This is a genomic window from Desulfothermus naphthae (assembly GCF_054657475.1).
The window spans coordinates 513,059-570,729 of sequence record NZ_BAAHYQ010000003.1 but is presented as its reverse complement, the minus strand read 5'-3'; the positions used below and the strand labels follow the sequence as shown (position 1 = coordinate 570,729).

At 35.0% G+C, this 57,671-nt stretch carries 61 protein-coding genes, 1 tRNA gene and 2 pseudogenes (2 of these 64 running past the window's edge); 38 read left to right on the top strand and 26 right to left on the bottom strand.

Features of this window, described 5'->3' with window-relative positions; all coding sequences use genetic code 11:
* Together ACYQ1E_RS14485 and ACYQ1E_RS14480 are read right to left on the bottom strand one after the other, a co-directional pair.
* A protein-coding gene (locus ACYQ1E_RS14485) for a MotA/TolQ/ExbB proton channel family protein (protein WP_459880874.1) crosses the window boundary here: on the bottom strand, positions 1-373 show its 5' portion. The gene continues 281 nt to the left of window position 1, outside the view; only the first 373 of its 654 coding nucleotides appear in the window; the start codon lies at positions 371-373; the stop codon falls past the left edge of the window.
* On the bottom strand, positions 345-1,856 hold the full coding sequence (locus ACYQ1E_RS14480; protein WP_459880871.1) for an EF-hand domain-containing protein: 1,512 nt from the start codon (positions 1,854-1,856) through the stop codon (positions 345-347). The genes ACYQ1E_RS14485 and ACYQ1E_RS14480 overlap by 29 nt, the downstream gene beginning before the upstream one ends.
* 805 nt (positions 1,857-2,661) lie before the next feature.
* Here ACYQ1E_RS14480 and ACYQ1E_RS14475 point away from each other — a divergent pair.
* The 5 genes from ACYQ1E_RS14475 to ACYQ1E_RS14455 all read left to right on the top strand — a co-directional run bounded on the left by ACYQ1E_RS14475 (position 2,662) and on the right by ACYQ1E_RS14455 (position 5,040).
* Positions 2,662-3,180 (top strand): hypothetical protein, encoded by a 519-nt coding sequence (locus ACYQ1E_RS14475; protein ID WP_459880868.1) that lies wholly within the window; start codon positions 2,662-2,664, stop codon positions 3,178-3,180.
* Positions 3,181-3,270: 90 nt separating this feature from the next.
* Positions 3,271-3,483: an AAA family ATPase gene (locus tag ACYQ1E_RS14470; protein ID WP_459880866.1), complete on the top strand. Its 213-nt coding sequence runs from the start codon at positions 3,271-3,273 to the stop codon at positions 3,481-3,483.
* Positions 3,484-3,603: 120 nt separating this feature from the next.
* Positions 3,604-4,260 carry an RNA/DNA-binding domain-containing protein gene (locus ACYQ1E_RS14465; protein WP_459880863.1) on the top strand — a complete coding sequence of 219 codons (657 nt, stop codon included), beginning with the start codon at positions 3,604-3,606 and terminating at the stop codon, positions 4,258-4,260.
* 27 nt (positions 4,261-4,287) lie between these two features.
* Complete coding sequence (locus ACYQ1E_RS14460; protein WP_459880861.1) at positions 4,288-4,503, top strand: hypothetical protein; 216 nt, start codon at positions 4,288-4,290, stop codon at positions 4,501-4,503.
* Between the two features lie 396 nt (positions 4,504-4,899).
* Complete coding sequence (locus ACYQ1E_RS14455) at positions 4,900-5,040, top strand: hypothetical protein (RefSeq protein ID WP_459880858.1); 141 nt, start codon at positions 4,900-4,902, stop codon at positions 5,038-5,040.
* Here ACYQ1E_RS14455 and ACYQ1E_RS14450 read toward each other — a convergent pair.
* Both ACYQ1E_RS14450 and ACYQ1E_RS14445 read right to left on the bottom strand, forming a co-directional pair.
* Positions 5,010-5,369, bottom strand: a complete 360-nt coding sequence (locus ACYQ1E_RS14450) for an IS1 family transposase (protein WP_459874973.1) — start codon at positions 5,367-5,369, stop codon at positions 5,010-5,012. The genes ACYQ1E_RS14455 and ACYQ1E_RS14450 overlap by 31 nt on opposite strands.
* A complete protein-coding gene (locus ACYQ1E_RS14445) occupies positions 5,276-5,728 on the bottom strand; it encodes an IS1/IS1595 family N-terminal zinc-binding domain-containing protein (protein ID WP_459874971.1) in 453 nt (150 codons plus the stop codon). Before ACYQ1E_RS14445 ends, ACYQ1E_RS14450 begins: the two co-directional genes overlap by 94 nt.
* Between ACYQ1E_RS14445 and ACYQ1E_RS14440 the strand changes: the two genes are divergently transcribed.
* The 7 genes from ACYQ1E_RS14440 (at position 5,711) to ACYQ1E_RS14410 (ending at position 12,831) form a co-directional block, all read left to right on the top strand.
* A complete protein-coding gene (locus tag ACYQ1E_RS14440; protein ID WP_459880855.1) occupies positions 5,711-6,805 on the top strand; it encodes a DEAD/DEAH box helicase in 1,095 nt (364 codons plus the stop codon). The two genes, ACYQ1E_RS14445 and ACYQ1E_RS14440, sit on opposite strands and share 18 nt — an antisense overlap.
* Before the next feature lie 17 nt (positions 6,806-6,822).
* On the top strand, positions 6,823-7,443 hold the full coding sequence (locus tag ACYQ1E_RS14435; protein WP_459880852.1) for a helicase-related protein: 621 nt from the start codon (positions 6,823-6,825) through the stop codon (positions 7,441-7,443).
* 67 nt (positions 7,444-7,510) lie between these two features.
* Positions 7,511-9,031 (top strand): protein NO VEIN domain-containing protein, encoded by a 1,521-nt coding sequence (locus ACYQ1E_RS14430; RefSeq protein ID WP_459880849.1) that lies wholly within the window; start codon positions 7,511-7,513, stop codon positions 9,029-9,031.
* Between the two features lie 33 nt (positions 9,032-9,064).
* Entirely contained in the window at positions 9,065-9,262 is a 198-nt protein-coding gene (locus ACYQ1E_RS14425; protein ID WP_459880846.1) for an AAA family ATPase, read from the top strand.
* 262 nt (positions 9,263-9,524) lie between these two features.
* Complete coding sequence (locus ACYQ1E_RS14420) at positions 9,525-10,817, top strand: ATP-binding protein (protein WP_459880843.1); 1,293 nt, start codon at positions 9,525-9,527, stop codon at positions 10,815-10,817.
* A gap of 142 nt (positions 10,818-10,959) precedes the next feature.
* Positions 10,960-11,736, top strand: a complete 777-nt coding sequence (locus tag ACYQ1E_RS14415; RefSeq protein ID WP_459880840.1) for a DUF1156 domain-containing protein — start codon at positions 10,960-10,962, stop codon at positions 11,734-11,736.
* A 33-nt stretch (positions 11,737-11,769) separates the two neighbouring features.
* On the top strand, positions 11,770-12,831 hold the full coding sequence (locus ACYQ1E_RS14410) for an IS630 family transposase (RefSeq protein ID WP_459880837.1): 1,062 nt from the start codon (positions 11,770-11,772) through the stop codon (positions 12,829-12,831).
* Positions 12,832-12,914: 83 nt separating this feature from the next.
* Here ACYQ1E_RS14410 and ACYQ1E_RS14405 read toward each other — a convergent pair whose 3' ends face one another.
* The gene (locus tag ACYQ1E_RS14405) at positions 12,915-13,715 is read right to left on the bottom strand and encodes a phospholipase D-like domain-containing protein (protein ID WP_459880834.1); all 801 of its coding nucleotides are present in this window, start codon (positions 13,713-13,715) and stop codon (positions 12,915-12,917) included.
* Between the two features lie 482 nt (positions 13,716-14,197).
* Positions 14,198-15,118 carry a glycosyltransferase family 9 protein gene (locus tag ACYQ1E_RS14400; RefSeq protein WP_459880831.1) on the bottom strand — a complete coding sequence of 307 codons (921 nt, stop codon included), beginning with the start codon at positions 15,116-15,118 and terminating at the stop codon, positions 14,198-14,200.
* 189 nt (positions 15,119-15,307) lie between these two features.
* Here ACYQ1E_RS14400 and rbp point away from each other — a divergent pair.
* Positions 15,308-15,552: pseudogene (gene rbp / locus ACYQ1E_RS14395) on the top strand (RNA-binding regulator).
* A 269-nt stretch (positions 15,553-15,821) separates the two neighbouring features.
* Here rbp and ACYQ1E_RS14390 read toward each other — a convergent pair.
* Complete coding sequence (locus ACYQ1E_RS14390) at positions 15,822-16,688, bottom strand: L-type lectin-domain containing protein (RefSeq protein ID WP_459880828.1); 867 nt, start codon at positions 16,686-16,688, stop codon at positions 15,822-15,824.
* A 204-nt stretch (positions 16,689-16,892) separates the two neighbouring features.
* Between ACYQ1E_RS14390 and sfsA the strand changes: the two genes are divergently transcribed.
* The 14 genes and pseudogenes from sfsA to ACYQ1E_RS14320 all read left to right on the top strand — a co-directional run bounded on the left by sfsA (position 16,893) and on the right by ACYQ1E_RS14320 (position 34,055).
* Positions 16,893-18,053 (top strand): DNA/RNA nuclease SfsA, encoded by a 1,161-nt coding sequence (gene sfsA, locus ACYQ1E_RS14385; protein WP_459880825.1) that lies wholly within the window; start codon positions 16,893-16,895, stop codon positions 18,051-18,053.
* 120 nt (positions 18,054-18,173) lie between these two features.
* Positions 18,174-20,714 carry a DUF499 family protein gene (locus ACYQ1E_RS14380; protein ID WP_459880823.1) on the top strand — a complete coding sequence of 847 codons (2,541 nt, stop codon included), beginning with the start codon at positions 18,174-18,176 and terminating at the stop codon, positions 20,712-20,714.
* Between the two features lie 52 nt (positions 20,715-20,766).
* Entirely contained in the window at positions 20,767-21,552 is a 786-nt protein-coding gene (gene cmr6, locus ACYQ1E_RS14375; protein ID WP_459880820.1) for a type III-B CRISPR module RAMP protein Cmr6, read from the top strand.
* Between the two features lie 78 nt (positions 21,553-21,630).
* The gene (locus ACYQ1E_RS14370; RefSeq protein WP_459880817.1) at positions 21,631-22,104 is read left to right on the top strand and encodes a virulence RhuM family protein; all 474 of its coding nucleotides are present in this window, start codon (positions 21,631-21,633) and stop codon (positions 22,102-22,104) included.
* A 108-nt stretch (positions 22,105-22,212) separates the two neighbouring features.
* Positions 22,213-23,817 carry an ATP-binding protein gene (locus ACYQ1E_RS14365; RefSeq protein ID WP_459880815.1) on the top strand — a complete coding sequence of 535 codons (1,605 nt, stop codon included), beginning with the start codon at positions 22,213-22,215 and terminating at the stop codon, positions 23,815-23,817.
* A gap of 99 nt (positions 23,818-23,916) precedes the next feature.
* The gene (locus tag ACYQ1E_RS14360; protein ID WP_459880812.1) at positions 23,917-25,512 is read left to right on the top strand and encodes an ATP-binding protein; all 1,596 of its coding nucleotides are present in this window, start codon (positions 23,917-23,919) and stop codon (positions 25,510-25,512) included.
* A gap of 102 nt (positions 25,513-25,614) precedes the next feature.
* Positions 25,615-27,210 (top strand): AAA family ATPase, encoded by a 1,596-nt coding sequence (locus ACYQ1E_RS14355; RefSeq protein ID WP_459880809.1) that lies wholly within the window; start codon positions 25,615-25,617, stop codon positions 27,208-27,210.
* A 27-nt stretch (positions 27,211-27,237) separates the two neighbouring features.
* Positions 27,238-28,119 (top strand): annotated as a pseudogene (locus ACYQ1E_RS14350) (AAA family ATPase).
* Entirely contained in the window at positions 28,116-28,364 is a 249-nt protein-coding gene (locus ACYQ1E_RS14345; RefSeq protein WP_459880806.1) for a DUF433 domain-containing protein, read from the top strand. Before ACYQ1E_RS14350 ends, ACYQ1E_RS14345 begins: the two are co-directional and overlap by 4 nt.
* The gene (locus ACYQ1E_RS14340) at positions 28,364-28,726 is read left to right on the top strand and encodes a DUF5615 family PIN-like protein (RefSeq protein ID WP_459880803.1); all 363 of its coding nucleotides are present in this window, start codon (positions 28,364-28,366) and stop codon (positions 28,724-28,726) included. The genes ACYQ1E_RS14345 and ACYQ1E_RS14340 overlap by 1 nt, the downstream gene beginning before the upstream one ends.
* 158 nt (positions 28,727-28,884) lie before the next feature.
* On the top strand, positions 28,885-29,055 hold the full coding sequence (locus ACYQ1E_RS14335; RefSeq protein ID WP_459880800.1) for a DUF1156 domain-containing protein: 171 nt from the start codon (positions 28,885-28,887) through the stop codon (positions 29,053-29,055).
* On the top strand, positions 29,042-30,646 hold the full coding sequence (locus tag ACYQ1E_RS14330; RefSeq protein ID WP_459880797.1) for an ATP-binding protein: 1,605 nt from the start codon (positions 29,042-29,044) through the stop codon (positions 30,644-30,646). The genes ACYQ1E_RS14335 and ACYQ1E_RS14330 overlap by 14 nt, the downstream gene beginning before the upstream one ends.
* Positions 30,647-30,747: 101 nt before the next feature.
* Positions 30,748-32,355, top strand: a complete 1,608-nt coding sequence (locus ACYQ1E_RS14325) for an AAA-like domain-containing protein (RefSeq protein ID WP_459880794.1) — start codon at positions 30,748-30,750, stop codon at positions 32,353-32,355.
* 101 nt (positions 32,356-32,456) lie between these two features.
* On the top strand, positions 32,457-34,055 hold the full coding sequence (locus tag ACYQ1E_RS14320; RefSeq protein ID WP_459880791.1) for an AAA family ATPase: 1,599 nt from the start codon (positions 32,457-32,459) through the stop codon (positions 34,053-34,055).
* A 152-nt stretch (positions 34,056-34,207) separates the two neighbouring features.
* Here ACYQ1E_RS14320 and trpA read toward each other — a convergent pair whose 3' ends face one another.
* The 12 genes from trpA to ACYQ1E_RS14260 form a co-directional block, all read right to left on the bottom strand.
* A complete protein-coding gene (gene trpA / locus ACYQ1E_RS14315) occupies positions 34,208-34,975 on the bottom strand; it encodes a tryptophan synthase subunit alpha (protein ID WP_459880789.1) in 768 nt (255 codons plus the stop codon).
* Positions 34,976-34,992: 17 nt separating this feature from the next.
* Positions 34,993-36,159 (bottom strand): tryptophan synthase subunit beta, encoded by a 1,167-nt coding sequence (gene trpB / locus ACYQ1E_RS14310; RefSeq protein ID WP_459880786.1) that lies wholly within the window; start codon positions 36,157-36,159, stop codon positions 34,993-34,995.
* The gene (locus tag ACYQ1E_RS14305; RefSeq protein ID WP_459880783.1) at positions 36,156-36,776 is read right to left on the bottom strand and encodes a phosphoribosylanthranilate isomerase; all 621 of its coding nucleotides are present in this window, start codon (positions 36,774-36,776) and stop codon (positions 36,156-36,158) included. Before ACYQ1E_RS14305 ends, trpB begins: the two co-directional genes overlap by 4 nt.
* A 44-nt stretch (positions 36,777-36,820) precedes the next feature.
* Positions 36,821-37,591 (bottom strand): indole-3-glycerol-phosphate synthase, encoded by a 771-nt coding sequence (locus ACYQ1E_RS14300; protein ID WP_459880780.1) that lies wholly within the window; start codon positions 37,589-37,591, stop codon positions 36,821-36,823.
* A gap of 17 nt (positions 37,592-37,608) precedes the next feature.
* Positions 37,609-38,604, bottom strand: a complete 996-nt coding sequence (gene trpD / locus ACYQ1E_RS14295; protein WP_459880777.1) for an anthranilate phosphoribosyltransferase — start codon at positions 38,602-38,604, stop codon at positions 37,609-37,611.
* Positions 38,594-39,193: an anthranilate synthase component II gene (locus ACYQ1E_RS14290; protein ID WP_459880775.1), complete on the bottom strand. Its 600-nt coding sequence runs from the start codon at positions 39,191-39,193 to the stop codon at positions 38,594-38,596. Before ACYQ1E_RS14290 ends, trpD begins: the two co-directional genes overlap by 11 nt.
* Positions 39,174-40,577, bottom strand: a complete 1,404-nt coding sequence (locus ACYQ1E_RS14285) for an anthranilate synthase component I family protein (RefSeq protein ID WP_459880772.1) — start codon at positions 40,575-40,577, stop codon at positions 39,174-39,176. Before ACYQ1E_RS14285 ends, ACYQ1E_RS14290 begins: the two co-directional genes overlap by 20 nt.
* Before the next feature lie 91 nt (positions 40,578-40,668).
* A complete protein-coding gene (locus ACYQ1E_RS14280; protein ID WP_459880769.1) occupies positions 40,669-41,448 on the bottom strand; it encodes a prephenate dehydrogenase/arogenate dehydrogenase family protein in 780 nt (259 codons plus the stop codon).
* A 23-nt stretch (positions 41,449-41,471) separates the two neighbouring features.
* Positions 41,472-42,773 carry a 3-phosphoshikimate 1-carboxyvinyltransferase gene (gene aroA, locus ACYQ1E_RS14275; RefSeq protein ID WP_459880766.1) on the bottom strand — a complete coding sequence of 434 codons (1,302 nt, stop codon included), beginning with the start codon at positions 42,771-42,773 and terminating at the stop codon, positions 41,472-41,474.
* On the bottom strand, positions 42,770-43,900 hold the full coding sequence (pheA, locus tag ACYQ1E_RS14270; protein ID WP_459880763.1) for a prephenate dehydratase: 1,131 nt from the start codon (positions 43,898-43,900) through the stop codon (positions 42,770-42,772). Before pheA ends, aroA begins: the two co-directional genes overlap by 4 nt.
* A gap of 20 nt (positions 43,901-43,920) precedes the next feature.
* Positions 43,921-44,895, bottom strand: coding sequence for a 3-dehydroquinate synthase II (locus ACYQ1E_RS14265; protein ID WP_459880760.1), 975 nt, complete (start codon positions 44,893-44,895; stop codon positions 43,921-43,923).
* Positions 44,896-44,912: 17 nt separating this feature from the next.
* Entirely contained in the window at positions 44,913-45,713 is an 801-nt protein-coding gene (locus ACYQ1E_RS14260; protein WP_459880757.1) for a 2-amino-3,7-dideoxy-D-threo-hept-6-ulosonate synthase, read from the bottom strand.
* A 333-nt stretch (positions 45,714-46,046) separates the two neighbouring features.
* On the opposite strand from ACYQ1E_RS14260, the gene rsmG reads away from it, so the two are divergent.
* Positions 46,047-46,706, top strand: a complete 660-nt coding sequence (gene rsmG / locus ACYQ1E_RS14255) for a 16S rRNA (guanine(527)-N(7))-methyltransferase RsmG (protein WP_459880754.1) — start codon at positions 46,047-46,049, stop codon at positions 46,704-46,706.
* Here rsmG and ACYQ1E_RS14250 read toward each other — a convergent pair.
* Entirely contained in the window at positions 46,670-46,888 is a 219-nt protein-coding gene (locus ACYQ1E_RS14250) for a hypothetical protein (RefSeq protein WP_459880751.1), read from the bottom strand. The two genes, rsmG and ACYQ1E_RS14250, sit on opposite strands and share 37 nt — an antisense overlap.
* A 190-nt stretch (positions 46,889-47,078) precedes the next feature.
* Between ACYQ1E_RS14250 and ACYQ1E_RS14245 the strand changes: the two genes are divergently transcribed.
* Positions 47,079-47,163 (top strand) — tRNA-Leu (locus tag ACYQ1E_RS14245).
* A gap of 417 nt (positions 47,164-47,580) precedes the next feature.
* On the opposite strand, the gene ACYQ1E_RS14240 is transcribed toward ACYQ1E_RS14245, so the two are convergent.
* The 4 genes from ACYQ1E_RS14240 to ACYQ1E_RS14225 form a co-directional block, all read right to left on the bottom strand.
* Positions 47,581-48,504, bottom strand: a complete 924-nt coding sequence (locus ACYQ1E_RS14240; RefSeq protein WP_459880748.1) for a manganese-dependent inorganic pyrophosphatase — start codon at positions 48,502-48,504, stop codon at positions 47,581-47,583.
* Between the two features lie 357 nt (positions 48,505-48,861).
* Positions 48,862-49,224: an Hsp20/alpha crystallin family protein gene (locus ACYQ1E_RS14235; protein WP_459880745.1), complete on the bottom strand. Its 363-nt coding sequence runs from the start codon at positions 49,222-49,224 to the stop codon at positions 48,862-48,864.
* Between the two features lie 22 nt (positions 49,225-49,246).
* Positions 49,247-49,657 carry an Hsp20/alpha crystallin family protein gene (locus ACYQ1E_RS14230; protein WP_459880742.1) on the bottom strand — a complete coding sequence of 137 codons (411 nt, stop codon included), beginning with the start codon at positions 49,655-49,657 and terminating at the stop codon, positions 49,247-49,249.
* 106 nt (positions 49,658-49,763) lie between these two features.
* Positions 49,764-49,955 carry a Trm112 family protein gene (locus ACYQ1E_RS14225; protein WP_459880739.1) on the bottom strand — a complete coding sequence of 64 codons (192 nt, stop codon included), beginning with the start codon at positions 49,953-49,955 and terminating at the stop codon, positions 49,764-49,766.
* A 211-nt stretch (positions 49,956-50,166) separates the two neighbouring features.
* Here ACYQ1E_RS14225 and ACYQ1E_RS14220 point away from each other — a divergent pair, with 211 nt between their 5' ends.
* The 9 genes from ACYQ1E_RS14220 to thyX all read left to right on the top strand — a co-directional run bounded on the left by ACYQ1E_RS14220 (position 50,167) and on the right by thyX (position 56,876).
* Positions 50,167-51,033: a PHP domain-containing protein gene (locus ACYQ1E_RS14220; RefSeq protein WP_459880737.1), complete on the top strand. Its 867-nt coding sequence runs from the start codon at positions 50,167-50,169 to the stop codon at positions 51,031-51,033.
* The gene (locus ACYQ1E_RS14215; RefSeq protein ID WP_459880734.1) at positions 51,023-52,246 is read left to right on the top strand and encodes a peptidase U32 family protein; all 1,224 of its coding nucleotides are present in this window, start codon (positions 51,023-51,025) and stop codon (positions 52,244-52,246) included. Before ACYQ1E_RS14220 ends, ACYQ1E_RS14215 begins: the two co-directional genes overlap by 11 nt.
* A complete protein-coding gene (locus ACYQ1E_RS14210) occupies positions 52,246-52,659 on the top strand; it encodes a YkgJ family cysteine cluster protein (RefSeq protein WP_459880732.1) in 414 nt (137 codons plus the stop codon). Before ACYQ1E_RS14215 ends, ACYQ1E_RS14210 begins: the two co-directional genes overlap by 1 nt.
* 134 nt (positions 52,660-52,793) lie before the next feature.
* A complete protein-coding gene (locus ACYQ1E_RS14205; RefSeq protein WP_459880729.1) occupies positions 52,794-53,384 on the top strand; it encodes an RlmE family RNA methyltransferase in 591 nt (196 codons plus the stop codon).
* A 26-nt stretch (positions 53,385-53,410) separates the two neighbouring features.
* Entirely contained in the window at positions 53,411-54,160 is a 750-nt protein-coding gene (locus ACYQ1E_RS14200) for a YebC/PmpR family DNA-binding transcriptional regulator (protein ID WP_459880727.1), read from the top strand.
* A gap of 3 nt (positions 54,161-54,163) precedes the next feature.
* On the top strand, positions 54,164-54,649 hold the full coding sequence (gene ruvC / locus ACYQ1E_RS14195) for a crossover junction endodeoxyribonuclease RuvC (protein WP_459880724.1): 486 nt from the start codon (positions 54,164-54,166) through the stop codon (positions 54,647-54,649).
* Positions 54,646-55,260, top strand: a complete 615-nt coding sequence (gene ruvA / locus ACYQ1E_RS14190) for a Holliday junction branch migration protein RuvA (RefSeq protein WP_459880721.1) — start codon at positions 54,646-54,648, stop codon at positions 55,258-55,260. Before ruvC ends, ruvA begins: the two co-directional genes overlap by 4 nt.
* Positions 55,253-56,212: a Holliday junction branch migration DNA helicase RuvB gene (gene ruvB / locus ACYQ1E_RS14185; protein ID WP_459880718.1), complete on the top strand. Its 960-nt coding sequence runs from the start codon at positions 55,253-55,255 to the stop codon at positions 56,210-56,212. Before ruvA ends, ruvB begins: the two co-directional genes overlap by 8 nt.
* 40 nt (positions 56,213-56,252) lie before the next feature.
* A complete protein-coding gene (thyX, locus tag ACYQ1E_RS14180; protein ID WP_459880715.1) occupies positions 56,253-56,876 on the top strand; it encodes an FAD-dependent thymidylate synthase in 624 nt (207 codons plus the stop codon).
* A gap of 96 nt (positions 56,877-56,972) precedes the next feature.
* On the opposite strand, the gene ACYQ1E_RS14175 is transcribed toward thyX, so the two are convergent.
* Both ACYQ1E_RS14175 and ACYQ1E_RS14170 read right to left on the bottom strand, forming a co-directional pair.
* Positions 56,973-57,158, bottom strand: coding sequence for a MarR family transcriptional regulator (locus ACYQ1E_RS14175; protein ID WP_459880712.1), 186 nt, complete (start codon positions 57,156-57,158; stop codon positions 56,973-56,975).
* Positions 57,159-57,243: 85 nt separating this feature from the next.
* Positions 57,244-57,671: the 3' portion of a nitrite/sulfite reductase domain-containing protein gene (locus tag ACYQ1E_RS14170; protein ID WP_459880709.1), read on the bottom strand. It continues 238 nt past the right edge of the window; 428 of the gene's 666 nt are visible here — the last part of the coding sequence; its start codon lies beyond the right edge, outside the window; it ends in the stop codon at positions 57,244-57,246.

Here is a 57,671-nt window from a genome sequence, read left to right as displayed (position 1 = left end):
GGGCAGACAAATACCTTTCTAGCTCCCTTATCTCCCTTTCTGCTGCAGAGGCCATAGCCCTTTCTATGCATTCTTTATCTTTACCAGCCCGGTATCTTTTAATACCTTCTTTTAGCACCCTTCCTAAGGGATTTTTGCTATTTTCTGCTATAAATAATGCCTTATCTATCCCTTTTTTATTTAATGCCCTCTTAACCTTAGTAATTAGGTCATCTGGATTTTTAATTCTCAGTTTTCTGGAGCTATAAAGCCTTTCAAGCACTATAGTAAGGGCAATTACAGAGCAAAAGAGGATAGGAATTATTAAAATCCCCCCTTTTGCTAAAAACGATATTATGGGTAGATTAAAATGAAATATCTGGCCTTCCGTCATAATCTAAGTCTTTTTCTGTCTTAATTAACTTTCCTTTTTTGCAATAGTACTTCCAGAGATCTATTTTTCCGTCTCTATTGCTGTCTTCCTCTACCCTTATGAGGCTTCCATTTTCATAAAAAAAGGAAAGTTCCCATTTTCCATCCCCATCCTTGTCTTGTTCAGCCTTAATGGGAACCCTATCTTTTCCATAATGCCAGCAAATATCAATCTTTTTATCTTTATTTGTGTCCTGTTCTAATTTTATAAGCCTTCCCTTGCTGTAGTACTCTATCTTATCAATGGTACCATCATGATTTGAATCCTTCTTTTTTAAGCTGAGTTTACCTCCCTTATAATAGCTCCATACATCTACCCTTCCATCTTTATTTGTGTCTTGTTCCTGCCTTATTAATTTTCCATTTCTATAAAAATACCAATTATCAACCCTGCCATCATAATCCTTATCAATTTGTGATTCTTTCATTTTCCCATTTTTAGAAAAATATATCCATGAATCCCATTTACCATCCTTATTTCTGTCCCGAAGTTGTCTATATAGGCTTCCTTTTTTATATTCATTTCTTACATCAAATTGGCCATCGTGATTTGAGTCTATTTCTCCTAAGGTCAAAATCTCCTTTTGATAGTGTTTTATTAAATCTACCTTTCCATCAAAATTGGTATCTATTTTCTCTTTAGTTATCTTTCCTAATCTGTTCAGATAGAGCCAAGCATCCACTTCTCCGTCCTTATTTCTATCCTGTTCTTGCCTTGCCTCCTTAATGTAATCCCAGGTATCTATCTTTCCATCAAAATCGCTATCCCACTGTGCCTTTATGACTTTTCCTTTTTCATAAAATTTTATGGCATCCACTCTTCCATCAAAATTTGTGTCAAATCGGGCCTCTTTTAGTTTCCCTTTTTCAAAATAAAACCATGTATCTATCTTTCCATCCTCATTTTTATCTTGTTCTTGCCTTATAAGCTCCCCTTTTTTATAAAAACTAAAGGTATCGAACTTTCCATTGAAATTGCTATCTATTATTACCCTTTCATTTCCCTCCTCTTTGTCTAAAAAGGCGATTATTTCCCTTAAACCATCCTCATTTTTATCTTGTTCCTGTCTTTTTAATTTTCCCCCTTCAAAAAAACTCCAGGTATCAATTTTTCCATTATGATTGGTATCACTTTCTACCCTCACCAAATCCCCTTTTTCAAAATACCTCCATTCATCTAATTTCTCATCAAAATTTGAATCAATTTCTATCTTCACTAAATTTCCATCTTCATCATAATAGGCCCACATATCTAAATTACCATCGTTATTGGTATCTTTTTTAAGTATTTTTGAAAAACCGTTTGAAAATCCTAATACAATACAAAACACCACAACACATATGATATGCACTGGACTAACATTTAGCTGCAGCCCTGCAGCACCGCCTCTATCTACCTTTATAATACGCCATTCTTGACCAAGCTTTGTTTCATCTATGCTCATCCTTCGTCCTTTTGTTAGCAAATTCTTAAATTGTAAGGATTATCTCACATTATTTAGATTATCTCATATTGTTTGATTGATCTAAATTGACTCAAAAAAAATTTTTTGTCAAGCATTATTGACAAAATTTTTTCTTGAGGTGCTCTCCAATATTTGGAAAGCAAATTACCTATTTTTTGTTCATACTGCTCATTTATACATACATGGCTACCTTAGCAAAGCTTTATCCCCTTTTGAAAGACCTTAGACTTGAAGACAAAAAGCAAACGAATTTATTGAAATAATTGAGCAGTCACAAAAAGAAAGATTGGCTACTAAAAAGGATATCAAAGACTTGGAGATTCGCTTAGTCAAATGGATCATTGAATTAATAATAGCCCAAACTTCCATAACCATTGCATTGCTGAAGTTATGTTGATCCCCTCTGTTGGTTTTCACTTCCCTACTACCTTTCCTTAAATAGAAGCAGTAAGCACGGTTTCATAATGCTTGGCTGCCTTTGCATATTCCTCTTTTAGTCTGCAAGTCTTTCATATATTTTTTTCATTCTTTACAGGACTTTCCCCGAAATTTTTAAAAGCTTTCTAAAAAGAAAGGTAAACTCCTCAAAACAGTAATAACTTTAAAAAAGGACCCACAAATATAGGGCTGGGGCTGTCAAGGAGTGCTCGCTTGCCTGCATTCCGCTGTCCTGCCTGTTGGCAGACACCCCCTGGGTGCGGAGACATTAGAATGAAAAATCAATCGCGGATTTTGAGTTTTCAGCAATTCTCGGTGAGAGATCATCCCAAGAGAGATTACCTATATGTTACTGACAGAGCTAGAGAGTCAATTTAAACCTTTGTGGTATGTAAATCCAGATGGAAGCCTTGATATAGTAAAACTTATGCGGGCATTTCAGGAGTTTTTCAGGGAACACAGTGAGAGCTGGCTTGAGAGATTTCAATACAAGGAAGCAGGACCCCAACTACTTATGCAGGCATTTTTGCAAAGGATTGTTAATAGTGGCGGAAGGATAGAAAGAGAATATGGTCTTGGCAGAAAAAGAACAGACCTTCTTTTAATATGGCCTATTGGAACAAGTAGTCTTCTTGAAGCAAAGAAAGTGCAAAAAGTGGTTATTGAGCTCAAGGTCCTTTATAAATGTCTGGAAAAGACCATAGAAGAAGGTTTATCTCAGACCTATGAATATATGGACAGATGTGGTGCAGAAGAGGGACATCTTGTGATATTTGATAAGACAAAGGGCAAACCGTGGGATGAGAAGATATTTGAGAGAAGGGAAAAATACAGAGGCAAAGAGATATGGATCTGGGGGATGTGAAATTTGTTTAATAAGGGAGCAAAGCCATGAAAAAAAGACTTGGCCTTGACACATCGTCTTTTATAAAGCTTAGAGAAAAAGACCTTGTATATGTGGATAAAACCAAATGGATATATAAGTAAGCTTATTACAGAGGGAGAATGTTATTTTTTATCAAGGCCCAGAAGATTTGGTAAATCCTTAACCATATCCACTCTAAAAGAGCTTTTTTATGGAAACAAAGAGCTTTTTAAGGCCTTTATATTTATGATAAGTGGGATTTTAAAAAACATCCTGTGCTTATTTTTGATTTTAATGAGATAGACAATCAGACTCCTTCTATATTACCTGGAAAAATAAGGGGATTAAAACTATTCTTTGTGGGATAAACTTTGATACAGAGAAAAGAGAAGTAAAAGAGATTGTTTTTGAGGAGATTTAAATTTGAGGAGTGAAAAGAAAAAGAATTGGGGTAAGGAAGTGATGAGAGAATCGCAGGATATAGAATTTAAGGAAAAGTGGAAAGACGAACATCTAAAAACTTTGTGTTCTTTTGCCAATGGGGATGGAGGAATATTGTATGTTGGTATCCGCGATGATGGAACACCTGTTGAGATTGAAAGTCCAGAAAAACTTCTTGAAACCCTGCCAAACAAAATAAGAAACAATCTTGGCGTGAAGTGCCTGTTTTTTGTTGATACCATTATAATAAAAGGAAATCTGTTTGTGCAAGTTGAAGCTCTTACAAATGCAATTAAAAAGCATATCAATGTAAGCTATGTAATAGAGGATGTGCATAGGAAGGATGTGTGGGATTACCCTTTACCTGCGATCAGAGAAGCCTGTATAAATGCCCTTATACATCGTGATTACATGGATTCCGCAGAGATTCAGATCAAAATATATGATGGTCCTATATGGTTTTGGAACCCTGGTGGATTGCCAGAAGGGCTAACAATTGATGACTTAAAAAAAGAACACCCATCCAAATCAAAAAATAAGCTCCTTGCTATGGTTTTCTATTACGCAGGGCTAATAGTAAAGATGGGGTACAGGAACAAAAAGAATGGTCGACCTCTGCAAAAAACAAGGAGTTCCTGAACCTGAATTTAAAGAAGAGTTTTGGGAGTGTCTGAAAAAACTTTCTATAGAGACTTGCAACAACTTGTGGAGATAGGAATCTTAAAGGCAGAAGGAGAAAAAAAGGGAGAAGGTATATTTTTGCATGATTTGATCTTTTATCAATCATATATCGGACATATCGTACATTTTACAGACATATATTGGACAAAACAGACTTTCATAGAAGCAGAAGGAGAAGATAATGCAGGAAATAACATTTGAATGTGAAGTGATAACACCCATGTTTCTTGCTGGCGCGGACGGAAAAACACCAGAACTTAGAGCCTCTTCCATTTTATAAAATTCAGGGCCGTAAGATTTCAGGATAAGTGTGTAAATTTTAACATAGAAAAAATAGACATTTTTTTTTAGTATGGGGTAACGGCTAATATAGTCTGAAAATTCATAAAGGAAGATCCCTATATTAGAGCACAAATTTAATCTTCTGGAAATTAAAGGTGTTATCAAGGAGTTAGTTTTTAAAATTTATTACCATTGACAAAGATATTTTAAAGAGATTTAAGTAAACTCCGCAACTTCATGTAAAAAAATAGCAGAATACTAAAGATAAAATCATAGAGGCATTATTGGAAAAGGGTATAACCTATGGAGATGTCTATGGATAACAAATTAAAAGAAAACACCCTAATAGAAGCTCCTTTTTGGAATGAGCCTGTTAAAATTGAAAAGATGGAAGAAATAGGAACATATATTAGAATCGAGAGTGTTCACCTAAAGATAGATAAAAATCTTTGCTGATATTGGGCAAAAATTTCAGGATCAGTTAATGCATGCCATAATTTCATTGATGCATGAACCATTTCTTCCTTTTTAGATACAACTTTCGTCCTACGTGTCATTCGTCCAAGATGATGTCTTGTATTGCTATTATCTCTTTCTATTGTCACTGTTCCTCTTTTTCCTATTATATGGCGCTCTCGCGGCAATACCTTCTTAAAAGCTTCCCAATCATCTGTATAAAAAACACAGTCCTTCAATTGTTCAAGTTTTTTGTATAACCGTCTGAAGGTTGAAGCATCACGATTGCCAATAACCCAGGCAATAGTTCGCCCTCTGCTACGATCCAACGCCTTGATAATCCATATTTTGTTTTTTTTGACTGGATAAAATGCCACATCTCATCAAATTCTATTTCTTTTATCTCATTAGATATAACTGGTTCTGGAAGTGATTCGGCTTCCTCTTTTATCCATCGGTAAGTCAATGAACGAGAAACTCCAAATAATTTAGCTAAAAAGCCAAATGATGCTTTACCAAGAGAATAAAGAATAACTGCAAGGGCTTTTTTAACTTTCAGAGATTCTTTTCTCCTTGCATCTCCTATCACAAAAGTTCGTGAACAGTTCTTGCACAGATACCGCTGTTTTTTACGAACAAAACCATTTTTGACGACTTGCGTTGAATTACAATGCTTGCATACAACCATTTTCTCCCTCCCATTATTTTGGTTGGGATAACTTATATTATATTTCTATCTAAATGTAAACACTCTCTTAGAATCGTTGGTTATACAGTTCATTCAAAAAATTATGTAGATCAACTCATAGAAAAGGAAGATCAACACAAGCTAAAAATAATAAATTCTCTTATTGATCTCAGTGCAGATCCAGAAAATACTTTTTTTGCAATAGAGGCCATGAGGTTTAAGTATGCGTCTTTATTTGATCCACTTCTTGCCATGAATGTCTCAAAGGTTGATCCTTTGCCTTTTCAAATAGAAGCTGTATATGGATATGTTTTAAAGCAACCCCACATACGATTTTTGATTGCAGATGATCCTGGTGCAGGCAAAACCATCATGTCTGGACTTATTATTAAAGAGTTAAAACTAAGAAGACTTGCAAATCGAATACTAATAGTAGTTCCAGGGCACCTGAAGGATCAATGGAGAAGAGAGCTTAAAGAAAAATTTGATGAGACATTTATAGTTCTGGACAGGCACACCTTTAATGCCCATTATGGAGAAAATCCTTGGGAACAAAATGATCAAATAATAACATCTCTTGATTTTATAAAACAGGAAGATATCCTTACATCTTTAAGTTCTGTAAGCTGGGATCTGGCATTTGTAGATGAAGCCCATAAAATGTCTGCCTATAGATATGGAGATAAGACAAAAAAGACTCAACGCTACAAAGTGGGAGAGGTTTTATCAAAAGCATCAAATCATCTCATCTTTTTAACTGCAACACCACACAAAGGAGACCCAGAGAATTTTAGATTGTTTTTAGATCTTTTGATGCCAGGTTTTTTCGCATCCCTTGAAATGGTAGAAGAATCCTTAAAAAACAAAGACAATCCCCTATTTATCAGAAGACTAAAAGAAGACCTTAAAGACTTTGAGGGCAAGCCCATATTTACCCGAAGATTTACCCATACAATAAAATTTCGTCTGTCTGAGCCTGAAAAAGATCTTTATAATCGTCTCTCCCGTTATGTATTAGAACAATACAACAAAGCCCTGCAAGCAGACAATAAAAAAGAAATATTGCCTTTGCCCTGATGATTCTTCAAAGAAGAATGGCTTCCAGTGCCTATGCCTTGCTCATGTCCCTTGAGAGAAGAAAACAAAGACTGGAAAAAATATTAAATGGGGAAGAAAAAACAAAAGATGCGCTTTTAAATTTTGCTGACTATGAAGAGATTGAAGATGTGGAAGAGATTGATAGATGGAAAAAGGAAGAAGAATGGGAAGCTGTTACTGTAGCTAAAGATCCAGTTGAGCTTAAAAAAGAAATAGAGACCATAGACTCTGTTATTCAAAGAGCCAAACATGTGATAAATAGCGAGTGTGAAGTAAAGATAAAAGAGTTAAAAAATGCTATTCAGCTTGGCTTTGAAAAGATAAAACAGATGAAAGGAAAACCCAAGATATTGATTTTTACTGAATCAAAAGACTCCCTTATGTATTTAAAGGAAAAGATAAGATCATGGGGATATAAGGTAAATGCCATATACGGGGGCATGAGCATAGACGATAGAATAGAGGCTGAAAAAATTTTTAGGGATGAAACAGATGTATTAATAGCCACAGAAGCTGCAGGAGAAGGAATAAATCTTCAATTTTGCCATATAATGATAAATTACGACATACCATGGAACCCCAACAGATTAGAACAAAGAATGGGACGAATTCACTAGATATGGCCAGCAAAAAGATGTTTACATCTTTAACCTTGTGGCAGAGGACACAGCAGAAGGAAAGGTATTGTCAAAACTTTTTGACAAACTAGAAGAAATAAAGACAAAACTTGGAAGTGACAGGGTATTTGATGTTATAGGAGAGGTCTTTGAAGGTAAAAATCTGCACCAGCTTATCTTAGATGCAATAACCCAAGCAAAAGACATGGATGAGATATTAAAAGAGCTGGATATTGAACCTGATGAACAATACATTGCCAAAATAAAAGACGCTCTAGGTGAGAGCCTTGCCACCAGATTTATTGATTACACCCGGATAAAGGAGATGGCAGAAAAGGCGCGTGAATACAGGCTTATTCCAGAGTATGTGGAAGAATTTTTTAAAAGGATATTTGCAAAGGCTGGAGGAAGATTTAGAGAATTAAAATCAGGATTTATCGCCATTGACTCTATACCTTATGAAATAAAATCCATTGCTAAAAGTGCGGAGTTTAAAAACAGATATGGAATTATTAAAAATCATTATCCAAAGGCAACTTTTGATAAGGATGTAGCATTTAAAAATCCTGATGCAGAATTTATATCTTTTGGACATCCATTACTTGAGGCTGTTTTAGAGTGGACATTGGTAAAATTTGGTGAACAGGCTAAAAAAGGCACAATATTCAAAGACCCTTCAGGCAGGTTAAACGGATATCTGTGGTTTTACATAGGAGAAGTAAAAGACGGAAAAGGAGAAGTAGCAGGAAGAAAGATTTTGACCATTTTTGATAATGGGAGCGAATATCAAGAGCTTTCTCCATCAATCCTGTGGGATCTTGTGCCATCTAGGCCTTTAGCTCTATCCTCTAATGCCCCTGAAAAAGACAGAGTTTTACCTTTTGTTATAAATGCAGTAGAAAAATACAAACAGGATATTGCAAAAGAAAGGAACAGGCAGGCAGAGATAAAGAAAAAATATGGATTAAGATCATTGGATTATTTAATTGGCAAGTTAGACGAAGAGCTTACTGCGCTTGTGGAGAGAAAATACAAAGGAGAAAAGGTTGATTTGCCCATTAGAAACAAGGAAGAGCAAAAGAAAAGATATGAAAAAACAAAGAAAAAATTAAAGGACGAGATAGAAAAAGAGCAGAGTCTGTCTATTTCCATGCCTGAATATTTAAGTGTGATTAAGGTTGTTCCAGAGAAAAATGAGATGATTGAAGATGAAGAGATTGAAAAAATAGGAATGCAAATAGCCATGGAATACGAAAAAGCTCATGGAAGAGAACCTGTGGATGTATCTAGAGAAAACCTTGGTTTTGACATTCGCTCAAAAAATAACGCTGAGACCAGATACATAGAAGTTAAGGCAAGAAAAGGAGAAGGAGAAGTGGCTCTAACCCCCAATGAATGGTTTAAGGCAAAAAGGTTTAAAGATCAGTACTGGCTCTATGTGGTAGCCAATGCAGCAACCAAACCCACTTTATACATTATCAACAATCCTGCTGAAAATCTCAAACCTCAGGAGAAAATAGAGGTTGTGAGATTTGTTGTGCCCATATATGAGTGGAAAAATAAAAAACAAGAAACATGGAAAAAATAATTTTATTAAACAACCCTTTTATGGAGCAAGAACATGAAAAAAAGACTTGGTCTTGACACATCATCTTTTAGAAAGCTCAGAGAAAAAGACCTTGTGTATGTGGATAAAACCAAATGGATATATAAGCTCATTACAGAGGGGGAATGTTATTTTTTATCAAGGCCCAGAAGATTTGGCAAATCCTTAACCGTATCTCCTCTAAAGGACTTTTTTAAACAAAGAATTTTATAAAGGACTTTTTTTATGAAAAGCGGAAATTTAAAAAGCATCCCATTATTATTTTTGATTTTAATGGGATTAACAAACACACATATAAGGCAATGGAGACAGAGTAAAAAAATCGTCTTTTTATAAGTTAATTTTAGATTAGAAACTAGGGCATAGAGACATATTACAGGATTTTTTTGGGAGAGTGAAAGTTTTTCTTGAAAATATGGAATTATTTGCAGTATATTACAAAAAAAAACGGAATTATTTGCAATAAGGTGTAGATATGATATTAGAGAGTTTGTTAAAACAGGTGTTAATAGAGCAAAAAGAACTTATCAGACCCTCATCAGAATATATTCTCAGAGATGCAATAGAAGATATTCAGCGATTTTATGGACTAAAACACATAGTTGTAATTACAGGTCATAGAAGGGCGGGAAAAAGCGTCTTTCTCTCCCAGATTGTTAATAAATATTATGGGATGGATGATGTTTATTATCTCAATCTTGATGATGAAAGGCTCTCTTCTCTCAAATCTGAGGATATGAATAAGGTTCTGGAAACTTTTCATATCTTATTTGGTGAGAAAAAGGTAATATTTTTTGATGAAATTCAAAATCTTGAAGATTGGGAAAGGTTTGTAACAAGACTCTTTAATCAAGGATATAAAGTTTATATCACAGGTTCAAATGCAAAGCTTCTTTCATCTGAACTTGCTACATTTTTAACAGGAAGGTATGTGGACATTGAAATCTTTCCTTTTTCTTTTAAGGAATTTTTAATTTACAAGAAATTCCCATTAGATGAGGTGATTCAGCAAAAAAGTTTCTACAAAACAGAAATAAAGGCAAAACTGAGAAAACTGCTGGATGAATATATAAAATCTGGCGGGTTTCCTGAAATGGTAAAGTATAAAGAACCATCTTTATTGAGAACTCTTTTTTCAGATGTTATCACAAAAGATGTTGTAAACAGATATAAAGTAAAAGAGGTTAGGACAATTAAAGAGATTGCGCATTTTCTTCTGTCAAACAGTGCAAATGAATTTTCTTATAATAGGATAAAAAACATTTATTCACTTGGAAGTGTTCATACTGTAAAAAATTATGTTGATTATCTTACCTCAACATATATGTTTTTTGAACTCTCAAGGTTTGCTCATTCTTTAAAAGAAATTCATACAAAAATAAAAAAGATATATACAATAGACAACGGATTTATTGAAGCTGTTGCATATTCTTCTTCACAGGATATGGGAAAACTTTATGAAAATACTGTTTTTATTGAATTAAAGCGAAGAGGGAAAGAGTTATATTATTACAAAGACAAAAGAGGAAGGGAGATTGATTTTATAGTTAGAGACAAAAAAAAGATAATAGATGCTATTCAGGTTTGTTTTGACATACATAATGATAAAGTTCTGAAAAGAGAAATAACAAGTCTTATTTATGGTTTAAAAGAGCTGGGTCTAAAAAAAGGAACTATAATTACCTCAGATACTGAAGATAAAAAAAAGATAAATGGCTTTGAGATTGACTTTATTCCGTTATGGAAGTGGCTTTTAAATCTGGGATGATAAATTTGAGAAAGATATGACTGAGTGAGAGACAGATAAAGTCTGTTCTGTATATTTAAAGAATACGAAAAAAATAGTTTTTTCTGTAGAGATTTGTAACAGCTTGTGTAGATAGGAATCTTAAAGGCAGAAGGAGAAAATAATGAAAACTAAACGCTTTATAGAGGTCAGTTTCCCGGTAAAAGAGATAAGCAAGATCTCAGCAAAAGAAAAAAACATAAGGCACGGCCATATTTCAACCCTTCACATCTGGTGGGCAAGGCGTCCTCTGGCATCATCAAGGGCAACAAATTATGCAGCACTTATTCCTGCTTCTGAAAATCCAGAGCAGTGGGATAAAACAAGGCAATTTATAATAGAGCTATCAAAATGGGAAAATTCACTAAATCCCCACATCATTGAAAAAGCAAGAAAGGACATTTTAGAGGCAAACGGAGGAAAGCCTCCAAGGGTTTTAGATCCCTTTTCAGGCGGTGGAGCAATTCCTTTGGAAGCCCTTCGCCTTGGATGTGAGGCCCATGCTGTTGATTACAACCCAGTTGCCAATCTTATCTTAAAGTGTACTCTTGAATACCCGCAGAAGTTTGAAAAAAAGACACTTAAAAAGGTAAAAAACGAGTTTGGATTTGAAGTGGAAAAAGAGATAAATCCCCTCCTTGAAGATGTAAAAAAATGGGGAGATTGGGTACTTAAAGAAGCAAAAAAAGAAATTGGAAGGTTTTATCCTCAAGATGAAGACGGTTTTATTCCTGTAGGCTACATCTGGGCAAGGACAATTCCATGTCAAAACCCGACCTGCGGTGCTGAGATTCCCCTCATGAGGCAATTCTGGCTTGCCAAGAAAAAAAACAAAAAGGTGGCTCTATATCCTTTTGTAGAGGATAAAGAGGTTAAGTTTATAGTATCCTTCAGAACTTGATATAATAGGAACGATTTGATATAATGAATATTTATGAAAGGGGAACGTATTAAGGTTAAAAATATAGAAGAGCTAAAGGAAAAATTAAAGGGTGAGAAGAAAGACAATATTTTGGTAAAACTTATTTTTCTAAATCTTATAAGAGAAGGGATAGATTTTGAAAAGGCGTGTAGCGGTTGTGGGATAGCCCAATCGACAGGATACTTATGGATAAGGGAATGGAACCAAGAGGGTTATAAAGGGATAAAAGGTAAAGGAAGAGGAAAAGGGGGAGGAAGGCCAAGTAGGCTATCAGAGGAAGATTTAAAAAAGCTTAAGGAATTACTTAAAAAGAGAGCTTATTGGACTACAAAAGAAGTAAGGGCATTGATAAAAGATACTTTTGATATAGAATACTCCCAAGACCATGTAGTAAGGATATTGAGAGATAAGCTTAAGATGCATTTTTCTAAACCATATCCGATGGATTATAGGAAACCAAAAGATGGAGAGAAGATATTAGAGAATCAACTTCAACTTACTTTTTCTCTGTTAAAGGAGAAAGGATTTAAAGAAGAGGAGATAGCAATAGGTTTTATAGATGAAACAAGTCCGCAGAACACCGCCAATACAGTAAGGGTATGGAGTTTTGAGAAGACAAGAATTATAAAAAATACAACAAAGTTCAAGACAAACACAATAGGTTTTTATGCTATAAAAGGAGAAAGTGTAAAATCATTTTTAGAAGATTCAAAAGACTTATCAATAGCTAAGTTTTTAGAAAAGATAAGAGAAGTAAATAAGAAATATAAAGCGATAGTAGCAATAATAGATAATTTTTCATCCCATAAGAGTAAAGTAGTAAGAGAGAAGGCATCTGAGTTAGATATTTATCTAGTCTATCTTCCCCCTTATTCACAAGAGTTAAATCCTATTGAGTATATCTGGAAAAGTATAAAAAGAGTGCTTTCATTAGTTTTTGTAAAAGATATAAAAGAGATGAAGGAGGTTATATCAGAAGCATGGAATAGGTTATGTAAAAAACTAAGTTTTGCTAAAAGTTGGATAGAAAAATTTTTAAAGGGCACCCCATATTATATGAAATTGTGCGGATAACTATAATGAATAAAAACCATCCAGGACAAATATCTTTGAATGACAAAAAGGTGGAGGTTGAAAATAGACTTTTACCCCATACATTAGCAGTTCCCAGAGCATATTCCTTGTGGCCCAATGAACGTAGGGAATGTTGTTTTTTCAGGAAGTATTATTTTTACATCAACTCCCCTCAAAGCTGCTGATTGGAGTGCCCCGATTATTTCCCTATTAGGGAGAAAATAAGGACTCATGATGTAAATATATTCTTTTGCTAGTGAAATTGCACCGACCAGGAGGATGGTTAAGGAATTTAAGTCATCATCTGGGCCAACAGTTATGCATCTACAAATAGCCTCTCCCTTAGGTTCAGGTGGTAATCTTTGTTTTTTTATTTTCTCACCTGTACAAAAAAACCAATCATCTATAAATATTTGTTCAAGCTGTCCCACTATAGGTCCAGTTAGTTTAAAATGAATATCTTGAATCTTATTTCTTTTTTTATATTGAGAGATTATGTGTTTGTCTCTAATATTAATTCCTCCTGTAAACCCCACTTTTCCGTCAACAACCAGTATTTTTCTGTGATTTCTCAGATTTATTAGAGGAGAGAAAGGATATAATCTTGGAGGAAGAAACCTAGTGAAAGGTATGTTGTTTTTTCTTAGATATGGGCCAATGGTTGGATAAGAGTACCACTCTCCAATACCATCAACAATTACCCTTACATCCACTCCTCTGTCTTTAGCATGTTTTAGTGGTTCTACAAATTGTTTTCCAATTTTTCTTCTTTCAAATATATAGGTTTGCAAAAAAACAGATTCTTTAGCATGTTTTATTTGATATAACATCGAAGGATATGCATCATCTCCATTGTGTAAAATCTCAATATTATTATCAGACACAAGGGGAAATTTTGATATTGAATCAGAAATCTTTGCAATTTGATGAAAATCAGGGGGGATTACAAAGAATCTATAAGAAGAATTGAGGTATTTGTCTTTGTTATTGATCAGAACCAAGTCGTTATTAATTACATCAGGCCAAAACCATCTTATTTTTTTGCCTTTAATTTGACCCTATTTATTCCAAACATAAAATATAGAATTATCCATACCCAGGCCTCCCTTGGATCTTTTTTATAAAAAAGTGCATGAAGGGCACTTGCGACTTGAAATAAAAAAATAATTAAGGCAATAAAATAAGTAACAACGTTCATATTAAGTATGTGGGTTACATGTAAGTGTTTTTCTGGTCAATTTTTATTGAATATTCAAGAACTTAGTAAGACTTTTTCATTGTGTCAAGAAAAACGAGCTAATTTCAGCGATTCTCGGCAAGGGGAGAAATTAAATCATTTTCTCAAATAATTTTTTAAATATCAATGTCAAAGAAGATTAAAATATATTTTAATCTTATCCAATACTGTATCCACTGTAATCTCTTTAAGACACAACATTTTATCACATTTAATATCTATAATTGATGTACAAGGTGAACAGCTAATATTTGGAGAAATAATTAACGACCCAATAGGCCCCCATAATTTAGGATTTGTTGGACCAAATATAGTTATGTTAGGCACCTGATTCATCCCAGCAAGGTGCATTGGACCACTGTCATTCCCAATTACTAATTTAGATTCTAAGATTATGTTCTGAAGTGTATAAACGTCTTGTGATACTAAAACAGAAAACTTGGAAAAAAAATTAAGATCAAATCGCTCTAATTCTGCAGGGCCCATCACAAATCTAACATTTTGACCCATGGACAACAATATCTCTGCGAGTTTTATAAAATTTTCAATGGGCCAATTTTTTAGTCTATGACCAGAGCCTGGAAAAATTGTTACAAAATTGGAGTTGCTTTGTCTTTTAAAATAAAATGACCATATTTTTTGCCAATCTACACAACTATCTAATCCTATATTTTGTAATTGATTTAGATACTGTTTCCAGACTTTTTCTTCTTTGTTTTCTAAAATCCCTTTTAAAAATATTACATTATGATATTTTTGATTTGATATATTTTTCTTTAAAACAAACCAGATAATTAAAGAGTCGTTAAATTCTGAGGAAAGTTTTTCATTTAAATATATTTTATCCAAAAGTATCCTATATTTCCATGGAAGAAATTTTATATTTAAAGGCTTTATCCAATAATTATAATATTGTTTTCCATAAAAATAAAACTCAATCTTATTTTTATAAAATTCTACAATATTACATAAACTAGGCCATATTTGTAAAAAATCACCTAATGCGCCTTTATGTACAAAGATTATTTTTTTGTATTTAGTTATATTCATGTGTTATTATGCTTTATTGTTTTTATAACATTTTAAATTTATAGACTAAATTAGTCAATAATAGAATAATTCAAAAAATTATATTTTCTTTTAATTTTTAATTGACATTACAAATAAAGTATGAAATAGTCTCATCATTGGTTAACACAATTGTGTAACTTTTAATTTTATTTTTTAGGAGATTTTTTTATGAAGAATTTGTATGTGGGAAACATTCCTTACAGCGTAAGAGAAGAACAGGTAATGGAACTTTTTCTGAGTACGGAGAAGTTCATTCTTTCAACCTGATCAGGGACAGGGAAACTGGAAGGTCCAGAGGTTTTGGTTTTGTGGAAATGGATACAGATGGTGCTAATAGGGCAATTGAAGGTCTTAATGGAAAAGAACTTGATGGACGCAGACTGAGGGTAAACGAAGCAAGATCTAGAAGATAATATATCTGAATATAAGTAAGATAAAAAAGCCATCTCCCTTTAGAGATGGCTTTTTTATCTTATTTCTAAAATCTGCAATTACATCAAGCATAAGCAATTAATTATTTAAGGTTCTGGAACCTACCTGAAAAAACTTTCAAAAGAAGCTCAAAAAATATAGCACCTCTAAAAATTAATTCTATGCCGACGTGTTATACATAAAAGCCCAAACAGACCGGAGCCCAAAATCCAAACACTTGCAGGGATAGGGACTGGAATGGCAAATATTTTTACATTGTCGATTCCATAAGATTCATCCTTCTTCTCACAACCAATAACCCCATCAGACTTGAGCCTAAGAGATAAATAGCTGCTGGCAGGGGAGCAGCCACAGGCTTTTGTGTAGTAAATTCCCAAGAGATAATATCGTGTATTTCATAAGCACCCCCAGTTGCTGCGGTGAAACCTACATATACATTTTCATAATTACCCAAATTTCCAATCTCATAACTCAGAGTTGGATTATCGGGTTTATTATTAGAATTTGATAAATAAACCTTGATCCATCCCTCATCGTAGTCAATCCATGCATATCTATTGGAGTTATTACTATATAGCGAGCTGGAAACTACATCTGTAGTTTTAACCGAAGTCATATTGCCATTTAGATCTAAACCAACATGATATTTACTTGGATCGCTATAATTGTCATTTTTAAAAGTATCAAATTCTACTGCTATACTTGGAGAAATCCCTTTGTAACCTAATCCACCTCCTCCTGCACCCAGGGCCGAGGTTCCATTAGAAGATATTTGAGCCACAAAGGCAAATCCATCTCCTCTGTCTTGACCATTATACCCCCCATCATGAATTTGGAAGGTAAATTTTGTGCTGAAGTAATCACTTATAAAGATTGGAGTTTTATAAAAAGCACTTCCCCTCTTTTCCCCTTGGTCTGGAGTAAGCCTCAATATTCCATTTGTGATGGAAGCATTCCCATTTAGCTGTAAATTTGAAGAATTAGAAAAATCATTAAAAGTTACTGTTATAGTATTGGGTGGGGCTCCAACCATAGCCTTTGCCATACCAAAGGGACCTGCAACCCAAAAACAGATTAAAAACAAAAAAATCATTTTTTTAATTAATAAATTTCTCATAACAACCCTCCTTCAATTCCTTTTTTAAAAGGATATCCGGTGTTAAAAAAAATCAATCCCTCAAAAGAGGGATTTTTAAAAAAATTTTTGGGTAGAATCTTCTCACCAATTGAAATCTTCTGTTTTGTCTTCTAAAAGTTTTTGAAAATTTTAAATTTGCCATTTGGTCTTGAAAAAATTTATATTTTCTTTAAAATTTTTTAAATGCTAACCTATCCCTTTAGTTTTAAAAAAATAAAAGGTCTTTTTTTAAAGAGACTCAATAGATTTACAGTAGAGGTAATTGTAAATTCTAAAAAAACTTTGGCCTATCTTCCTAATCCTGGAAGACTGTGGGAACTTCTAATTCCAAACACAGAAGTATTGATTGTAAAAAATCATTCCCATACAAAACTCCCATATACCCTTTTGGCCTGTAAAAAACACAACACCTGGATTTTACTTCATACCCACTTAACTAACAAAATAGTAAAATCTCTGTTATTGAATAAAAGACTTCCCTTTTGGAGAGATTGGGAATTTTTTAAGGATGAAGTAAGATTGGGAAAAGGAAGAATTGATTTTTTGCTCAGAAATATTACCAAAGATTGCGAAAAATTCATGTTTTTAGAAGTAAAAACCTGCACCCTCTTTGGAAAAGATATAGGAATGTTTCCCGACGCAGAGACTAAAAGAGGAACTCGTCACATTCAAGAACTTGCCAATTTAAATCCCTTAAATCAAAAGGGGGCACTTCTTTTTGTCATAATGAATCCTGACATATCCTTTTTCATGCCTGCTTTCCATGTGGATTTAACTTTTTCAAAAAACCTTATTGATCTATCTAAAAAATTGGACATAAGGGCTATAAGTCTTGGTTTTGATGAAAATGTTGAAAAGATATCCTTTGTAAAAGAAGTCAAGATACCCTTTGAACTTATTGAAAAAGAACTAAGAGATTCAGGATGTTATCTTATCTGGATTTTTTTAGATAACTCTAAGGATATTGTTGCGGGAAAGAAGAGCTTTTTTTTAGAAAAAGGTTATTATATCTATGTGGGGTCCGCAAAAAAAGGACTCACTAGTAGAATAAATAGACACTTAAGAAAAAAAAAGAAACTTCACTGGCATATTGATTATTTAACTAAAGAAGCAAAAAAGAAAGTGGCCATTCCCATTAGAAGTTATGAACCTTTAGAGTGTATTATAGCCAAAAAATTAGCCAATTTAGGAAAGCCAATATCAGGATTTGGTTCATCTGACTGTAAGTGCAATTCCCATCTCTTTTATTTTGAACAGGATCCCCTAAAAGACCCCAAATTCCAGGAGTTGCTTATAGACTTTCGTATAAATAGATTGACCCCTAAATTATTTAATAGCCTATAAGGGATGAAGCAAAAAATTAGTTTTAAACAATTTTTTAATGAAATAACACCCCATCTGGGCGCCAATTTACGATTTTAAGGTAACAAGGATAGTGACTCAGGATATAGGGAGGTTAATCTGATGAAGCCATTTACTCAGGTGGCAACACCTCATGAAGATATTTTAAAAGGCAAACTTCAAATGGATGTGTTTGCCGCAGACCTATGGCAGGTGGCAGAGGGCAAAGCACCTCTGGATTATCAAGATCGTGATTTGTTTTTTAAAAAAACATACAAGACCAAGGGACTTTTAAATATCCTTGAGGTAGTGAAATCAAGGCTTCAAGGTAAAAGCGGAGATTCTGTTATTCAGCTTCAGACCCCTTTTGGCGGCGGTAAAACCCACACCCTTATTTCCCTTTATCATAAGGCAAGAGAGTGGAATGCTAAAGTGGTGGTATTTGATGGCACAGCGCACAATCCAAAAGAAGTGAGATTGTGGGAAGAGATTGAAAGACAGCTTACAGGGAAAATTGAACTCACCAAAGGAGAAATATCTCCAGGAAAGCAGGCGCTAATAAATATTTTGTCTGAAAACTCTCCTGTATTGATCTTAATTGATGAGCTTCTTCAATACGCCACAAAGGCCGCCGGAGTAAAGGTTGGAGATTCTAACCTTGCATCTCAAACCCTTGCCTTTGTTCAAGAACTCACAGCAGCAGTGGCAACTGTGGGAAATGCTCTTTTGGTCTTAACTTTGCCATCAAGTATTTTGGAAAGATATGATGAAACATCTGAAAGGATGTTCCAGCAACTTCAAAAAATAACAGGAAGAACAGAAAAAATATATGCGCCTGTGGCAGACGATGAAATAGAGCTTGTGATAAGAACAAGACTTTTTAGCAAGGTGGATGAAAAACAAATCAAAGAAATAGTGGATGTGTTTGTGGAATATGCAGTCTCAGAAGGACTTATCTCAAAAGAAGAATCTTTAGATTACAGAGAAAAATTTATAAACTCCTATCCATTTAAACCAGAAGTAATAGATGTGCTCTACAAAAGATGGGGCTCTTTTCCAGAATTTCAAAGAACCAGAGGTGTGTTAAGGCTTCTTTCTTTGGTTGTTTACAGTCTTTTGGACAAAAATATTCCCTTTATTCGCATAGCAGATTTTGACCTTAAAAACGAAGAAATTAAACGGGAACTCATAAAACACATAGGAAACGAATGGGACAGCATTATCTCACAGGACATCACATCAAAATCTGCTGGTGCAAAAAAAGTAGATGATGAACTTGGAAGCGCATACAAACCCTATAAACTTGGAAGTGCTGTTACTACTGCTATTTTTATGTATTCCTTTTCTGGAAAAGGGAAAATGGAGGCAAGCGTGAAAGATATAAAATTGTCCTGTGTATATCCTGAGTTTTCAAGCAATGTTGTGGACACTGCTCTCAGCAATTTAAAAGAACGCTTATTTTATCTCTCAGATGAGGGGCTATATTTTACAAACCAGCCTAATTTAAACAGAATTATCCTTTCAAAAGAGGAAAATGTATCATTAGATGAAATTGAAAAACAAGAACAAAATATCATAAAAAACCACATCTCAAGACCACCTAAGATGAAAACATTTTTATATCCCAGACTTTCAAGGGATATTCCTGATACCCCAGAGCTAAAACTCATTATTTTAAAGGCTAAAGAACCTGACAGAGAGTTTTTTGAAAAATATGGAGAGTCTCCAAGGATATATAAAAATAGTTTGATATTTTTTTGTCTGGATGATGAATATAAAGAACAATTTATTATGTTTTTGAGAAAAACACTTGCCTTAAAATCCATTGAAGCTGAAACAAAGCTAAATTTGACTGAAGGGCAGAAAAAAGAAATAAAAAATAAGTTAAGGGCGCAAAAAGACAGGGAATATGAAACCTTAAGAAAACTGTACCGCAAAATATTTTTGCCTTCAAAACAAGGTTTTAAGGAAATTGATCTGGGACTTCCAAGCTATGTGGAGAATATGCTTGATAAAGAAATATACGAGAGCCTGCGAAGTAAAGGAGAAATACTTGAAAAGATTGCGCCAATGGTCATTAAAAATAAATACCTTGCAGATAAAAAACATCTGGAAGCAAAGGTGCTTTATGAGGCATTTTTAAAAACTCCTGGAGAAATAAGACTTACTTCAAAAGATGCCTTTATAAAAAGCATAAAAGAAGGTGTTAAAAATAAACTTTTTGGATATGGCTACTTACAAAATGGAGATGTTGAGTGCAAATTTATAGGCGAAGAGCCACAGGTGGAATTAAATGAAGGAGAAATTATTATAAATCCAGAGCTATGCGTAAAACAACCTCAGGAAAAAGAAGATAAAAAACAACCTCTGTTTAAACCAGAGCATACTCCTAAAACTCCTGAACCTCCTCAAATACATGAGCCTCCAGCAGAATATGCGAAAGATGCCCTTTCCAGCTTAAATTTAACCCTTAATGTCCCAATAGGCCAGATCTCTACAATTGCAGGAGTAGTAAATTATTTAAAAACCAGATTTGATGAACTAAATGTAAAAATCACAATTTCAGCAAGCTCAGGCAAATTAAAAATAACAGAATATGAAGATAAAATCATAGAGGCATTAAAACAGGGGAATATTGAGATAGAGGATGAGGAAAAGGGGTAAAGATTGAATGTGTTAAAAGGAGAAGGTATGATTGAAGTTTCGGAGGAAGAAAATGGCTAAAATTGCAATACCTGATAATAATAAGTATTTTCCTCAGGATACGCAAAATGTTTTTCAAAATTTTAAAATAGGTGAAAGAGATAATTTCTTTTATCTTTTTAACTCGCCAAGATGTTTTTTTAAAAAGAATAAATTAACGATACAAGTTAATGAAGAGATTGAATTATTTAAATGGGAAAAAACTTTTTTAAAATTTATTAATAAACGGAGATATACTGTTATTTCAGAATTTGAAATAAATGGATACAAAAAAGAAGAGATTGAAAAAATGTGTAGCTGGCGTCTTGTTGTGGGACTTGGAGCTTCGCATCCTCAGGAAACTTCAATGACTCTTCACCATATATATGGAATCCCTTATATTCCTGGTAGCGCAGTAAAAGGAGTTACAAGACACTGGATAATTCTTTCTAAATTTGAGAATAATGAGAAAAACGCAGAACAAGATGAGGCCTTTCAAAAAATATTTGGTACTCAAAAACAGCAAGGAAATATTATTTTTATGGATGCGTTACCTATAAATGAAGCAAATCTCAAACTTGATATCATGAATCCTCATTATCCTGACTATTATTCCAATAATATTCCCCCTGCTGACTGGCAACAACCTAAGCCAATTAAATTTCTTACAGTTGAGAGAACTACCTTTCACTTTGTTCTTTTGAATAAAGACGAATGTCTTATCAGAACTGCAAAAGAGTGGCTTGAAGATGCATTGAAAAATTTTGGTATAGGAGCAAAGACATCTCTTGGATATGGTATTTTCGAATTTGATAGTTAATTTAAAGAATAAATTTCTATGAGAAATTAATAAAAATTGAACTAGTTAAAAATATCAGTTGACGACCTTATAAGAGTTATGCCCACTACCAATGAAATAATCATTTACCAGCAAAAGGACAAAAAAATTGAAGTCTCTTTGCGAGAAGAGACTATTTGGCTATCTCTTAATCAAATTGCCGAACTTTTTGATGTTCAAAAGGCTGCGATTTCAAAACACATTAAAAATATATATGATTCTGGAGAGCTTCAAAGGGAGTCACCTGTTTCCATTTTGGAACCAGTTCAAATTGAAGGTAAGAGAAAAATTAAAAGAAAAATAACCTATTACAACCAGGATGTCATAATCTCCGTAGGATACAGGGTTAATTCCAAAAAAGCCACAATGTTTAGAATATGGGCAACAAATGTTTTAAAAAATTACCTTTATTGTCCATTTGATGAAAAGTGTTCTAAGATTTGGCTTGTTACTGGAAGCAATGATACCAACACAACAGAACACTCTAAGCTGAGTATTAGAAGTAGTGTAAGAAAAGTGATATGTGTAGAATGAGATAATATTGCATTAATTGTGTCAAGATAATATGAAGAATTAAGAAGGTTGTACTGCAATTAAAAGAAAAATATGCTATAAAAACAACTAATAAATTAAGGAGCACCCATGAGATTTTTCAATACAGCAGGACCTGTAAGGTGTGAAGATCATTATTGTTTACCCCCATTGGAGCGGTTAGATTTAGAAGAAGTGCTAATGCTAATTGATCAGAAAAAATATTTTGTGCTTCATGCACCAAGACAAACAGGTAAAACAACCTGCCTTTTAGCACTTCAAGAGTATCTGAATAAAGAAGACAAATACAGGGCGCTATATGTAAATGTAGAGAGTGCTCAAGGCGCAAGGGAGGATGTGTACAGGGGAATTAAGGCAATTTTAAGTACAATGACAATAATGATAGAAGAGTATTGGGAAGAAGGTTTAGACATAGATTACAATAAAGTATTAAGAGAACATGGAGAAGATTCTGCCCTTTTAACTTACTTGAGAAAACTTACCCAAAAGTCCACTAGACCTGTTGTATTGATGATAGATGAGATAGATAGTCTTGTTGGAGATACTTTGATTAGTGTGTTAAGACAGCTTAGGGCAGGATATAATTTAAGACCAGAAGGCTTTCCCCAGAGCATTATATTGTGTGGAGTAAGAGATGTTCGGGACTATCGCATACACTCAAGCAAAGAAAAAGAAATTATAACAGGAGGAAGTGCATTTAACATCAAAGCCGAGTCCTTGCATCTTGGAGATTTTAATAAGAGAGAAATAAAAGTCCTTTATAATCAACATACAGAGGAAACAGGTCAAAAGTTTGAAGATGGGGTTATAGATTATGTATGGGAGCTTACAGAAGGACAGCCATGGCTTGTAAATGCACTTGGATATGTTGCATGTTTTAAGTTAAAAGAGGGTAGGGATAGGAGTAAACCAATTACAAAAGAGCTTATTACCGAGGCAAAGGAGAGGATAATTTTAGAAAGATATACTCACATAGATCAACTTGCAGACAAGCTTAAAGAAGATAGAGTAAAAAGCGTAATAGAAACAATTTTAAAAGGTGAAGGCATAAGAAATATAAAAGAGGATGATCTTCAATATGTTATAGACTTAGGTCTTGTTAAAAGAGATAGGGAAGAAGGACCAAGGATATCCAATGGCATATACAGAGAGATCATCCCAAGAGAGATTACCTATATGTTACAGACAGAGCTAGAAAGCCAGTTTAAACCTTTGTGGTATGTAAATCCAGATGGAAGCCTTGATATGGTAAAACTTATGCGAGCATTTCAGGAGTTTTTTAGAGAACACAGCGAGAGCTGGCTTGAGAGATTTAAGTACAAGGAAGCAGGACCACAACTACTTATGCAGGCTTTTTTACAGAGAATTGTTAATAGTGGAGGCAGAATAGAGAGAGAATATGGACTTGGCAGAAGGAGGACAGATCTTCTTTTGATATGGCCCATTGGGACAACCAGTCTTTTAGAGGCAAAGAAGATACAAAAGGTGGTGATAGAGCTCAAGGTTCTTTATAAAAGTCTGGAAAAGACCATAGAGGAAGGTTTATCTCAGACCTATGAATATATGGACAGATGTGGTGCAGATGAAGGACATCTTGTAATATTTGATAAAACAAAGGGCAAATCATGGGATGAGAAGATATTTGAGAGAAGGGAAAAATACAAAGGCAAAGAGATATGGGTGTGGGGGATGTGAAAATTAAATTCCTTATGTATGAGGAAGATAAAGGATAGGTTTATTATTATAATAAAGAAAAATATGTTATAAAAACAATCAATAACTTAAGGAGCACCCATGAGATTTTTCAATACAGCAGGACCTGTAAGGTGCGAGGATCATTATTGTTTGCCTCCATTAGAGCGGTTAGATTTAGAAGAAGTGCTAATGCTAATTGATCAGAAAAAATATTTTGTGCTTCATGCACCAAGACAAACAGGTAAAACAACCTGCCTTTTAGCACTTCAAGAGTATCTGAATAAAGAAGGCAAATACAGGGCGCTATATGTAAATGTAGAGAGTGCTCAAGGCGCAAGGGAGGATGTGTATAGGGGGATCCGCTCAATAATGAGTTCTCTGGAAGCAGGTGTTAGGTTTTTCTGGAAACAGGAAATTTTGAAAGATTGGCTTGAGATACTCAAACAAAGAGGAGAAGATGATGGTTTAAGAGAACTTCTTAGTGTGCTTAACATTAGAGCAGACAAACCAGTAGTATTGATGATTGATGAGATAGATAGCCTTGTTGGAGATACTTTGATTAGTGTTTTAAGACAACTTAGGGCAGGATATAATTTAAGACCAGAAGGCTTTCCCCAGAGTATTATATTATGTGGAGTAAGAGATGTTCGGGACTATCGCATACACTCAAGCAAAGAAAAAGAAATTATAACAGGAGGAAGTGCATTTAACATCAAAGCCAAGTCCTTGCATCTTGGGGATTTTAATAAAAAAGAGATAGAGATACTTTACAGCCAACACACAGAGGAAACAGGACAAAGATTTGAAGATGGTGTTATAGATTATGTGTGGGAGCTTACAGAAGGCCAGCCCTGGCTTGTAAATGCACTTGGATATGTGGCATGTTTTGAATTAAAAAAAGCAAGAGATAGAAATAAGATTATTACAAAAGATTTCATCACCGAGGCCAAGGAAAAGATTATTTTAGAGAGATATACCCACATTGATCAGCTTGCAGACAAGCTTAAGGAAGATAGGGTTCAAAGGGTAATAGAGGCTATTTTAGAAGGAGACAAAAATCCAGAGGACATACCAGTTGATGATATTTTGTATGTAGAGGATTTAGGTCTAATAAAGACCCGTCCGAATTTGAGGATTTCAAATAAGATATATCAGGAGATAATTCCAAGGGAACTTACCTTTAGCACTCAAGTAACCATAACCCATGATGCTTTGTGGTATGTAAATCCAGATGGAAGCCTTGATATGGTAAAACTTATGCGGGCATTTCAGGAGTTTTTTAGAGAGCACAGCGAGAGTTGGCTTGAGAGATTTCAATATAAAGAAGCAGGGCCACAACTACTTATGCAGGCATTTTTGCAAAGGATTGTTAACAGTGGCGGAAGGATAGAGAGAGAATATGGACTTGGCAGAAGGAGGACAGATCTTCTTTTGATATGGCCTATTGGGACAAATAGTCTTTTAGAGGCAAAGAAGGTGCAAAAGGTGGTGATAGAGCTCAAGGTTTTATACAAAAGTTTGGATAAGACCATAGAGGAAGGCTTATCTCAGACCTATGAATATATGGACAGATGTGGAGCAGATGAAGGACATCTTGTAATATTTGATAAAAGAAAAGATGTGAGTTGGGATGAGAAGATATTTGAGAGAAGGGAAAAATACAAAGGCAAAGAGATATGGGTGTGGGGAATGTGAAAATTAAATTCCTTTTGTAGTAATGAGGAAGATAAAGGATAGGTTTATTATTATAAAAAGAAAAATATGCTATAAAAACAATCAATAACTTAAGGAGCATATATGAGATTTTTCAATACAGCAGGACCTGTAAGGTGCGAGGACCATTATTGTTTACCCCCATTGGAGCGGTTAGATTTAGAAGAAGTGCTAATGCTAATTGATCAGAAAAAATACTTTGTCCTTCATGCACCAAGGCAAACAGGTAAGACAACCTGCCTTTTAGCACTTCAGGAGTATCTCAACAAAGAACGCAAATACAGGGCATTATATGTAAATGTAGAAGGTGCTCAGGCAGCAAGGGAAGATGTATATTTAGGCATTAAAACTATTTTAAGTATAATTGAATCTCGTATTAGAAGATACTGGAAAGAAGACTTTGGAGAAGATTTTGGTTTTATTTTAGAGAAAAGAGGACCTGATGATGCCTTGAGAGAATTTTTGTGTTTACTTACAGAAAAAAGCAATAAGCCTGTGGTGTTATTACTTGATGAGATAGACAGCCTTGTTGGAGACACATTAATCAGTGTTTTAAGACAACTTAGAGCAGGTTATACAGACAGACCAGAAGGTTTTCCTCAAAGTATAATCCTATGTGGAGTAAGAGATGTTAGGGATTATCGCATACACTCAAGCAAAGAAAAAGAAATTATAACAGGAGGAAGTGCATTTAACATCAAAGCCAAGTCCTTGCATCTTGGGGATTTTAATAAAAAAGAGATAGAGATACTTTACAGTCAACATACAGAGGAAACAGGACAAAGGTTTGAAGATGGGGTTATAGATTATGTGTGGGAGCTTACAGAAGGCCAGCCCTGGCTTGTAAATGCACTTGGATATGTGGCATGTTTTGAATTAAAAAAAGCAAGAGATAGAAATAAGATTATTACAAAAGATTTCATCACCGAGGCAAAGGAAAAGATTATTTTAGAGAGATATACCCACATTGATCAGCTTGCAGACAAGCTTAAGGAAGATAGGGTTCAAAGGGTAATAGAGGCAATTTTAGAAGGAGACAAAAATCCAGAGGACATACCAGTTGATGATATTTTGTATGTAGAGGATTTAGGTTTGATTAAGACCCGTCCGAATTTGAGGATTTCCAATAAGATATATCAGGAGATAATTCCAAGGGAACTTACCTTTAGCACCCAGGTAACCATAACCCATGATGCTTTGTGGTATGTTAATCCAGATGGGAGCCTTGATATGGTAAAACTTATGCGGGCATTTCAGGAGTTTTTCAGGGAACATAGTGAAAGCTGGCTTGAGAGATTTCAATACAAAGAAGCAGGACCACAATTACTTATGCAGGCTTTTTTACAGAGAATTGTTAATAGTGGAGGTAGAATAGAGAGAGAATATGGACTTGGCAGAAGGAGGACAGATCTTCTTTTGATATGGCCTATTGGAACAACCAGTCTTCTTGAAGCAAAGAAGGTGCAAAAGGTGGTTATTGAGCTCAAGGTCCTTTATAAAAGTCTGGAAAAGACCATAGAAGAAGGTTTATCTCAGACTTATGAATATATGGACAGATGTGGAGCAGATGAAGGACATCTTGTAATATTTGATAAAACAAAGGGCAAATCATGGGATGAGAAGATATTTGAGAGAAGGGAAAAATACAGAGGGAAAGAGATATGGGTGTGGGGAATGTGAGGTTTGTTTAATTAAGGGAGCAAAGCCATGAAAAAAAGACTTGGTCTTGATACATCGTCTTTTAGAAAACTCAGAGAAAAGGACCTTGTATATGTGGATAAAACCAAATGGATATATAAGCTTATTACAGAGGAAGAATGTTATTTTTTATCAAGGCCCAGAAGATTTGGTAAATCCTTAACCATATCTACTCTAAAAGAGCTTTTTTATGGAAACAAAGAGCTTTTTGAGGGTCTTTTTATTTACGACAAATGGGAATTTAAAAAATATCCTGTTGTTATTTTTGACTTCAATGAAATAAATAATAAAACCCCAAAAGACCTTGAAAATTCCCTTAGAACATTACTATTTTGAGGTTAATAAGATAAAAAGACCATCATCAGATGATCTCTCATTTCTTTTCAAACAGCTTATTGTATCTTTATACATAAATTTAACCAAAAAGTAGTGATTTTAATTGATGAATATGACAAGCCAATAATAAATCATTTAGGCAAGGGAGATAAAGAACTGCAAGTAGCAATTCAAAACAGGGATATGCTGGAGAATTTTTTTGGTGTATTAAAAGGCGCAAATGTGGTGGATATAATCCAGTTTGTCTTTGTAACAGGAGTATCCAGATTTTCCAAGGTCTCTATTTTTTCCAAATGGAATAACTTGCAAGATATAACCATGAGAGGAGAGTTTGCTGATTTTTTGGGTTATAGAGAGGAAGAGGTAAAGATTTATTTTAAGGATTATTTAGAAGATCTGGCTAAGGTGTATCAGTTAACTTTGGATAAAGCTATGAAGAAACTCAAGTTTTATTACGATGGATACAGGTTTAGCGAGTCAAATAATGTGAGGGTGTTTAATCCAGTATCCATAAGGAATACAATAAATATTTTGCTGGAGGAAAAGAAAATATGAAAAAAAACAAATTACTTGAGAGAATAGAAATAAATCCTAAAGTTATGGTTGGAAAGCCTGTTATTAAGGGGACTCGTTTGACTGTTGAGTTCATACTTAATCTCCTTGCTAATGGGGTGAGTGTGAAAGAAATTCTGGATGAATATAAAGGTCTTACAAAAGAAGATATTTTTGCCTGTCTTCTTTTTGCAAGCCGCACTCTTTCTGAAACCGAGTTTATGCCATTAGAAAAAGAGGTAGTTTAATGAAATTTACGGTAGATGAATGTGTTGGTCCTAAAGTAGCAAAATGGCTCAGGGAACAAGGCTTTCAAGTTTTTTCTGTATATGAAGAAGCACGAGGAGCTTCTGATGACCAGCTTATTGAAAAAGCTAATACTGAGGGTTGGATTTTAATTACTGCTGACAAAGATTTTGGAACAAAGGTTTACAGAGAAAAAAAGCTGCATAAAGGAATTATCCTTTTAAGATTAACAGATGAACGTTCAAATCTGAAAATCATAGTGCTTGAAAAGTTGATAAAAGAATATAAGGATAAACTAACTGGAAGTTTTGTAGTAGCTACAGAGAAAAGAGTGCGTTTTGCTTATATAAAAGAAAAAGTCTAATCAAGATGGTAATCTTAAAAGCTTAAAAAATGAGTACAAAAGGACAAAAGCATAGGAGTCTTGGTAATGCAAAAAAGATTTGCGGAATCACTTAAATTTCCTATTAGTGAGGTGAATCGTAGGTCTTCTTCTGAAAAAGGAGCAGGGAGACCGCCTTTTTGGGAGATGTTTTTTACTGGACAAGAAAGCCTCTTATTGGTGCAAGAGGAGTTATTGCAGCTTCTCTCCTTCCTGAAGATGTTGAGATAGTGTTCCATAAATTGTGTGTCTGGCACCAAGAAAGGAAAATATGCTATAAAAAATTAAGGAGCACCCATGAGATTTTTTAATACAGCAGGGCCTGTAAGGTGCGAAGATCATTATTGTTTGCCCCCATTGGAGCGGTTAGATTTAGAAGAAGTGCTAATGCTTATTGATCAGAAAAAATATTTTGTCCTTCATGCACCAAGGCAAACAGGTAAAACAACCTGCCTTTTAGCACTTCAAGAGTATCTGAATAAAGAAGGCAAATACAGGGCACTATATGTAAATGTGGAAAGTGCTCAAGGGGCAAGGGAGGATGTGTACAGGGGAATTAAGGCAATTTTAAGTACAATGACAATAATGATAGAAGAGTATTGGGAAGAAGGTTTAGACATAGATTACAATAAAGTATTAAGAGAACATGGAGAAGATTCTGCCCTTTTAACTTACTTAAGAAAAGTTACCCAAAAGTCCACCAGACCTGTAGTGGTAATGATTGATGAGATAGATAGTCTTGTTGGAGATACTTTGATCAGTGTTTTGAGACAGCTTAGAGCAGGATATAATTTAAGACCAAAGGCATTCCCCCAGAGTATAATCTTATGTGGAGTAAGAGATGTTAGGGACTATCGCATACACTCAAGTAAAGAAAAGGAAATTATAACAGGAGGAAGTGCATTTAACATCAAAGCCAAGTCCTTGCATCTCGGGGATTTTAACAAAAAAGAGATAGAGATACTTTACAGCCAACACACAGAGGAAACAGGACAAAAGTTTGAAGAGGGGGTTATAGATTATGTATGGGACTTAACAGAAGGACAGCCCTGGCTTGTAAATGCACTGGGATATGTTGCATGTTTTGAGTTAAAAGAGGGAAGAGATAGAAAAAGACTCATTACAAAGGATCTTATCACAGAAGCTAAGGAAAAGATTATTTTAGAGAGATACACCCACATTGATCAACTTGCAGACAAGCTTAAGGAAGAGAGAGTAAAGAGCGTAATAGAAGCAATTTTAAAAGGCGAAGGCATAAGAAATATAAAAGAGGATGATCTTCAATATGTTATAGACTTAGGTCTTGTTAAAAGGGATAGGGAAGAAGGACCAAGGATATCTAATGGCATATACAGAGAGATCATTCCAAGAGAGATTACCTATATGTTACAGACAGAGCTAGAAAGCCAGTTTAAACCTTTGTGGTATGTAAATCCAGATGGAAGCCTTGATATGGTAAAACTTATGCGAGCATTTCAGGAGTTTTTTAGAGAACACAGCGAGAGTTGGCTTGAGAGATTTCAATACAAAGAAGCAGGGCCACAACTACTTATGCAGGCATTTTTGCAAAGGATTGTTAACAGTGGCGGAAGGATAGAAAGAGAATATGGTCTTGGCAGAAGGAGGACAGATCTTCTTTTGATATGGCCTATTGGGAGAAATAGTGTTCTTGAAGCAAAGAAGGTGCAAAAGGTGGTTATTGAGCTCAAGGTCCTTTATAAAAGTCTGGAAAAGACCATAGAAGAAGGTTTATCTCAAACCTATGAGTATATGGACAAATGTGGAGCAGAAGAGGGACATCTTGTGATATTTGACAAGACAAAGGGCAAATCATGGGATGAGAAGATATTTGAGAGAAGGGAAAAATACAGAGGCAAAGAGATATGGATCTGGGGGATGTGAAAATTAAATTCCTTTTGTAGTAATGAGGAAGATAAAGGATAGGTTTACTATCATAAAAGAAAAATATGCTATAAAAACAATCAATAACTTAAGGAGCACACATGAGATTTTTTAATACAGCAGGACCTGTAAGGTGCGAGGATCATTATTGTCTTCCACCATTAGAACGCTTTGATTTGGAAGAAGTGCTAATGCTCATTGATCAGAAAAAATATTTTGTGCTTCATGCACCAAGACAAACAGGTAAAACAACCTGTCTTTTAGCACTTCAGGAGTATCTCAACAAAGAAAGCAAATACAGGGCATTATATGTAAATGTGGAAAGTGCTCAAGGGGCAAGAGAGGATGTGTACAGGGGAATTCAATCTATTATGTATGAAGTTGCCTATAGATATCAAAAGACATTTAAAGACGATTATTTTCTCGAACATTACAAAAAAATACTTGAACAAACAGGAGAATATTCTGCATTTAAGGCACTACTTAGCATGATGAGCGAATATACTAAAAATCCTATAGTCTTAATGATAGATGAGATAGACAGCCTTGTTGGAGATACATTAATCAGTGTATTAAGACAACTTAGAGCAGGTTATACAGACAGACCAGAAGGCTTTCCCCAGAGCATTATATTGTGTGGAGTAAGAGATGTTCGGGACTATCGCATACACTCAAGCAAAGAAAAAGAAATTATAACAGGAGGAAGTGCATTTAACATTAAAGCCGAGTCTTTGCATCTTGGAGATTTTAATAAAAGAGAAATAAAAGTCCTTTATAATCAACATACAGAGGAAACAGGACAAAAGTTTGAAGAGGGGGTTATAGATTATGTATGGGAGCTTACAGAAGGACAGCCCTGGCTTGTAAATGCATTGGGATATGTTGCATGTTTTAAGTTAAAAGAGGGAAGAGATAGAAATAAGCCCATTATAAAAGAACTTATCACAGAAGCAAAGGAAAAGATTATTTTAGAGAGATACACCCACATTGATCAGCTTGCAGACAAGCTTAAGGAAGAGAGAGTAAAGAGCGTAATAGAAGCAATTTTAAAAGGCGAAGGCATAAGAAATATAAAAGAGGATGATCTTCAATATGTTATAGACTTAGGTCTTGTTAAAAGAGATAGGGAAGAAGGACCAAGGATATCCAATGGCATATACAGAGAGATCATCCCAAGAGAGATTACCTATATGTTACAGACAGAGCTAGAGGGTCAATTTAAACCTTTGTGGTATGTAAATCCAGATGGAAGCCTTGATATGGTAAAACTTATGCGAGCATTTCAGGAGTTTTTTAGAGAACACAGTGAGAGCTGGCTTGAGAGATTTCAATACAAGGAAGCAGGACCACAACTACTTATGCAGGCATTTTTGCAAAGAATTGTTAATAGTGGCGGAAGAATTGAAAGAGAATATGGTCTTAGCAGAAAGAGAACAGATCTTCTTTTAATATGGCCTATTGGGACAAATAGCCTTCTTGAAGCAAAGAAAGTGCAAAAGGTGGTGATAGAGCTCAAGGTTTTATACAAAAGTTTGGATAAGACCATAGAAGAAGGTTTATCTCAGACCTATGAATATATGGACAGATGTGGTGCTGAAGAGGGACATCTTGTGATATTTGATAAGACAAAGGGCAAACCGTGGGATGAGAAGATATTTGAGAGAAGGGAAAAATACAGAGGCAAAGAGATATGGGTGTGGGGGATGTGAAAATTAAATTCCTTTTGTAGTAATGAGGAAGATAAAGGATAGGTTTATTATCATAAAAGAAAAATATGCTATAAAAACAATCAATAACTTAAGGAGCACACATGAGATTTTTTAATACAGCAGGACCTGTAAGGTGCGAGGATCATTATTGTTTGCCGCCATTAGAGCGGTTAGATTTAGAAGAAGTGCTAATGCTAATTGATCAGAAAAAGTATTTTGTCCTTCATGCACCAAGACAAACAGGTAAAACAACCTGTTTGCTTGCTTTGCAGGAATATCTCAACAAAGAAGGCAAATACAGGGCACTATATGTGAATGTGGAAAGCGCTCAAGGGGCAAGAGAAGATGTGTATAGGGCAATACAGTCCATTATGTATGAAGTTGCCTATAGATATCAAAAGACATTTAAAGACGATTATTTTCTCGAACATTACAAAAAAATACTTGAACAAACAGGAGAATATTCTGCATTTAAGGCACTACTTAGCATGATGAGCGAATATACTAAAAATCCTATAGTCTTAATGATAGATGAGATAGACAGCCTTGTTGGAGATACATTAATCAGTGTATTAAGACAACTTAGAGCAGGTTATACAGACAGACCAGAAGGTTTTCCCCAGAGCATTATATTGTGTGGAGTAAGAGATGTTAGGGACTATCGCATACACTCAAGCAAAGAAAAGGAAATTATAACAGGAGGAAGTGCATTTAACATCAAAGCCAAATCTTTACACCTTGGAGATTTTAACATACATGAAGTAAAGATACTTTACAGTCAACATACAGAGGAAACGGGACAAAGGTTTGAAGATGGTGTTATAGATTATGTATGGGAATTAACAGAAGGCCAGCCCTGGCTTGTAAATGCACTGGGATATGTTGCATGCTTTGAATTAAAAAAAGCAAGAGATAGAAATACGATTATTACAAAAGATTTTATCACCGAAGCAAAGGAAAAGATTATTTTAGAGAGATACACCCACATTGATCAACTTGCAGACAAGCTTAAGGAAGATAGGGTTCAAAGGGTAATAGAGGCAATTTTAGAAGGAGACAAAAATCCAGAGGAAATATCAATTGATGATATTTTGTATGTAGAGGATTTAGGTTTGATTAAGACCCGTCCGAATTTGAGGATTTCCAATAAGATATATCAGGAGATAATTCCAAGGGAACTTACCTTTAGCACCCAGGTAACCATAACCCATGATGCTTTGTGGTATGTTAATCCAGATGGAAGTCTTGATATGGTAAAACTTATGCGAGCATTTCAGGAGTTTTTTAGAGAACACAGTGAGAGTTGGCTTGAGAGATTTCAATACAAGGAAGCAGGTCCACAGCTACTTATGCAGGCATTTTTGCAAAGAATTGTTAACAGCGGCGGGAGGATAGAGAGAGAATATGGACTTGGCAGAAAGAGAACAGATCTTCTTTTAATATGGCCTATTGGAACAAGTAGTCTTCTTGAAGCAAAAAAAGTGCAAAAGGTGGTGATAGAACTTAAGGTTCTTTATAAAAGTCTGGAAAAGACCATAGAAGAAGGCTTATCTCAGACCTATGAATATATGGACAGATGTGGTGCAGATGAAGGACATCTTGTGATATTTGATAAGACAAAGGGCAAATCATGGGATGAGAAGATATTTGAGAGAAGGGAAAAATACAGAGGCAAAGAGATATGGGTGTGGGGGATGTGAAGTTTGTTTAATAAGGAGCAAAGCCATGAAAAAAAGACTTGGTCTTGACATATACTCTTTTAGTAAGCTCAGAGAAGAAGACTTTGAGAGAATTTATGCTAAAATGTGAAAAGTAATAAGTGCAGCCCAGGTCCTAAAACCTGGGCCAAAATTTATATCCATGCCTTAAAAAAATCTTTTATATCTTTACCCTTATTTATATGTTCAATTACTGAGCTCCCAAATACAATTCCATCGATATATTCTTCTATTTCTTTAACTTGAGATGGGGATTTTATACCAAATCCAATAGAAATAGGAAGGTCAAATATATCCCTTGCCAATTTTAATTTTTCTTTGAGCTCCTCTGGCAATTTGTCCCTTGCACCAGTTGTTCCAAGCACTGATACAAAATAGACAAATCCAGAGGCAAATTTTGCATATTTTTCCAGTCTCTCTTTTGATGTATTTAAACCTACCAGATAGATTAAAGATATATCATGAGCATCAAAAATAGGCTTTATTTTAATGCTTTCTTCTAAAGGTAAATCAGCTATAATTATTCCAGATACTCCAGCATTTTTCATGTCCTTTGCCAGTTTTTCATAACCATATTTAAAAAAGGGATTGCAATAGCCCATAAGTACTATCTCACAATCAAGGAAAACTCTGTATTCTGTTAGATTATCAATTATCCATTTTAAATTGACCCCATTTTTAAGCGCAATATTAGATGCCTCTTCCACAACTGGGCCATCAGCTACTGGATCTGAAAATGGAACACCTATCTCGATTATATCAGCTCCCAGTTTGTCCATTTCTCTTATATATTCCCAAAATTTTTCCTTGTCTGGATATCCAGCTGGCAAAAAGGGCATAATAGCCTTTTTGCCTTTTTTTTGCTTATCTTGAAAAATTTTCTCAAATTTATTTAGTGACATCAATTATCCTCCATTTTTTATTTCAAATGCTTAAATACAATATCCAGGTCTTTATCGCCCCTGCCTGAGAGATTTACAATTACATGGTAATTTTCTTTCACCTTACCTTTTAGATTTAATGCAAAGCTAAGGGCGTGTGAACTCTCAAGGGCTGGAATTATCCCTTCTTTTTTGCAGAGAACTTTAAAGGCCAAGAGTGCTTGTTCATCTGTTACGCAAACATATTCTGCCCTTTTTGTCTCCTTTAAATATGCGTGTTCAGGTCCCACACCTGGATAATCGAGCCCTGGGGCAACAGAATGAGATGGTAGGATTTGCCCATCTTCAGTTTGCAAAAGATAGGTTTTTGTTCCGTGGAGAATACCAAGAGTTCCTTTGTTTAAAGTGGCAGAGTGGTAGCAATTGGGAGTGCCTTCACCAGCAGCTTCAACTCCTGTTAATTTTACTTCCCTGTGTTCTAAAAATTCATAAAAGATTCCCATTGCATTTGATCCACCGCCCACGCAGGCAATTACATGGTCTGGAAGTCTATTTGTTTTTTCTAAAAATTGTTCCTTTGCCTCCTTTCCTATAACAGATTGAAAATCCCTTACCAGGGCAGGAAATGGGTGTGGACCAACAACAGAGCCAAGACAATAATGAGTATCCCTTTGATGAGATATCCAATATCTAAGGGCCTCATTTATTGCATCTTTTAATGTTTGGGTGGATGAATATACAGGCCTTACCTCAGCCCCCAAAAGCTCCATCCTCTTTACATTTGGAGCCTGTCTTTCTACATCCTTTGCACCCATAAAGACTATGCACTCAAGTCCAAGTAATGCTGCAGCAGTGGCTGTTGCAACTCCGTGTTGTCCAGCGCCAGTTTCAGCCACCAATCTTTTTTTGCCCATATACTTGGTTAAAAGTGCCTGACCAATTGTATTATTGATTTTATGGGCCCCACTATGGGCAAGATCCTCCCTTTTTAACCAGAGATTAAAGCCAAGTTCTGAGCTCAAATTCTTACAAAAGGTAAGGGGAGTTGGCCTTCCTACATAATCCTTTAATATTGAATTAAATTCTCTCTGAAAATCTTCTGATGGGACAATTTGCTCATATGCCTCTTCTAGTTCTATTAAAGGTGGCATCAATAGTTCTGGAACAAATTGCCCTCCAAACTCTCCAAAATATGCCTTCTTCATCTTAACTCCTTTATTTTTTTGTAAATGCCCATAATTTTATCTTTATCCTTTATGCCTTTAGATATCTCAACACCTGAATTTACGTCTATACCATCTGGAGATAACTCACACAAAATATCCTCTATATTATTTGAAGATATTCCACCAGCAATGATCCATTTAATTTCTTCTGGAATGGCCTTTAAAAAGGAAATATTTTTTATTTTTGTTCCATGTCCACCTCCTTTTATTCCTGCATCAAACAAAAAATATAAACATTTATTTGATAGCCTGTGTATTTCATTTAAAAATGCATTTTTATCTTTATATGCATCAGGCCATTTGGTTAAAATTATTCTATGTGTTCCTATTTTCTCGCAATCTGTTTCTGAATATTTTCCATGGAGCTGCACAAGATCCAGATTTGCATATTCAATTATCTCTAGAATTTCATGAGCAGAGTGATCCACAAATACTCCAACTTTTTTTGCATTTTTTGTACAAAAACTTTTTACCTTATCCACGGATATATATCTTGGGCTTTTTTTAAAGAAAATAAACCCAACTAGATCTACTCCAAGATCATCGCAAAACACAACGTCTTCATATCTGGTTAATCCACACACTTTTAAGAGCATTTAATTTACTCCTTATTTGAACTACCTCAATATCGCCCAATTTTTCAATCTAATTCCTTTACAAAATAACCAAGCACCTTTGCAGGGTCTTTGTGTTTCATAAAATAGGTACCTATCAAACACCCATCATATCCTATTTTTAACATTTCTTTCACGGTTTTAGGTGAAGATATTCCACTTGCTGAAATCCAGATCTCTTTATCTTGTTTTTTGGATATAAGGTTTTTAGAGGTCTTAATATCAACTTCTAAAGTATCTAGATTTCTATTATTTATAAGAAATAATTTAGCTCCACTTTTTCTTGCAATTTCAAGTTCATATGCATCATTTATTTCTACTACAGGCTCCAGACCAAGTAAATAAGAATAATCTATTAATTTCAATAATTGGTCATATTTATCTTTAAATAATTTGACAATTAACAAAACAGAAGATGCAGGTGTAGTAGCAGTATATTTTACCTGAATAGGGTCAATTATAAAGTCTTTTCTTAGAATAGGAACATTTATGTGTTGCAATTTATTCAATAAATCAAGGTCAGCATAAAAATATTTTTTTTCTGTAATAACAGATACACCAACAGCACCATTTTCAACATATTCCATTACTACTTCACACACATCTAAATTTTTATTGATAATTCCCATAGATGGGGATCCAATCTTATATTCTGCTATAATTCCTTTTTTGTGTTTCAGTGATTTTGATAACTTGGGTTTCTTATTTTTATAGGAGTCAGGAAAGATACCTTGATCCTCCATTTTTTTCAAATTATTTATTTCATCATATTTTGCTTGAATAAACTTATTTAACATATTTTTAATCCTGCATTTTAGTTAAAGGTTATATTGTTTATACCTTTATCTATCCTTTGCCTTGCTGATTTTACTGCATCTTTTAATTGCATATTTTCATTTAATAAATACAGGGCCATTCCCAAATTCAAAGCAACCATATCTTTTATAGGTTGTGGAGCCTTACCTTCAAAGAGCAATTTCATTATTTCCAATGATTGATTTTTGTCTTTGATCTTTAAATCTTGTTCACTGCATCTTTTAATCTCAAACTCTTCTGGTGTAATTGTAAATTTTTTTATATCATTTTCCTCAACTAGTATAACTTGTGTCTCTCCAGTAGGTGTTATTTCATCAAATCCATCTCCATGGACAACTGCTGCTCTTTTTATGCCTTTTAATTGCAATACTTTTGCCATGGTGTCCATATATTTTTTGTCCCCCACTCCTACTAGTTGATGGGTAGGATTTGCGGGATTTAGCAGAGGTCCCATTACATTAAAGATAGTTGGAATTCCAAGCTCCATCCTGACAGGAGCTACATGTTTAAATGCAGGGTGAAAAAAAGGAGCAAACAAAAACACAAAATTTTTACTTTTTAAAAAATTTTTTATTTCGACGGGTTCTTTTAAAAAAGGTACGCCTAACTCTTCTAATATATCAGCACTTCCGCATTTACTTGATACTCCCTTATTTCCATGTTTTACAACCTTGTATCCCATATCAGCAAGATATAGGGCAACTGCAGTGGAACAATTAAAACTCATCTTTCCATCTCCTCCAGTTCCACAGGTATCTATGGTTTTGTCTGATATATCTGTTACATCTACTTTTACTGCATATTTTAAAGCTGTTTTAACCGCGGGAAAAAGCTCAGATGGGGTTTCTCCTTTTGTTTTTAAGCCAAATAAGAATGCCCCAGCCTGGGATGGAGTAAGTTTTCCCTGAAATAGGTCATCAAAACACTTTATTAATAAATCTTCAGCCACATCCTGTTTGTTAGCTAATGCTAAAAGCGCTTGTTTAATTTCCATCTTGTCCTCCTTTTATTGAAATCTTTATGAAGTTTTCTATGATTTTTGGACCTGATTTACTGAGTATTGATTCTGGATGAAATTGGACACCATACCATGGCCTATCCTTAAAACCAATTGCCATAATCTCTCCATCTTCACTTTTTGCTAATATTTCAATGTCCATTGGATTTTTAACCCTTGGTTTTGAGATCACTAAAGAGTGATATCTTGTAGCAATAAAAGGATTTTCCATGTTTTCAAATAATGGACTTTTTTTAAATTTTATAGAGGATGTCTTTCCATGCATGATTTTTTTTGCCTGAGATATTTGATAGCCAGCAAAATAACCAAGAACTTGATGTCCAAGACATACTCCTAGCACAGGCATATTGGGTGGGATTTTTTCTAAGAGCTTAAGACATAGTCCACTGGATAGAGGCCCTCCTGGCCCAGGCGATAAGATAATCCCTTTTAGTTTTTTTTCTTTAAGATGTTCAAACATACCCACATCATCATTTCTAAATACCTTGGGAAATACATTTAATTTTTGAAAAATTTGCACTAAGTTGTATGTAAATGAGTCGTAATTATCTATTAGCAAAAACATCTGTACCTCCCCCATTGGTTAAAACTTGATATATAACCTTTGCCTTATTATGGCATTCAATCCATTCATTCTCAGGTTTTGAATCTGCAACAATCCCTGCTCCAGCTTGCCAAAAGACCTTTGAGTTTTTTATCCAGAGTGATCGTATAATTATTCCTGTATCCAGGAAGTGTCTTTCCTGTGATACTCCTAACCAGCCAACTGCCCCAGCATATGGCCCACGGGGGATCTTTTCCATTTGAGATATAATTTCCATTGCCCTGATTTTTGGTGCACCAGATACTGTTCCTGCGGGAAAAGTTGCACAAATAATATCAATGGCATCTAAACCCTCTTTTAATCTGGCAACAACATAGGATGTTAAATGCATAACATGGGAGAATTTTTCTATTTCCATAAATTTGCTTACTTCAACAGAACCAGGGGCAGCTATACGGCCAAGGTCATTTCTTCCAAGATCTACGAGCATCACGTGCTCAGCCCGCTCCTTTGGGTCATTAATAAGGTCTATTGCGAGTTCTTTGTCCTCAAGTTCGGTTTTGCCCCTTTTCCTTGTTCCAGCAATGGGCCTTACCTCAACAATGTCATTTTGACATCGCACCATGAGCTCAGGAGAGGAGCCAATTAAAGTAATATCCTCTAAATTCATAAAAAACATATATGGAGATGGATTTGTCTGCCTGAGTCCCCTGTACACGCTAAAGGGTTCTCCTGAAAACTCAGATGAAAATCTATTTGACAATACAACCTGAATAGCTTCTCCCTGATATATGAGATCCTTTGTCTGTTTTACTGCCATGATGAATTCTTCTTCTTTGAAAGACGAGTGAACTTTGCCTATTTTATGTTTAGCATTTAAATTGATCTTATCTTTAGCTTCTGTTAATTTTTCTCCATCAATGGAGATGTAATAACATTTGAGATGGAGGTGATCGTAGAGGATCTGTTTTCCAGGAAGGATAAAAATGGATTCAGCATCATTGATATCCATGTGGCTTTGAAGTTTTGGTTCAAAGAGTCCAATACACTCGTATCCAATATATCCAATAAGTGATCTTGTGATTGGAGGAAGATTTTGCTCTGATGGTTTAATAGAGATAATTTTTAAAATCTCTTTAATGGCTTTAAAAAAATCCTGTCCTTTAAATTTTTCTATATTTGAAAATTTAGGATCATAAGCTTTTACCTCCATTTTTCCATTTTTTAATTTAAGCTGCAGTCTAAAATCCCATGCAAGGAGGCTATATCTTCCAAGCTTTCCATCTACTTCAGCGCTCTCAAGGAGTATGCCTTTGTCTTTACCAACAAATCTCAGGTAAAGGCCAATTGGTGTGTGCACATCAGCAGGATATGTAGTTATAGTTTGATTGATTTCAATAGTCATACAACTCCTCCTAAAAATATGGTTAAAAAAAGGCCGCATCCCTTTTGGGGGATGCGGCCCTCAATTAATCCTTTATTTAAAACACCCCTTTTTAGGGCGCACCCCCCTTATTTTTATCCACTTTCCACCACCACCAAGCCTTCTGCACTAAAAGGTCCAGATCACCTGCAGATGCCAGATTTAAATAAGACCTGAATTTCTTCACAGCTTCATGGGAATAGGGATTTGACTCAAATAGGTTCTGAAAAAGAGAAAAATCTTCACACAACATCTTTTTTGCAGACTCAATGCGTCTTTTAAAAGAGGGAGTAATGAATCTAAGAAGAGACTCATCACCAGAAAAGGCAGCAAAATAAGAAAGTGTTGTTACAAAATTGAGCCCTTGAATAAAGGCCATTGCTCGGTCATGTTGTTTTGCAGTGCATTCAAAAACATCACAACCAATAGAAATAAATATATCCTTAACCATTTTTAATTCATTATCTCCTCGCCCCTTTACAATGGCAACCTTTAAAGGGTGATCAGGCTCGGGGTTTGGACCAAATAGGGGATGGGTCCCAACAACAGGACCTAGATAATTATTCAACATGGCCTCCATTGGAAGCACCTTTACTGAACATATATCAACTAAGATAGTGTCTTTGTTTAATCTATCTTTTAATTTAACCACAACCTCCTTTATGGCATGAATTGGAACACATAACAGTGCCATGTGAAGATCATCAAAAATATCCTCGACTGCCGAAAGCTCAAGGGGTCTATCTATACCGTGTAGATTAAATCTCCCATGGGATCTAAACTTTTTTTCAAAAAACGACCCCATTGCACCTTTGTTTCCCACAATGAGTATATTTTTTATTTTTTTATCCATTAAATCACAAATAATTAGCTTAATTAATTTTTTATTTTTTCCCAGATATCAAAAAAATTTGGAAAAGATTTGGCTACACAACTCTTATTGTCCAGTTTTACTTTAATTCCCTTAAGCTCATACAAAGATAAACTCATTGCCATCCTGTGGTCTGCATATGTGCAAAAAGAAATTTCCTGGCCAAGGGGTAAGGGATTTGGCTCAATTAAGAGCCCATCATCAAATACCTCCACCTTTGCTCCAACCTTTTTCACCTCATTTGCAACTCCCATTAACCTATCACTTTCCTTTAATTTTAAGTGTTCAACTCCTGTAATTACACTCTTTGAGTCTGCCATGGAAGCAAGCACTGCCACAGTTGGCACAAGGTCTGGACACTCTTTCATATTAATTTCAATACCATGAAGATTAGAAGGATGTGCTACCACTGCATCTTTGTCCCACAAAATTCGTGCCCCCATTTTTGTCAAAATATCTAAAATCTTTCTATCTCCTTGTAGAGAATCTTTAAAAAGTCCTCCTATTTTTAACCCACTTTTTAAAAGAAGTCCAGCAGCTACCAGATATGAAGCATTGGACCAATCTCCTTCAACAAAAAAATCACAGGGCTTATATTTTCCCTTTTTAACTACAAATTTTATCTTGCCAGGTTCAACATAAGTTATTTCACCTAGCTCCTTTTTTATCCATTTATCTTCTTGGGCCTCATAGATTGATACATCTATGCCAAATTTCTTCATGGTCTGGATAGTCAAACCCACATAAGGCCAAGATACAGTCTTTTTGCCAATTACATGGATTTCCATATCCGCCTTTGCCATGGGAGCTGCCAAAAGCAGACCAGATAGGTATTGTGAAGATTTTTCTAAGCTTATTTGTGTAACACCTCCTTTTAACCCTTTTGACCTTATGGTAAAAGGGGGATATCCTTGCTTTTCATTATAGGAGATTTGGCAACTTAATGAAGAGAGAACGTTTATGAGCTCTCCTATTGGCCTTTTGTGCATACGACCTTCCCCAAACACAAAAGCTTCAATACCCTCTATAGCACCTACAATAGGGGTAATTAGCCTACAGGTGGTTCCAGATTCACCAACATTTAATTTTACTTTTTTATCTGTCTTGTATTCCTTAATTCCTTTTATTTCTATTTTTTCTTGAGAGATAGTGCATTTTGCGCCTAAAGCAATACAACATTCAATGGTTCTTTTGGTATCATCACTGATTAAAGGATTTTTTATTACAGATGTGCCTCTACTTAGAGAGGCACACATAATGGCCCTGTGGGTCAAGGACTTACTTGGAGGTGCAGAAACTTGTTTCATATTTGGCTCCTGGACTCATTTATTAGTTCTCCTGGCAAATCTATATATGGACCATTTGGATAACTTCCCAGGATCCTCAAAGTGTGACAGGAGTGTTTAAGATCCTTTAAAAGCGCCTTGTATTGTTCTTTGCTGAGATCGCACTCAACGTCGCAAAAGAATACGTATTGCCACTTCTCGCCCCTCAATGGCCTGGATTCTAACTTTTTCATATTTACATTTTCCATGGCCAGCAAGTTTAAAACCCTTGCCAATGAACCTGGTTTATCAGGAAGAGTAAAGAGCAGAGATGTCTTGTCCCTATTACCTTGTGGTGGTTCATCTGAGCCTATTATCAAAAATCTAGTCCAGTTTTCAGGCAAATCTTCAATTCCTGTCTCTAGAACATTCAGTCCCAAGTTTGCAGCAAGGGCAGGGTGGGCAATTGCTGCTGCTTTTTTATTCTGGCTCGCCATTTTTGCCCCTGCAGCAGTGCTATCCACAGGAACAATTTTCACACCAGGCAGTCTTGTCTTGAGCCACAAAGAGCACTGTTGTAATGCCTGGGGATGGGAATAGACAACCTCAATGTCCGATAGATTTTCACTAAGGGAAAGAATACTGTGACTTATCTTACAAAAGATCTCTGCCTGGATATAGACCTGATATTTTAAAAACATATCCAGACTCTGACCAACAGTTCCCTGAAGGGAGTTTTCAAGGGGGATAACTCCAAGCTCTGCCTCCTTGTTTCTAACAGCCTTGAACACGTCTTCTAAGATAAATTTTGGAAAGTAAGTGGCTGAGTGTCCAAAATAATGGAGTGCAGCAAAATAAGAAAAAGTACCTTCAGGACCAAGGTATACTATCTTTTGAGGACGCTGAAGGCTCCTGGAAGATGACAATATCTCACGATAAATTGCAAGTAAGTGTTCCCTTGGAAGAGGACCTGGATTTGCCTTTACCAATTCTTCTAATATGTCCTTTTCTCTAAATGGTTTAAAAATGCTTTCTTTACTATGTTTTTTTATCTTTCCAACTTCTAAACTATATTCAGCCCGTTTATTTAAGAGCTCAAGTATCTGTCTATCTATTTTGTTTATTTGCTTTCTAATTTCTTCTAGTTTTGAGTTAATCTCTTCTGACATCCTTATCTCCTGCCAAGAATTTATTTTTCTTTTATTTCTTCTTTAATCCGCATACCAAAGTGTCTTCCAGCATCGTCTATTTTAACTAAAACCTCATCTCCTTGTTTTAACTTTACAACAGATACAGGAGATCCATCCTTTGCTACCAATCTTATTGTCTCGGCATTTTGTAAAATCACATCTCCCTTTTTACCTGAAGTCTCCGCACTTATTAAAAGTAGGGGTCTTATTTCAATCTTAACTCTTCCTACTGAGCTAAGCAGGGTATTTCCCTTGCTATCTACAATAAGTACTTCATCCCCTGATTTTAATTCTTCCAGATATGATGTTTTATCTCCAGGCCTTAATACATAAGAATGAACAGCTCCTGCATTTATTCTAAAGGGTCTTGCAGCAACATATGGATTTTCTTCTGTCTCTGCATGAACGAGAAAAGTAAAGGCAGAGGAGTTTCCAACAAGCATCCCCTGCCCCGTATTTAAAATAGAACAAGTATCAACACAAACCCTGTGACCAAGACCAATGGTTTTTATTTGAGTAATTTTTGCTACTTCAAGTTTCACTTTTTCTCCAGTGAGCTTTAGCTCTTTTACAATTTCCTTTATAAATTCTCTACCCTCTGGCAAAATAACTAGAAAATCCACGCCCTTTTCTAAGATTCCAGCAGCAACTTTGGCCTCTTCTAGATTTTTGACCTCAACTCCAAGTCTTCCTTCTTGCACAGCCAAAAGATTCTCAATTGGAATAATCTCCCAGCCATGGGTTATAAGGACATTTTTCCCTTTTTTTAAAGATTCTTGTGCCAAAAGTTCATCTTCTTTTGAATTTAATGTGATTATATCAAAATCCTCTGGTGTAGTTGTATTTATTCTCCCAAGGGTAGTTACATCTTTTATCTTATCTTGTTCTACCAGAATAGCATCTACACCAGATTCTAGGGATAAAGTCACAAGTTTTTTATCAAAAGGTATGGCCTTTACTATTATCTCTTTCATAAGCCTACTATTGCTCCTTATTTTTTATTTATAATTTCAAGGGCCTCATCAACACTCATATCTTCATGCACAATCCCGTGAAGGGCCTTAACCAAAGTAGCAGGGTCGTCGTCCTGGAATATATTCCTACCAACAGATAAACCTGCTCCACCGGCCTGTATAGATTCATATACCATGGTCAAAATCTGTTTTTTATTTTCCATCTTTGGCCCGCCTGCAATCACAACAGGAATGCAACATGCGTCTACAACTTTACTGAATGATTCTACATCTCCTGTATATGGTACTTTTACCACATCTGCCCCAAGTTCTTCTCCAACTCTAGCGCAATGGGCTACTATTTCAGGATCATATCCATCTTTTATCTTTGGACCTCTTGCATATACCATTGCAAGTACTGGCATGCCCCATTCTGTAGCCTTACTGGTTACTTTTCCAAGGTCAGCAAGCATATATCTTTCTGTCTCGTCCCCTAAATTTACATGCACAGACACTCCATCTGCACCGAGCTTAATTGCATCTTCAACTGTGCCAACAAGGGTCTTGGCATTGGGAAATGGAGATAGTTGAGTACTGGCAGATAGGTGAATTATCAGTCCTACATCTTTTCCATGTTCTCTGTGTCCACATCTCACAAGACCTTTATGCATTAAAACAGCATTTGCTCCGCCTTCTGCAACTTTGTCCACGGTTTCTTTTAAATCCACAAGTCCATGAATTGGTCCAACAGTAACGCCATGATCTAATGGAACAATAATAGTCCTGCCAGTATTTCTGTTAAAAATCCTCTCAAGTCTAATTGATTTGCCCAGATGCATTTTAAACCTCCTTTTTGTTTTTTTATCCGGGCCAAAGCTCCTTAAATCAAAAGCCAACGACCATAAAAAAAGGCCGCTGGCTTCTGGAGCCTGCGGCCTTTTGACTTTTTTTGGGTTGTATTTACATCACACCACCCGGGCCACAGACTCCACCCCTAAAATACCAAAACCAAAAATAAAAATAGCTAAAATAAAAATTAAATGAGGTGGATTCTAGCCCGAGTTTTGTCTTCATGGATTCTATGAATACTTACTTTAAAAAAAATGTCAACTAAAAATTTTTTTATCAAAATTGCAATTGTGTTTTTTGGATTTTTTTTTTAAAATTAAGTTATGGATGTTAATTCATTAGAAAAACACATTTTAAGAAAAATTGCTGATCATACAGAATTAAATCTAAGTATAGAAGAAATAAAAAAAATTACTCTATACGTAATTCATTTAAGCAAATGGACAAAAAAAGCCAATTTAGTTGGGATAGAAGATCCAAAAACAATTTTCGATGAACTCATAATAGACTCTATCTATCTTGCTGATTTTATTTTAAAAAATTTTTCAAAGAAAAAAAATTACTATAATTTTAAAATCTTAGATATTGGTGCTGGCGCAGGCATTCCAGGCATACCTTTTCGAATTTTATACAAATGGGGCGAATATCTTATGGTTGAACCAAGAAAAAAAAGGGGGGTATTCCTAAATTTAATGGTAAAACTCCTTGATCTAAAAAATACAAAAGTATTTTTTGGAAACATTGAAGAACTTAAACAAAAGGACTTTGATTTGTGCTTATCACGGGCCTTTTGTAAGTGGGATAGATTTTTAAAACTCTCTAAAAACTATTTAAAACAAACGGGGTATGTTTTAATTTTTTCAAACTCCAGGTGGAATGTTCAAAAGTTAACGGATTTTTCTTTTATCACCCAGCATTCTTATGTATTGCCTTCAAAAAAGGAGCGTTATTTTTGGTTGTTTTCAAAAAAAGCTCCCAGTTGAGTATTTTTAAAAATAATCTTGGTTGCTGCTTCATCTGCAACTTCACCTAATTCCATAAGTTTTTCTAAAAAATCCAATATCTCATATCTTCTTTCTTCTGTAGAATATTCAAAATCTTCAGCTAAATTTCCAGACTTAAGGTATTCAATTAATTCATCAATATATTTCTCATCTAAAATCATATATTTTAACTCCTTTGATAATTTGATAACTGTTTAGAGATGTGTAGTAAACTCAAATCACAACTTTCATAATATAAATGTAAAATTCAGTAAAGTTATATAATGTTGACCTAACTGGCCTCACTGGCAATTAAAGAAAAATCTATACTTGACATGTAATTGTAAATGAAATAATATATTGGGTACTTAAGCCGGGGTGGCGGAATTGGAAGACGCACGGGACTCAAAATCCCGCGGGCCTCGCGCCCGTGAGGGTTCGACTCCCTCCCCCGGCATTTTTATTAGGTGCTTATAATATTTTTCGTAGACAGTTAATTATTGTTTGGAAGGCAGCTATTTCCATCCATTACAATTTCATCGGTATTAATTCAGCCTCTTTTAACAGAGTCTTAATTGTAAGTGCCAGCATATCAGGAGGATAATCCCCTTCACGAAGTCTTTGGTTGTAGCAATAATTTTGTGAAAAAATTTTATTAATATTTTTTAGCTCAATAAAAGAATTTAGCATCATCCCTGTAGGGTGAGATTGTCAAACAACTCCATTTTAAGGTTTATAAAAAAGTAACAAGTAGCAACTTGTCTTTCATCCTACTATTTTCATACTTTTTTTCTTTTAAACTCCTTATCCAACCTTTGTGGGGGCATCACATGTATTTGTGTTTAGGAACTAAGGGCCCTTACGGGCCCATTGTTTAACTAGCAAAAGCCTTTTCTAAGTTTGGAACCACCTGTTTCTTTCTAGACATAACTCCGTCAAGCCATACCCTATCACCTTCAGGAGACTTTCCAAAAGCTTTTTCAACAATAGAAGGATCATTAGATGCAATAAGCATAAGGGAGCCTTCCTTCATAATATCTGTAAGGAGTAAAAATACACTGTGATATCCACCCTCTTCTTTTAGCTTCTTTATATCTTCGGCAAGCTGTTCTTTTACTGGGTCTAAAATTGTTAAATCCACAACCTCCAGTTGTCCAATTCCCACCTTGTTGCCGCTCATATCAAAGTCTTTATAATCTCTCTTTACAAGGTCCCTAATTGGCGTGCCTTCTACAGCAGATTTGACCTTGAACATCTCAAGACCTAGGGTCTGTAAATCATCTATTCCAGCTATTTTTGCAAGTGCTTCTGCTGCTTCTTTATCCTTGTCTGTACATGTTGCAGATTTAAAAATAACGGTATCACTTAAAATTGCACAGGCCATTATTCCTGCTATATTTTTCGGAATCTCTACACCAAAGAAATCATACATATTTTTTAGGACAGTGCATGTGCAGCCTACTGGCCATGTCCAAACTTCCACAGGATTTGGAGTGGTTACATCCCCTACCTTGTGGTGATCAACTATGCCAAGGATTTCTGCCTTGTCCAGGTTATCAAGAGATTGAGAAATGTCTGAGTGGTCCACTAATATCACCTGTTTTCCTGTTCCGTCAGTCATTATTTCCGGGGCCTTTACCCCAAATTTTTCCAATACAAACTTGCTCTCATTATTGAGTTCTCCCTGAACAACAGGAACACACTCTAAACCCATCTTGCTTTTGAGGTCAGCCAGAGCAATTGCTGCGCACACAGAATCGGTATCTGGGCTTTTGTGCCCTACTACATATACTGCCATATCTACCTCCTAATAATTTTTTGTGAATATAAGTTAATTTACATAGACAAGACTTTGTGAAAACTAGCACAAGATTTTTAAAATGCCAAGTCTTAACATACGCATTTTATCAAGAATTTTCCGTCAGATTTTTACTACTTTCAAAAGGCTTGTCATTGACCGTCCTTGACTTGAGGTGTGTTACCGGGAATCTATCCTTAATAGGCTTTTTGTAAATCAAAATTAGCTACTTTATTATTGGGGAAAATTCCATTTCACGCTAAACCAAGACATTAAAAAAAATTCCTCTTAAAAAAAAACAAAAAATAACGGAGCCACCCCAAAAGGCGACTCCGTTACCAAACAATTATTTTTTCCTTATTCGGCCTGTATCTCAATCTTCTTTGGTTGCAATTTTTCTGCCTTTGGTAAGGTTAGTGTCAAAATACCATTTTTTAAACTTGCTGAGATCTTCTCTTTATCCACTGCATCTGTTAAGGTGAATTGCCTTACATATTTCACATTTCCAAATTCACTTCTCAGTAAATCCTTGCCTTCAAATGTGGGAAAAGCTGTCTTTGCCTCAACAGTCAATACATCATTGTCTACTGAAATGTTTAAATTCTCCTTTGGAACACCAGGCATATCCATTACAATGTAATATGAATTATCTTTATGCATTATATCTGTAAAAGGTTGAACCTTTGGATATTCTTTCTTTTTTACAACTTCATTTCCCATAATATCACCCCCTTTTTTTAATTTATGATTCGATTTGAATCTTCTTTGGTTTTATCTCTTCTGCCTTTGGTAATACTATTTCTAATACTCCATTTTTCATTTTTGCACTTATTTTTTCTCTATCAACATCAACATTCAGATTTATAATCCTTTGAAAGTGGCCTGTCGGTCTTTCTTGACGAATGTATTCAGCATCTTCTGATTTTCTTTCACCCTTCAATATTAAACTTTTATCTGCAATAGTTAGATCAAGATCCTTTACATCAACTCCAGGAAGCTCCATTACAACATAGATGTTGTTATCATCTTCTGCAATATTCATTGGTGGATAAGCAAGTCTCCTTTGACTAATTTCTAATGGAGCCCACATTTCATCAAAAAATTTTTCTATTGTCCTTGGTATATCATAAAGTGTATTGAAATCTAGTACCATATTACATCACCTCCTGTTTTTATTGTTTTCATTTTTATTTTATTTCCATTTCTAACATAAACAATAATATCAAAACAGGAGGTGTCAAGGGGAAAAATAAATTCTATCATTTATTTTTATTTATAAAGTCTTCTAATTTAATTGCCTCTTCTATAAGCATAATGGGTATTTCTTCTTTTATTGGATATACCAATTTACACTGATGACATATAAGTCCATCTTCTTCTTTTGTAAGTTCTAAATCACCCTTACACTTTGGACATGCCAAAATCTCCAACAGTTCCTTATTTAACGCCATAAGCTCCCTCCTTAAATATTTTTTTGTTTATTCCATGAAATCTCAAATTAAAGGTGCTAATAGTTTTGAATTTTCTTCAGGTTTTGTCAAAATATTTAAAAAATCTATAAAGGGTAATTTTAAATTTGGAGAAAAACCTTGTATTTGACTTAATTTAAATAACCAAATAAAAAAGATCAAAGGAATTTTTATAACAAATGGGGATAAAATTATGGATTATGTTGACCTGCATGTACATACCACTGCATCAGATGGGACTTATTCCCCAACTGAAGTGGTTCTTTTGGCAAAGAAGATTGGGCTTAAGGCAATTGCAATTACTGACCACGATACAACCAAAGGATTGGAAGAGGCCTATCTGGCTGGTGAAAGAGAGAAAATAGAGGTAATACCTGGATGTGAACTGAGCGTTGAATATCCTAGGGGACAGATGCATATTGTCGGGCTCTGGCTTCCATTACAACCAAAGCACCTTTTGAGCGAACTTGAATATCTGAGAAACAAAAGACACGATAGAAACAGACAAATAATAGAAAAATTAAAAGATGCTGGAATAGATATAACTTATAACGAGGTATTAACCATAGTTGAAAAGGGCTCTACAGTTGGAAGGCCACATATTGCAAGGGTTCTTGTTGAAAAAAAAGTGGCCAAAGACATAAAAGAAGCCTTTGACAAATATATTGGGCCATCTGGCATTGCATATGTACCAAAGACAAAGTTTTCTCCTAAAAAGGCCATATCTATTTTAAAAAAAGAAAGCGCAACTGTAATTTTAGCACATCCTTATTCCTTAAATTTAACAAAAGAAGAATTAAAAAAAGAACTCATAAAACTCAAACAATATGGTTTAGATGGTATGGAAGTCTATTATTCTGAACATACGCCTGAGCACACTGAAATGTATCTTGGCCTGTGCAAAGAATTGAATTTACTTATTAGCGGCGGATCAGACTTCCATGGCACTGTAAAAAAAAATATTGAACTTGGATGGGGAAGGGGAAATTTAAAAATACCCTACACCTTAGTGGAAGAAATGAAGAAATACAGGCAAAAAAGGGGGCTTTTTGTTGCATAGACCAGAGCTTCTTTGTCCAGCTGGCAATATGGATAGACTCACAACCGCCTTAACATATGGAGCAGACGCTGTTTACCTTGGAGGAGAAAAATTTAACCTTAGGGCAAAGGGTGCGAATTTCTCAAATAAAGAGCTAGAACAGGCTGTATCACTTGTAAAAAAGCACAAAAAAAAGGTCTATCTTTGTTTAAATGCTTATTTATATGACCATCAAATTTCTGAATTAAAGTCATATCTGGACGAAATTGACCACATACCATTTGATGGAGTAATATGCGCAGATCCAGGAGTAATAGAGATACTAAAAAAAGACTATCCCTCATTCCCCATTCACTTATCTACTCAAGCAAACACATCAAACAGCTATAGTGTTGGGTTCTGGAAAAAATTCGGGATAAAGAGAATAAACATTGCCAGGGAGACAAATTTAAAAGACCTAAAAAGAATAAGATATGCACATCCAGATATAGAACTGGAAGTCTTTATTCATGGCGCAATGTGTATGGCAATTTCTGGCAGGTGCCATTTAAGCGCCTATTTAAACAATAGATCTGCTAATCAGGGACTTTGCACCCATCCATGTAGATTTTTATATAAAATTAAGGGCATTGCAGTAGAAGAAAAGGAACGACCAGACAGAATACTCTGGGAATATTTTGAACAAGATGATTTTAGCGCATTTTTCGCAGCAGAGGATTTATGTTTGATCAAATATTTAAAATGGTTTTGTATTAACAAAATTGATGCATTAAAAATAGAGGGCCGTAATAAGACAAGCTCATATTTAGGCCCTGTTATTGATGTCTATAATTCAGCATTACAGGATCTGCAACTGAGAAGATTTAGATTAGATCTTTACTTAAAAGAACTAAGAAATAGTACAACAAGGGTATGTAATACAGGATTTTTTTTACCAGGAATGAGAAAGAATATTATTGAACCAGCAAAAAATAAAAATCCAGTTGTGTTTAAAGTAATAGAAAAAATATCATCTGACAAGTATTTAATATCAGTAAGACATAAGATAGACATATCAAAACCATTAGAAATCATTATACCAGGTCTTATTAGACCTAAAATAGAACCAAATACATACGCTTTTGAAGATGATGATGGAAATTTAATTACAGAAGTAAATTCAGGAATTAGCTGTTATTTTAGATATGATAATGAATATTTAAAAGAAAATTTTTTAGTTAGGGGTTATTTATAATGGATTTAAAAAAATACTTTTTTTCAGGGGGAATTAAATTTGAATGTATACAATGTGGTGCTTGTTGTACTGGAGAACCTGGAACTGTTTATGTGACAGAAGATGAAATTAAAAAAATAGCAGATTATTTAAATATAGACGAAAAAAAATTAAAAAATGAGTTTTTATATCCATATAAAGATTCATATAGCATTAAAGAATTAGAAAATGGAGATTGTATTTTTTATAAAAATAAATTATGTACCATTTATCCTGTAAGACCAATGCAGTGCAAAACATATCCATTTTGGCTTGAAAATTTAAGAAATGAAAAAATTTGGAAAGAGGTTGAAAAAGAGTGTCCAGGAATAGGAAGAGGAAGGTTATATAGTGCAGAAGAGATAATTGAAATAATATTAAAAAGTCCATTATAGTCTACGAGTAAAAGTCCAATCCAGGTAAATTTTTTATCATGTATTTTGTTTAAAATAAACTTATAGAGTTTTTCTCTTGGCTTTAAGGGAGTTTTCATATATATTTTATCGAAATGCACGTGTAGGGGCAGGTATTGAAAAATTATCGGGATTATTATTTTAAAAAGGCTAAAAAGGAAAATTACCCAGCCAGGTCTGTTTATAAGTTAATGGAAATAGACAAAAAGTTTGGTCTCTTTAAAAAAGGTCAAAATATCCTTGACCTTGGGGCATCGCCTGGCTCATGGACAAAATATGCAAAATCAAAGATTGGAAAAAACGGAAAGGTCATTGCTATTGACCTAAATGAGCTAAAAATTCCCATACAACAAGGAATTATCTTTTATCAGGGTGATATTTTAAATAGAGATGAGGAGTTAGAAAAAATATTAGTGGATAATAGTCCCTTTGACGTTGTATTAAGTGATATGGCCCCAAAGACAACAGGAATAAAAATAACTGACCAGACACGCTCATTGGAACTTGCGGAAATGGCACTGGATATAGCAATAGAATTCTTAAAAAATAATGGTTCATTTGTAGTGAAGATATTTAATGGACCTGATGTGCCTGATTTTCAGAAAAAATTACGTAAATTTTTTAAAATAGTTAAAACCTATAAACCTAAAAGTTCTAGGTCTGAGAGCAAAGAGACATTTTTTTTGGGCTTTAAAAAAACAAGATAATTAATTTTGCATTTGCAGGAGGAAATATGGCGGGACATAGTAAATGGGCAAATATTAAATATAGAAAAAGTCGTCAGGACGCAAAAAGGGGAAAGTTATTTACAAAGGCCACAAAGGAAATAATGGTTGCTGCCAGGGTGGGAGGTGGAGACCCATCCATGAACTCCAGGCTCAGGATGGCAATAGACTATGCAAAAAGTATAAACATGCCCAAAGACAAGATTGAGACAGCCATCAAAAAGGGCACTGGAGAGATATCTGCTGGTTCTTTAGAGGAGGTAGTATACGAAGGATATGGTCCAGGAGGTGTTGCCATAATTGTAGAGGCAGTAACAGATAATAAAAACAGGACAGTTGCAGAAATAAGAAAGATATTCAGTAAAAACAATGGAAACCTTGGAGAAACTGGATGTGTTAGCTGGATGTTTGAAAAAATGGGAGTACTTACTTTTTCCAAGGAAAAATATTCAGAAGATGAACTCTTAGAAGTTGGATTAGACGCTGGGGTTGAAGATATAGTAGATGACGGAGATTCTTATGAAGTCAGGACATCTGTAGAAGATTTTATTAAGGTAAAAGATGCCTATGAAAAAGCAGGAATAGAATTTGAGAACGCAGAGATAACCATGATCCCTCAAAACTATGTAAATTTAGACAAAGAAACAGCTAAAAAGGCCTTGAAACTCTATGAACAGTTAGATGACCACGATGATGTTCAAAAGGTACACACCAATTTTGAAATCCCTGATGAACTATATGAAGAGCTTAAAAATTAACCCATGATAGTCCTAGGACTCGACCCTGGTATTAGACATACTGGATTTGGTATAATCGCAGGCGAGAAACAAAAACTCTCCTTAATAGATACCGGGGTCATATCCCCTAAACAAAAGCAGGATTTAAGCGAAAAAATTTCATATATCTACAATCAAATAGTGGAGCTCATAAAAAAATATTCTCCAGAAGAAGCTGCAATTGAAGATGTTTTTATGTCTGTTAATATTCGCTCTGCACTAATACTTGGACATGCCAGGGGAGCAGCAATGGTTGCTTGCACAAATAACAATGTGGATATTTATACTTACGAGCCAACACTCATAAAAAAGACTATTGTTGGAAGGGGAAGAGCGGATAAAAATCAAGTAGCCTTTATGGTTGGTCAAATCCTTGGACAAAAACCTGTCTGGCCCAAAGATGCCAGTGATGCAATTGCAATTGCTATTTGCCATCACTTAATTAGAACCACCCTTAAGAAATACAAATGATCGGCTATATAAAAGGAAAAATAGTATTCATCAGTGAAGATATGGCTATTATCCTCACCTCTTCAGGCGTGGGATATGAAGTAACAGTGCCAAAACCAATATTAATTGATAAAAATTTTCTAAAAAAAGAACAGGTTGAACTCTACATAAAAACCGTTGTAAGAGAAGACTCAATAGAACTTTTCGGATTTGAGACCCCCCAGCAAAAAAATCTTTTTAATAAACTTATTCAAGTAACAAAATTAGGCCCTAAAACTGCAATTAATATCCTATCTAAACTCTCTCCTGATGAATTTATTGAAGCAATTTTTAATGAAAATATCATTAAACTTACCCAGATACCAGGCATAGGAAAAAAAACAGCAAAAAGAATTATTTTAGAATTAAAGGAAAAATTGGAAAAAACACATGGAATAAATGATTTATATATAGAACCAAAAAGAATAGAGAATCAAAAATACGCAGATGTATTGTCAGCACTTAAAAATTTAGGCTACAAAGAGGAAGAAGTTGAGTTTTTGATTAAAGAGGAAATTGAGCAAGAACCAGACCTCTTGATAGAAGAAATAATACGTAATGTTTTAAAAAAATTAGCAAAAAAACATGAATAAAATCAAGGAAGAATACATCAGACCCCAGAACTTAGATGAATTTATTGGTCAAGAAGAGTTAAAAAGGAATTTAAAGGTCTTTATAACAGCGGCAAAAGAGAGAAATCAGGCAATAGATCACATCCTTTTATATGGAAATCCCGGACTTGGAAAGACCACCCTGGCCAGGATTATTGCAAGTGAACTCGGAGTAAATCTAATAACCTCTTCTGGCCCTGTAATAGAAAGGGGAGCAGACCTCGCTGCTATTTTGACAAACTTAAATACAAATGACATATTGTTTATAGATGAAATACATAGATTGCACCCAGCAGTTGAAGAAATCTTGTATCCTGCAATGGAAGATTTTAAATTAGACCTTATAATAGGACAAGGACCAGGTGCAAGGACCGTAAAAATAGACCTAGAGCCATTTACCTTGATTGGTGCAACTACAAGAATTGGACTTTTGAGCTCTCCTTTAAGAGACAGATTTGGCGTAATTTTCAGATTAGGTTTTTATTCCCCAGAGGATCTTGCAAAGATAATTCAGCGATCAGCTAAAGTCTTCCGGATTGAGATTACCAGAGAGGGAGCACTAGAGATTGGACGCAGGTCCAGAGGTACGCCAAGGATTGCCAACAGACTGCTTAGGCGGGTTATTGATTTTGCAATGGTGGAAGAAGATGAAAAAATAACAAAAGATGTTGCAAAAAGGGCATTGGACAGACTGGATATTGACCCATTGGGTCTGGACTCTATGGATAGAAAGATATTAAACATATTGATAAAAAGGTTTGGAGGTGGCCCGGTTGGGATTAAGACAATAGCAACTGCATGTTGTGAAGAGGTCCGCACAATAGAGGAAATTTACGAGCCTTATCTTATACAACTGGGATTTATAAAAAGGACCCCAAGGGGCAGGGTTGCCACACAAAGGGCATATAAACATTTAAAGATAAAAATCTTTTAAAAAATATCTTAAAGTCTGGTTATGAGAGAAGGAGCCATACATGAAAGTTGTAAGACCTTCCTATGAAATTCTTTATCTTCCAGAACCAGATGAAATTTTAAGGGTAATAGAGATTGCTGGAAGGACCTGCTATAAATCTGAACATAAAATCTCCCATGATTCTGCCAAGGAATTTATAAGAAGGATAATTAAATCTGGACACGAAAGTGTAATTGAACACAGCTTCTTAACAGTAAAATTTATTTGTGATAGAGGGGTTACTCACGAACTTGTAAGGCACAGACTAGCAGCCTATTCCCAGGAAAGTACTAGATATGCCAATTATTCAATGGATAGATTCGGCTCTGAGATCACTGTAATAAAGCCCTGTTTTTTTGAAGAAGGAACAGAAGAATATAATATCTGGCTTAAGGCAATGGAGCAAGCTGAAAAGAATTATATGGAACTTTTAAGACTAGGTGCCAGGCCTGAAGAGGCAAGATCTGTGTTACCAAACAGCCTTAAGGCTGAAATTGTGATGAGTGCCAATTTTAGAGAATGGCGTCATGTATTTCGCCTCAGGTGTTCAAAAAGGGCACATCCTCAGATCAGAGAAATCATGATACCCCTTCTCCAAGAGCTAAAGAAAAGGGTTCCTGTTATCTTTGATGATATTACTTATTGACGAGTCCATTGCACTTGTAAAAGTGGGATGGCACTTTCCTAAATAAACTGGAAATTTGAAAAAAAGGACAGGGAAATATCCCCTGTCCCGGGTATATTAATCTCCTTTAGGTGCATAATAACATCTTTTTGGGGATATTACTTCACCTTTTTCCCTAAGTTTTTTTATTATTTTAGAAACCTCTTTACTTTCTATTCCAATTTCTTTGGCTATTTCTCCAGGCCTTAGTGGTTTTCCAGCTTTTTTCATAGCAGAAAGCACTAATGCTTCCTTGTCTTCCATCTTTCCTCCTCCCTTCTCTTTATCAATCAATATATCCCTATAAACCTTTTATAGCTAGGGACAAATCCGAACAAACAATAGCAAACTAGTTAATTCCTATTTCTTGTTTGAATTTTTCAAGCCCTACTTTATCTATATATTTTCCAATACGTCCAGGCTTTTCCTTATTTTTAAAGACATCAATTATTTTTTGAATTAAATCCAGGGCCGCATCATCACTTAATTCTTCAGCAATGAGATCCGCAATTCTGGGCTTTGCCCCACCATTTCCACCAACTACCAGCTTCCAACCCTTTGGGGTTCCAATAAGTCCAATATCCTTAAACCATGAATCAGCACAACAGTTTGGACATCCTGATACTCCAATCTTAAATTTTGCAGGTAATGGGTATCCGTGATATAATTCGTCCAGTTTGAGCCCAACCTTTACTGAGTCCTGTTGTCCTAATCTGCAAAAAGTAGTTCCAGGACACAATTTAATACTCCTTATACACATACCCACAGCCGCAGCAG

Coding starts and splice junctions, on each gene's coding strand:
- ACYQ1E_RS14265 (WP_459880760.1), bottom strand. CDS start 44,895: ATGAAAGAGATAATAGTAAAGGCCATACCTTTTGATAAAAAACTTGTG.
- ACYQ1E_RS14240 (WP_459880748.1), bottom strand. CDS start 48,504: ATGGCAGTATATGTAGTAGGGCACAAAAGCCCAGATACCGATTCTGTG.
- ACYQ1E_RS14285 (WP_459880772.1), bottom strand. CDS start 40,577: ATGACTATTGAAATCAATCAAACTATAACTACATATCCTGCTGATGTG.
- ACYQ1E_RS14300 (WP_459880780.1), bottom strand. CDS start 37,591: ATGTTAAATAAGTTTATTCAAGCAAAATATGATGAAATAAATAATTTG.
- ACYQ1E_RS14475 (WP_459880868.1), top strand. CDS start 2,662: ATGTTACTGACAGAGCTAGAGAGTCAATTTAAACCTTTGTGGTATGTA.
- ACYQ1E_RS14200 (WP_459880727.1), top strand. CDS start 53,411: ATGGCGGGACATAGTAAATGGGCAAATATTAAATATAGAAAAAGTCGT.
- ACYQ1E_RS14360 (WP_459880812.1), top strand. CDS start 23,917: ATGAGATTTTTCAATACAGCAGGACCTGTAAGGTGCGAGGATCATTAT.
- trpD (WP_459880777.1), bottom strand. CDS start 38,604: ATGGAAATTAAACAAGCGCTTTTAGCATTAGCTAACAAACAGGATGTG.
- ACYQ1E_RS14400 (WP_459880831.1), bottom strand. CDS start 15,118: ATGAATATAACTAAATACAAAAAAATAATCTTTGTACATAAAGGCGCA.
- ACYQ1E_RS14455 (WP_459880858.1), top strand. CDS start 4,900: ATGGATAACAAATTAAAAGAAAACACCCTAATAGAAGCTCCTTTTTGG.
- ACYQ1E_RS14325 (WP_459880794.1), top strand. CDS start 30,748: ATGAGATTTTTTAATACAGCAGGACCTGTAAGGTGCGAGGATCATTAT.
- ACYQ1E_RS14480 (WP_459880871.1), bottom strand. CDS start 1,856: ATGAGCATAGATGAAACAAAGCTTGGTCAAGAATGGCGTATTATAAAG.
- ACYQ1E_RS14380 (WP_459880823.1), top strand. CDS start 18,174: ATGAAGCCATTTACTCAGGTGGCAACACCTCATGAAGATATTTTAAAA.
- ACYQ1E_RS14435 (WP_459880852.1), top strand. CDS start 6,823: ATGGCTTCCAGTGCCTATGCCTTGCTCATGTCCCTTGAGAGAAGAAAA.
- ruvB (WP_459880718.1), top strand. CDS start 55,253: ATGAATAAAATCAAGGAAGAATACATCAGACCCCAGAACTTAGATGAA.
- trpA (WP_459880789.1), bottom strand. CDS start 34,975: ATGTCACTAAATAAATTTGAGAAAATTTTTCAAGATAAGCAAAAAAAA.
- ACYQ1E_RS14210 (WP_459880732.1), top strand. CDS start 52,246: ATGGATTTAAAAAAATACTTTTTTTCAGGGGGAATTAAATTTGAATGT.
- ACYQ1E_RS14420 (WP_459880843.1), top strand. CDS start 9,525: ATGATATTAGAGAGTTTGTTAAAACAGGTGTTAATAGAGCAAAAAGAA.
- ACYQ1E_RS14440 (WP_459880855.1), top strand. CDS start 5,711: ATGCTTGCATACAACCATTTTCTCCCTCCCATTATTTTGGTTGGGATA.
- trpB (WP_459880786.1), bottom strand. CDS start 36,159: ATGAAGAAGGCATATTTTGGAGAGTTTGGAGGGCAATTTGTTCCAGAA.
- ACYQ1E_RS14280 (WP_459880769.1), bottom strand. CDS start 41,448: ATGGATAAAAAAATAAAAAATATACTCATTGTGGGAAACAAAGGTGCA.
- ACYQ1E_RS14340 (WP_459880803.1), top strand. CDS start 28,364: ATGAAATTTACGGTAGATGAATGTGTTGGTCCTAAAGTAGCAAAATGG.
- ACYQ1E_RS14230 (WP_459880742.1), bottom strand. CDS start 49,657: ATGGTACTAGATTTCAATACACTTTATGATATACCAAGGACAATAGAA.
- ACYQ1E_RS14260 (WP_459880757.1), bottom strand. CDS start 45,713: ATGCATCTGGGCAAATCAATTAGACTTGAGAGGATTTTTAACAGAAAT.
- ACYQ1E_RS14470 (WP_459880866.1), top strand. CDS start 3,271: ATGTGGATAAAACCAAATGGATATATAAGTAAGCTTATTACAGAGGGA.
- ACYQ1E_RS14175 (WP_459880712.1), bottom strand. CDS start 57,158: ATGGAAGACAAGGAAGCATTAGTGCTTTCTGCTATGAAAAAAGCTGGA.
- ACYQ1E_RS14445 (WP_459874971.1), bottom strand. CDS start 5,728: ATGGTTGTATGCAAGCATTGTAATTCAACGCAAGTCGTCAAAAATGGT.
- pheA (WP_459880763.1), bottom strand. CDS start 43,900: ATGTCAGAAGAGATTAACTCAAAACTAGAAGAAATTAGAAAGCAAATA.
- ACYQ1E_RS14345 (WP_459880806.1), top strand. CDS start 28,116: ATGAAAAAAAACAAATTACTTGAGAGAATAGAAATAAATCCTAAAGTT.
- ACYQ1E_RS14330 (WP_459880797.1), top strand. CDS start 29,042: ATGAGATTTTTTAATACAGCAGGGCCTGTAAGGTGCGAAGATCATTAT.
- ACYQ1E_RS14235 (WP_459880745.1), bottom strand. CDS start 49,224: ATGGGAAATGAAGTTGTAAAAAAGAAAGAATATCCAAAGGTTCAACCT.
- ruvC (WP_459880724.1), top strand. CDS start 54,164: ATGATAGTCCTAGGACTCGACCCTGGTATTAGACATACTGGATTTGGT.
- ACYQ1E_RS14425 (WP_459880846.1), top strand. CDS start 9,065: ATGAAAAAAAGACTTGGTCTTGACACATCATCTTTTAGAAAGCTCAGA.
- ACYQ1E_RS14410 (WP_459880837.1), top strand. CDS start 11,770: ATGAAAGGGGAACGTATTAAGGTTAAAAATATAGAAGAGCTAAAGGAA.
- ACYQ1E_RS14355 (WP_459880809.1), top strand. CDS start 25,615: ATGAGATTTTTCAATACAGCAGGACCTGTAAGGTGCGAGGACCATTAT.
- rsmG (WP_459880754.1), top strand. CDS start 46,047: ATGGATGTTAATTCATTAGAAAAACACATTTTAAGAAAAATTGCTGAT.
- ruvA (WP_459880721.1), top strand. CDS start 54,646: ATGATCGGCTATATAAAAGGAAAAATAGTATTCATCAGTGAAGATATG.
- ACYQ1E_RS14220 (WP_459880737.1), top strand. CDS start 50,167: ATGGATTATGTTGACCTGCATGTACATACCACTGCATCAGATGGGACT.
- ACYQ1E_RS14320 (WP_459880791.1), top strand. CDS start 32,457: ATGAGATTTTTTAATACAGCAGGACCTGTAAGGTGCGAGGATCATTAT.
- ACYQ1E_RS14365 (WP_459880815.1), top strand. CDS start 22,213: ATGAGATTTTTCAATACAGCAGGACCTGTAAGGTGTGAAGATCATTAT.
- thyX (WP_459880715.1), top strand. CDS start 56,253: ATGAAAGTTGTAAGACCTTCCTATGAAATTCTTTATCTTCCAGAACCA.
- ACYQ1E_RS14370 (WP_459880817.1), top strand. CDS start 21,631: ATGCCCACTACCAATGAAATAATCATTTACCAGCAAAAGGACAAAAAA.
- aroA (WP_459880766.1), bottom strand. CDS start 42,773: ATGAAACAAGTTTCTGCACCTCCAAGTAAGTCCTTGACCCACAGGGCC.
- ACYQ1E_RS14390 (WP_459880828.1), bottom strand. CDS start 16,688: ATGAGAAATTTATTAATTAAAAAAATGATTTTTTTGTTTTTAATCTGT.
- sfsA (WP_459880825.1), top strand. CDS start 16,893: ATGCTAACCTATCCCTTTAGTTTTAAAAAAATAAAAGGTCTTTTTTTA.
- ACYQ1E_RS14250 (WP_459880751.1), bottom strand. CDS start 46,888: ATGATTTTAGATGAGAAATATATTGATGAATTAATTGAATACCTTAAG.
- ACYQ1E_RS14290 (WP_459880775.1), bottom strand. CDS start 39,193: ATGTTTTTGCTAATAGATAATTACGACTCATTTACATACAACTTAGTG.
- ACYQ1E_RS14305 (WP_459880783.1), bottom strand. CDS start 36,776: ATGCTCTTAAAAGTGTGTGGATTAACCAGATATGAAGACGTTGTGTTT.
- ACYQ1E_RS14415 (WP_459880840.1), top strand. CDS start 10,960: ATGAAAACTAAACGCTTTATAGAGGTCAGTTTCCCGGTAAAAGAGATA.
- ACYQ1E_RS14225 (WP_459880739.1), bottom strand. CDS start 49,955: ATGGCGTTAAATAAGGAACTGTTGGAGATTTTGGCATGTCCAAAGTGT.
- cmr6 (WP_459880820.1), top strand. CDS start 20,767: ATGGCTAAAATTGCAATACCTGATAATAATAAGTATTTTCCTCAGGAT.